This window comes from Pseudomonas anatoliensis, assembly GCF_017976235.1.
GTDB classification, from domain to species: domain Bacteria; phylum Pseudomonadota; class Gammaproteobacteria; order Pseudomonadales; family Pseudomonadaceae; genus Aquipseudomonas; species Aquipseudomonas anatoliensis.
Genome location: NZ_JACVHC010000008.1, coordinates 228,823 through 284,597, shown reverse-complemented (window position 1 = coordinate 284,597; position 55,775 = coordinate 228,823). Strand labels below are relative to the sequence as shown.

Genomic DNA, 55,775 nt, shown 5'->3' with positions numbered 1-55,775 from the left:
CTTACTCGGCTTTCAGGCCGTCAGCGGAGACCGCTTTAACGCCTTTGATTTTCTTGGCGATGGCTACTGCAGTAGTTTTCTGCGAATCGGTTACGGCAGTAGTCGACGACAGCGATACAACGCCTTGGTTGGTTTCAACTTTAATGTCGGTACCTGGAATGCCTTTTTCGGTTACCAGGTCAGCTTTGACCTTGGTGGTGATCCAGGTATCGGAAGTATCTTGTTTCATCTCGGTGACTTCACCGGCAGCCAGAGTCATTGGAGCCTGGGTAGCCTGAGCCGATTGTGCGAATGCACCGGAAGCCATGGTCAGGGTCAGCGCGGTAGCAGCAGCGGCAGTGATAGCGAACTTCTTCATACGAGTAACTCCTGTTTTTCTGGAAAGTCTGCTGGATGTCTTGTCAGCAGGGTTACCGTAGATATTGCGAACGCTGTGCCAACTTTTTGGAAGACATAAAATCGTTATAAATCAACAGCTTACAAATAATGCAAAATTCCGGATTCATGCAAAATGCATGACTTGTTGAATATTCACATGCAAGTTGCGGCTTTTTGAAAAGTTCCTAAGGCGCTGAAATTATTGAAGCTTTTGTGAAGCGCTGCGCAATGAAAAATGCCCCGCATTGCGGGGCATCTATTGAATGTAGCCTGACGAATTACGCACCGCTGGCCGTGCAGCCTTTAGGGGAATATTCGGCATTAACCGTCGTTGCACACGTCCACACGCCCGATGTGGCACCCGTGGTTGCGCCTGAGCGACTGAGTGTGATGGTTTTGCCCAGCACCGGACCTGGCGCATTGACCAGTGTGCAAGTGATTGAACCGGCACCCGACGAGGCTGTGCCCGTAGCCGCCAATGTACAGTTGGATGTCGTCGCCGCAGCACCACCGGCCACCAGTGTCAGCGTCGGATCGGTGCCCTGATTGATGGTGTCTTCAAACGGCACTTTCAGAGCGCTGATCTCTGCCAGCCCCGCCGTTACCTTGGATCGCGCCTGATATTTCGAATACTGCGGCAGGGCGATAGTCGCCAGAATCCCGATGATCGCCACAACGATCAGCAGCTCGATCAGCGTAAAACCTTGTTGTTTTTTCATAGAAACGCTCCATGCATGAGTCGAAATCTCATGATCTGAGATGAACCGAGCATAGCCCATGCCAAGCGCCTGAGCCCTGCACACAAAGCGCCAGCGTCGCCCTACGCAGTTTCCTACAACCCGCAACCGCACTATCTGACACTTTTTGTCACCTGCACCGACCGTGTTAGGCGCTCTCACTTGACTAGGCTATAAGTCATGAACGGCAAGCGTGCGGAATCCCCATGAATGACATCGCTCTGAGCGGTCTGGCCAAACAATTGGTGCAGGCCGAACTGCTGACGGAAAAAAGCGCCGAGCAGGCCTCGCAACAGGCCCAGCGCAATCGGCTGTCGCTGGTCAGTTATCTGGTGCAGAACAAACTGGTAAAGAGCGCGCAGGTAGCCGAGATCGCCTCCGAGCACTTTGGCATGGCGTTCCTCGACCTTAATTGCCTGGACAAGGAAACCCAGCCCAAAGGCCTGGTCAGTGAAAAACTGATACGCCAGCATCACGCCCTGCCCTTGTGGCGACGCGGCAACAAGCTGTTCGTGGGGATTTCCGACCCCAGCAATCATCAAGCGATCAACGACATCCAGTTCAGCACCGGATTGAGCACCGAAGCCATCCTGGTGGAGGACGACAAGCTCAGCGACGCCATCGAAAAATTCTTCGACACCCACGCCAGCGGTCTCGAAGACATGGCCGACGTTGATCTCGACGGCCTCGATGTCGAATCGATCGACGACAACAAGCAGGACGCCATCGGCGGGCAAGACGCCGACGATGCGCCGGTGGTGCGTTTCGTCCACAAGATGCTGCTCGATGCGATCAAGAGCGGCTCCTCCGACCTGCATTTCGAGCCTTACGAAAAGAACTACCGGGTACGGGTGCGCACCGACGGCATTTTGCGCGAGGTGGCCAGGCCGCCGATCCAACTGGCCGGGCGCATCGCCGCACGTTTGAAAGTCATGGCCAGCCTCGACATCTCGGAACGGCGCAAACCGCAGGACGGACGGATCAAGATGCGCCTGTCCAAAAGCAAGTCGATCGACTTCCGGGTCAATACCCTGCCGACCCTGTGGGGCGAGAAAGTGGTGATCCGGATCCTCGACCCCTCCAGCGCGCAGATGGGCATCGACGCCCTCGGCTATGAGCCTGAGCAGAAAGAGCTGTATTTGGCAGCACTGAAGCAGCCACAAGGGATGATTCTGGTCACCGGCCCCACTGGCTCGGGCAAAACCGTGTCGCTGTACACCGGGCTGAATATTCTCAACACGGTCGACATCAACATATCCACCGCCGAAGACCCGGTGGAGATCAACATGGAAGGCATCAACCAGGTCAACGTCAACCCCAGGCAGGGGCTCGACTTTGCCCAGGCCTTGCGCTCGTTTCTGCGTCAGGATCCGGACGTGATCATGGTCGGCGAGATCCGCGATCTGGAAACCGCCGAGATCGCGATCAAGGCTGCGCAAACCGGTCACCTCGTATTGTCCACACTGCACACCAACAGCGCCGCCGAAACCCTGACGCGACTGCACAACATGGGTATCCCCGGTTTCAACATCGCCACCTCTGTCAGCCTGATCATCGCCCAGCGGCTGGCGCGCAAGTTGTGCAGCCACTGCAAGAGAGCCATCGAGATTCCGCGCGAAACCCTGATCAAGGAAGGCTTCCCCGAGGAACGCATCGGCAGTTTCACGATCTACGAGCCAGTCGGTTGCGATCACTGCAATGGCGGTTACAAGGGACGCGTGGGGATTTATGAAGTGGTGAAGAACACAGCAGACCTGCAACGACTGATCATGGCCGAGGGCAACTCGCTGGAAATCGACATTCAGATGCGCCGCGACGGCTACGACGACTTGCGTACCTCAGGTCTGCGCAAGGCCATGCAAGGCATTACCAGCCTGGAAGAAATCAACCGGGTCACCAAGGACTGAACATGGCAGTCGAGGCAGCGAAAATCAGCGTCTACGCCTGGGAAGGCACGGACAAGAAAGGCAGCAAACTCAGCGGTGAATTAAGCGGGCAGAACCCGGCACTGATCAAGGCTCAACTACGCAAACAAGGGATCAATCCGGGGAAGGTGCGCAAAAAAACCGCCTCGTTTTTCAGCTTCGGCAAACGCATCAGGCCCCGCGACATCGCCCTGTTCACGCGGCAGATGGCGACCATGATGAAGGCTGGCGTGCCGCTGCTGCAGTCGTTCGACATCATCGGTGAGGGCTTCGAAAACCCGGCCATGCGCAAACTGGTCGACGAGGTGAAACAGGAGGTCGCCGCCGGCAACAGTTTCGCCAACGCCCTGCGCAAGAAGCCGCAATATTTCGATGAGTTGTATTGCAACCTCGTGGATGCCGGCGAACAGTCCGGCGCCCTCGATACGCTGCTGGAACGGGTCGCAACCTATAAGGAAAAAAGCGAAGCCCTCAAGGCCAAGATCAAGAAAGCCATGACCTACCCCACCGCCGTGGTGCTGGTTGCAGCCGTGGTAACCGGGATTCTGCTGGTGAAAGTGGTGCCGCAGTTCGAGTCGGTTTTTTCCGGTTTCGGTGCAGAGTTGCCTGGGTTCACCCTGATGGTCATCAGCCTCTCGGAATTCATGCAGCAATGGTGGTGGGCGATACTCGTTGCTCTGGTGGCCGCTTTTTTCGGCACCCGCCATGCGCTGAAAAAATCCCAGGCGATGCGCGATCGCAAAGACACCTGGCTATTGAAGCTGCCGTTGGTAGGCACGCTGATGTACAAATCCGCCGTTGCACGCTTCGCCCGGACCTTGTCGACCACGTTTGCTGCCGGCGTACCGTTGGTGGAAGCGCTCGACTCGGTGGCCGGCGCCACGGGTAACGTGGTGTTCAAGCGTGCGGTATTGCGCATCCGCCAAGACGTTTCCACGGGCATGCAGTTGAATTTCTCCATGCGCACCACCGGGGTTTTCCCCAACATGGCGGTGCAGATGACTGCCATCGGCGAAGAGTCCGGCGCGCTGGACGAGATGCTCGCCAAGGTCGCCGGGTTTTACGAGGACGAAGTGGATAACATGGTCGACAACCTCACCAGCCTCATGGAGCCGTTCATCATGGTCGTCCTGGGGGTGATTGTCGGCGGTCTGGTGGTGGCGATGTACCTGCCGATCTTCCAACTCGGCTCAGCGATCTGACATGCCTATCGACGAACTGTTTGCCCTGTACCCACTGGCCTTTGTCTTCACCGCGTTGCTGCTCGGTCTTATCGTCGGCAGCTTTCTCAATGTGCTGGTCTGGCGCTTGCCGAAAATGCTCGAACGCGATTGGCGCCAGCAGGCGCAGGACGTACTCGGTCTACCCGGCGAAACGCCGCAGCCCACTTACAACCTGATGCTGCCGCACTCCGAGTGTCCGCACTGCGCACATCGAATTCGTGCGTGGGAAAACATTCCGCTGCTCAGTTATCTGTGGCTGCGCGGGCGCTGCTCCGCGTGCGCAGCGCCCATCAGCAAACGCTATCCGCTGGCCGAACTGAGTTGTGGACTGCTTTCAGCGTTTATCGCCTGGCATGTGGGTTTTGGCTGGGCGGCCTGTCTGTTGATCTTCCTCACCTGGGGCTTGCTGGCGATGAGCCTGATCGACACCGAGCATCAATTGTTGCCCGATGTGCTGGTGCTGCCATTGTTGTGGCTGGGGCTGATCGTCAACAGTTTCGGGCTGTTCGTGCCGCTGCACGATGCCATGTGGGGCGCGGTGGCCGGTTATATGGCGCTGTGGTCGGTGTTCTGGCTGTTCAAACTGCTGACCGGCAAGGACGGCATCGGTCACGGTGATTTCAAGCTGCTGGCGCTGCTCGGCGCCTGGGGTGGCTGGCAGATTCTGCCGCTGACGATCCTGTTGTCTTCGCTGGTGGGAGCGATTATCGGGGTGATTTTGCTGCGTGTGCGCGAGCAGAAAACCTCGACGCCGATCCCCTTCGGACCTTATCTGGCAATTGCCGGCTGGATTGCCTTGCTCTGGGGTGGTCAAATAACCGACTTCTATTGGCAGTTTGTCGGTTTGAAATGAATACCCCTGTGGAAAAACCCTGGATTCTCGGCCTGACCGGCGGCATCGGCAGCGGCAAAAGCGCCGCGGCCCAGCACTTCATCGACCTTGGCATCCATGTGGTCGACGCTGATCACGCAGCACGTTGGGTGGTCGAGCCGGGGCGCCCGGCGCTGGCCAGGATTGCCGAGCACTTCGGCGCTGGCGTGTTGCAGGCTGACGGCACGCTGGATCGCGCCGCCCTGCGCAAGCTGATCTTCGAAGTCCCGGAGCAGCGCCGCTGGCTCGAAGCCCTGCTGCATCCGTTGATCGCCGAGGAAATCGCCCATCATCTGGCGCAGGCAAAATCGCCCTATGCGATTCTGGTTTCGCCGCTGTTGATCGAATCCGGGCAGTACGCGATGACCCAGCGAATCCTGGTGATCGACGCTCCGCAACAACTGCAGATCGAACGCACCTTGCAGCGTGACCAGACCAGCGAACAGCAGGTTCAGGCGATCCTCAAGGCCCAGTCGAGCCGTGAAGACCGCGTGAGCCGTGCCGACGACGTGGTGGTCAACGACCGCGACCTCGCCTGGCTGCACAGCGAGGTCGAGCGCCTGCATGACTTTTACCTGACTTTAAGTGGAGGCCAATCATGAGCCAGATCCCAACCGTAGAATGCCCAACGTGTGGCGCCCCCGTGGAATTCACGCCGGATAACAAATTCCGGCCGTTCTGCTCCGATCGCTGCAAACTGATCGACCTCGGCGCCTGGGCCTCCGAAGAGCACAAGATCCCGGTCGCACCGGATGCCGAGGATGAACTGTTTTCCGGCGATTTCGATCCGCGCCACTGATCCCGTCAGGGTCGCATGAAGCCGTAGTCCTGATCGTCGTCGAGGTTTTCCGCCAGAAAGCGCAACTCGTCGGCCAAGTCTTCGGCGTTGCGCACGGTCTTGCTCTGTTGCACCACCGCACTGAGCAAGGCGCGCAAGCTCAAACCCGGGTCAAAACCTACTTCTTGCGCCATCTCCAGACTCTGCCGGGTTTGCTGCCGCGCCCACTCGTAAACACTCATGCTGCCACTCCTGAAGGGATTTGGCCGAGCATGAAATGCCGCGCGCGTGGCGGGTTTGATATGGATCAAGACTTGGGGTCGTCGTCCTTCCAGGGTGCCGAAAGGTAGCGCGTGCGATTGAACGTCTCCAGCCATTCCGGGCTGAACACCACCAGTGCGCTGACCACCATGCCGTTGATGAAAGCCTCGGGGAATATGATCAGCCACAGGTAGCCGATAAAGTCTTCCAGCCATTCGGGCATGGCAAACAGGCCGTCGTACCAGAGCAATGTCAGGCTCAGCAGCAGACACAGCAACGCCGACAGCGCGGCGGCGAGAAACCCGGAGCAGAAGATGTACACAAAAGGATTGCGTGGCTGGGCGCGCTCGACGAGGATCGCCACGCACTCGGTAATCAGCACCGGCAGCAGAATGAACAACGCACCGTTGACCCCCAGCGCCGCGAGATCCTGGCGCCCGAGCAGCAACAGACCGACCTGCGCCACCAACCCGCCGACAATCGCCAGCGGCCAGTCCAGTAGCAACGTCACCGCCGTCATGCCAATGAAGTGATAAGACACTCCGGTGTCGAAATCTCGGCGCACCAGCCACAACAGAAACAACGCGAACACCGTGCCGAACAACAGATGCTGGCGACGGCTGTCACTGAACAATTCGACCCAGGGAGCACGAACAATCGCCCAGAGCAGCACCGGCAGGTAAATCAGCCATCCGAGCGTCAGGCTTGTGGATGACAGCAGTTCGGCGCCGATCATAGGTGAGCCTTCGCTGACGCCTGGGGCCACGCCAGCCGAAGATCGAGCAGCAACACTGATATATTTTTCACGCGGATCTCCCGTCGAGACAGATCTCAGTCTATACCGCCGTTTGCGACTCGCCGTGTCACGCTTCTGCGCGTGGCGTGCAGTAAATACGGAGGAAAGAAAAAGTTACGAAAACTTTACGGGACGAGACAACAGGCCCGCCGATACTGCGCGGCGCTAACAAAACAGGCGTTATCTATGTCCATTGCGGTAGTACGGCTCATCAGCTTCATTCTGGGAATTATTCTGATCACGCTGGCGGTGAGCATGCTGATACCGATGCTGACGCTGGTGATCCATGATCGCAAAGATGATATGTCGGCCTTCCTGTGGTCGAGCTTGATCACAGCGCTTTGCGGGCTGCTGATGATTAACAAGGGTCGCCCCGAGAACGTTCATTTGCGTCCTCGCGATATGTACATGCTGACGACCGCCAGTTGGGTGGTTGTGTGCATATTCGCCGCATTGCCCATGGTGCTTATCCAGCACATCAGCTACACCGATGCGTTTTTTGAAACGATGTCAGGCATCACCACGACTGGATCGACCATCCTCACCGGGCTGGACACGGCATCTCCAGGATTGCTGATCTGGCGATCGATGCTGCATTGGCTGGGCGGGATCGGCTTCATCGGCATGGCGGTGGCTATCCTGCCATTACTGCGGGTCGGGGGCATGCGGCTATTCAAGACTGAATCATCCGACTGGTCGGAAAAGGTCACGCCGCGCTCCCATGTCGCCGCCAAATACATTCTGGGGCTTTATATCGGGCTTACCGGTCTTGCCACGCTGGCCCTGTGGATAGCAGGGATGACGCCGTTCGAAGCCATCAACCATTCAATGTCATTGATTTCCACAGGAGGATTTTCGACCTCCGATGCCTCGCTCGCACATTGGACGCAACCGTCCATTCATTGGGTGGCGGTCGCTATCATGATTCTGGGCAGCCTCCCTTTCACGCTGTATGTGAGCATGCTTCGCGGCAACAAACGGGCCTTGTTCAAAGATCATCAGGTACGCGGGTTCATTGGCTTTTTGCTCATTACCTGGGTGCTGGTCGGTACCTGGCTGTGCTTGCACAGCGAGTACGGCTGGTGGGAAGCGTTCCGGATCGTGGCGGTCAACGTGACATCGGTGGTCACGACGACCGGCGTAGCGCTGGGGGATTACACGTTATGGGGCAGTTTTGCCGTATTGCTGTTCTTCTATCTGACCTTTGTCGGAGGCTGCTCCGGTTCCACCGCTGGCGGTCTTAAAATATTCCGCTTTCAAGTGGCCGGCACACTGCTGATGGGCAGTCTGAATCAATTGATCCACCCTCGCGCCGTGATCCGAAAAAAATACAACAAACACCCCATCGACGAAGACATCGCCCGCTCGCTGCTGACGTTTTCATTCTTTTTCACCATCACTATCGGGGCGATCGCCATGGGGTTGGCGCTCATCGGCCTGGACTGGACAACTGCATTGAGTGGCGCGGCTACCGCCGTCTGCAACGTCGGGCCTGGCGTTGGCTCGATCATTGGCCCGGCGGGTAATTTTTCCACACTGCCCGATGCTGCCAAATGGCTGCTGACTGTCGGCATGCTTTTGGGAAGACTGGAGATCCTCACCGTCCTGGTGCTGCTCACACCGGTTTTCTGGAAATACTAGTCTCGACAACCCTTTGAGATTTATTGCCTAGACTCCTCTTGTCCACCGTGCAAACGCTTTTGAGCCATGAACCGCACGAGAACTAAAACAAGAGGAACATCTCAATGCTTAAATCATTGCGCAACGCGGTCGTCTGCGCCCTCGCGCTGGGCGTATCGGGCCTGGCGCTGGCGGCCGATCCAATCGTTATCAAGTTTTCCCATGTCGTCGCCGAGCAAACGCCCAAAGGCCAAGGCGCCCTGCTGTTCAAGAAACTCGTCGAAGAGCGTCTGAAGGACAAGGTCAAGGTTGAGGTCTACCCGAACTCTTCGCTGTTTGGCGACGGCAAGGAAATGGAGGCACTGCTGCTGGGTGATGTGCAGCTCATTGCACCGTCGCTGGCCAAGTTCGAACAATACACACCGAAACTGCAGCTATTCGACTTGCCGTTCCTGTTCAACGACATCTCGGCCGTCGACCGTTTCCAGCGCAGCCCTCAAGGCCAGGAACTGCTCAAGTCGATGGAAAGCAAGAACATCACAGGGCTGGCTTATTGGCACAACGGCATGAAGCAGCTGTCCGCCAACAAGAAGCTGGTTGTACCGGGCGATGCCCGGGGTCTGAAATTCCGTGTACAGGCGTCGGCGGTACTGGATGAGCAATTCAAAGCAGTGAAAGCCAACCCGCGCAAGTTGAGCTTCGCCGAGGTGTATCAGAGCTTGCAGACCGGTGTGGTGAATGGCGCGGAAAACCCTTACTCGAACATCTTCAGTCAGAAAATGCACGAGGTGCAGAAGTTCATCACTGAATCCGACCATGGCTTGCTCGACTACATGCTGATCACCAACACCAAGTTCTGGAATGGCCTGCCGCCGGATGTGAGAACCGAACTGGACAAGATAATCGTCGAGGTTACCGCCCAGGTGAACAAAGACGCCGAGAAGCTCAACCAGGACGCCAAACAGCATATCGTCGACGCCAAAACCACTGAAATCATCCTGCTGACTCCGGAACAACGCGGCGAGTGGCGTGAAAAAATGAAGCCGGTCTGGGCGAAGTTCGAAGGTGCTATCGGCGCCGACCTGATCAAGGCCGCCGACGCCTCGAACCAGGCTCAGTAAATCTGCCCGCGTGTGCTGCCTCAAAGGGGCGGCACCTGTTTCATTGTCGTCACTCGATCGGGAGCAGCCATTCATGAATGCCTTGCGGCGCATCTGGGACCACTTCGAGGAAGGCTTCATTGTTTTCCTGTTGGCGGCAATGACGCTGGTGACGTTCGTTTACGTCATCCTGAACAACCTCTATAGCGTTTTCTACAGCTTCGCCGAGCAATGGCAAGGCGCCAGTGAATCGTTATTCGCAATTGGCGACAGCATCATGGGAATGGCCCAGGCCATGACGTGGAGCATCGCGTTGACCAAAGCCCTGTTTGCCTGGCTGATCTTTTTTGGCCTGTCCTATGGCGTGCGCACTGCCGGGCATATCGGTGTCGATGCCTTGGTGAAGCTGGCAAGCAAACCGGCTCAGCGCATCATCGCCATCATTGCCTGCCTGTGCTGTCTCGGCTATGCGGGGCTGCTCAGTGTCAGCAGTTTCGAATGGATTCAAACGTTGTTCATCGCCGGTATCGGCGCTGAGGATCTCGGTCACTACGGCATCATGCAGTGGCACATCGGGCTGATCGTGCCAGTCGGTTTCGCTCTGGTGTTCATTCGCTTTGCCGAAATCCTCGTGCGCATCGTGCAGAACCGTCAAACCGGCCTGGGCCTGGCCGATGAAGCCGCAGATGCGCTGAAACTGACCGACCATGAGGATGACAAGAAATGACCATTCTGTTCCTCTTCGTCGCCCTGTTCGTGCTGATGTTCATCGGTGTACCGATCGCCATTTCCCTAGGTTTGGCCGGCTCGATGACGATCATTCTGTTCAGCCCCGACTCCGTGCGCTCACTGGCCATCAAGTTATTCGAGACATCCGAGCACTACACGTTACTGGCGATCCCGTTCTTTTTACTGGCCGGTGCGTTCATGACCACGGGCGGCGTCGCGCGACGCCTGATCGACTTTGCCAATGCGTGTGTCGGTCATATTCGCGGCGGCCTGGCCATCGCAGCCGTCCTCGCGTGCATGTTGTTCGCCGCGCTGTCCGGCTCGAGCCCTGCAACGGTCGCGGCCGTAGGTTCCATCGCAATTGCGGGCATGGTTCGCTCCGGTTATCCACAGGCGTTCGGTGCCGGCATCGTGTGCAATGCCGGCACGCTGGGCATTCTCATTCCGCCCTCCATTGTCATGGTGGTGTACGCCGCTGCGACGGAGACTTCGGTCGGCAAACTGTTCATGGCCGGAGTCATACCGGGTTTGCTGCTGGGTACTTTCTTGATGATTGCCATCTACATCGTCGCCGTCAGGAAAAACCTGCCCGCCATGCCTCGAGCCACCGTTCGTGAATGGTTTACGGCAGCACGCAAAGCCATCTGGGGTCTGTTGCTGATGGTCATCATCCTGGGTGGCATTTACTCAGGAATGTTCACCCCGACCGAGGCGGCGGCAGTGGCGGCGGTCTATTCGGCATTCATTGCACTGTTCGTCTACAAGGACATGACCTTCCGTGAAACGCCGAAAGTGCTGCTGGAATCCGCCAAGCTGAGCATCATGCTGATGTTCATCATCGCCAATGCCATGCTGTTCGCTCATGTGTTGACCACCGAGCAAATTCCGCAACAGATCACCGCCTGGGTCATCGGCGCGGGGCTGACGCCGGTGACTTTCCTGCTGGTGGTGAACATCGTGTTACTGGTGGCGGGGGCGTTCATGGAGCCCTCGGCAATCATCCTGATCCTGGCGCCGATCCTGTTTCCGATTGCCGTGCAGTTGGGGATCGACCCGATCCACCTGGGCATCATCATGGTGGTGAACCTGGAGATCGGGCTGATTACCCCGCCCGTGGGGCTGAACCTGTTCGTCACGTCGGCGGTGACAGGCATGTCGCTGGGTGCCACCATCCGTGCCGCGATGCCTTGGCTGATTATCCTGTTACTGTTCCTGATCTTGATAACCTATGTACCGTGGATTTCGCTGGCCCTGCCAAACTGGCTGGGGATGACGTAACCGGGAAGAGTTGTTCCTGGCCACTACTTCGATCACATTTGAACGCTAAGCTTGGCCTATGGATGACTCAGATTACTTACGCCTGCTGACCATCGCGGCCGAGCAGGCCAACGCATTCCTGTCCAATGCCCGCAAATGGGAGCGTGAGCGTTGGGTCTGCCAGCGCCTGCTGCAAGGCCTGAACATTCCTTATCGCGCCGACGAGTTCGCGCCTGCCGGCGAGCCGCCGGACGTGCTGTTTCGCGACGCCAACTTCGAAGTATTCTTCGTCCTCGACGAGGGGCGCAGGCTTAACGACGAATGGCGCGATGAACTGCAACGTCGGCGCAGCGCATTTTCCCTCAGTCAACTGGTGCGCCGCGAAGCCAAGCCGAAGCGGATTCCGGCCAATGAATTCCTCTTGCGCCTCGCCCCGACGCTGCGCAAAAAAGCCCACAACTACAAGGAACGCGGCATGGATCTGGGCGAACTGGACATCATCGCGTTCGCCAGCCTCAAGCGCGAAGTGCTGGACCTCAACAGCCACTTTCCACCGCCAACCGAATATCTGCGTCAGGGCTGGCGCTCGCTATCCCTCGTCGGCCCGACGTTCGCCCGCGTGCTGTTTGCGCACCCCGATGCACCGGACTTTCTGCGCAGTAACCTGGGGCGCAGCATCGTCTTCGATGTAGGGATCAGCCTGTGACGCCGCTGCAGCAATTGATCGCCGATGTCCCGCAAACCGGCACGGTGCGCTGGATCGGCGTGCGCCCCGAATCCCGTGGACCGATGCTCGAACTTGATGCCGTTGAGGCACGCCTTGAAGCCGGACTGACCGGCGACCACGCCCGCCCCGGGGTGCGCAATGCGCGGCAAGTGACGCTGATTCAGTGGGAACATCTGGCGGTGATCAGCGCATTGATGGGGCGACCACACGATCAACCGGTAAAACCTGAAGATCTGCGGCGCAATCTCGTTATAAGCGGGATCAACCTGTTCAGCCTCAAGGGCCGGCGCTTTCGTATCGGTCAGGCGATTTTTGAAACAACCGGCTGGTGCCAACCCTGCGCACGCCTGCAGAACAACCTCGGCCCCGGCACCTTTCAAGCGGTGCGCGGGCATGGCGGAATCACCGCGCGGGTGTTACAAAGCGGGATCATTCGCCTCGACGATAGCCTGTCTGTCGAACCGGTACCGGACAGCGGCTATGCTGCGTTCAACCCCGGTTGAAAACCGCTGTAGCTTCTGCACATTCAGCAACGTCTACCTGACGAGGCCTTTATGACCAGCCGCCTGAAACCCGAAGACCAAAAGCATGTCGAAGAGTACCTGCAACTGTCCCAACACCGTGTCGAGCGCCGGCCTTTCAGGCCGTGGATGCTCCTGGTGCTGGTGCTGGCAGTGACCATTGGTCTGGGCCTGTTGAGCCGATTTATCAGTTACCTGACGCTATGAGCAGCATCGCGCTCGCTCGGGTAACCGCACCGATTTCCTTTAAAAACCTTGCGAGTTATCCCCATGTCCCATCGTATTGTTATTGTCGGCGGCGGCGCCGGCGGTCTGGAGTTGGCTACCCGTCTGGGTAAGACTCTGGGCAAGCGCGGCACGGCCAGCGTGATGCTGGTCGACGCGAACCTGACGCACATCTGGAAACCGCTGTTGCACGAAGTAGCGGCTGGATCGCTGAACTCCTCCGAAGACGAACTCAACTATGTTGCCCAGGCCAAATGGAACCACTTCGAGTTCCAGCTGGGGCGCATGAGCGGGCTTGATCGCGCCGCGAAGAAAATCCAGCTGGCCGCCACCTACGACGAAAACGGCGTCGAACTGGTGCCAGCCCGCGAAGTGGCGTATGACTCGCTGGTGATCGCAGTCGGCAGTACCACCAACGATTTCGGCACTCAGGGCGCGGCGCAGCACTGTCTGTTCCTCGACACCCGCAAACAGGCCGAGCGCTTCCACCAGCAACTGCTCAACCACTATCTGCGCGCACATGCCGGACAAACCGATGTGATCCAGCAGATCAGCGTGGCCATCGTCGGCGCTGGCGCTACCGGCGTCGAGCTGGCGGCAGAACTGCACAACGCCGCGCATGAACTGGCAGCGTACGGCCTCGACCGCATCAAACCGGAAAACATGCACATCACCCTCATCGAAGCCGGGCCGCGGGTGCTGCCTGCCCTGCCGGAGCGCATCAGCGGGCCGGTGCACAAGACCCTGGAGAAACTCGGGGTCAACGTGATGACCAACGCGTCGGTCAGCGAAGTGACGGCCGACAGCCTGATTACCGCCGATGGCAACGAAATCAAGGCCAGCCTGAAAGTCTGGGCGGCGGGCATTCGTGCACCGGGTTTCCTCAAGGATATCGATGGCCTGGAAACCAACCGCATCAATCAACTGCAAGTGCTGCCAACTTTGCAGACCACCCGCGACGAAAACATCTTCGCGTTCGGCGATTGCGCCGCATGCCCGCAACCTGGCTCCGACCGCAACGTGCCGCCGCGTGCGCAAGCCGCGCACCAACAGGCGTCGCTGCTGGCCAAGTCGCTGAAACTGCGTATCGAAGGCAAGACCCTGCCGGAATACAAATACACCGACTACGGCTCGCTGATTTCGCTGTCGCGCTTTTCGGCTGTGGGTAACTTGATGGGTAACCTGACTGGCAGCGTGATGCTTGAAGGCTGGCTGGCGCGGATGTTTTACGTGTCGCTGTATCGCATGCACCAAGTGGCGCTGTACGGGCCGTTCCGCACGGCGATGCTGATGCTAGGCAGCAAAATTGGTCGCGGGACTGAGCCGCGTCTGAAGCTGCATTGATGCAACATCTGTAGGAGCTGCGGCACGCTGCGATCTTTTGATCTGGCTTTTAAAGATCAGGATCAAAAGATCGCAGCCTCGTTTCACTCGAATGCTCCTACAGGGTTTGAGGGTGATCTGGAGAGATGTGTCTGACTGTATCCTCCCCCGCCATCCCCACCTTCGCTTACAAACGCCCCGCTCCACGACACAGACGCGATACACCACCACCGCCTAATGGCCCCACCCGAGCACACCTGCTCCGGCGGATCGTCCTTAACGTGTGGTTGCGCTGTGCAACCGTAGGAGAATGCAATGTCCCATCACTCGACTCTCGGCAAAAAATCCATTGGCCTGTTCGGCGCAGCGCTGGCAGGAGGTCTGATGCTGTCCGGCTCGGTATTCGCCGCGCAGCCGCTGGCTCAGGGCTATATGGTCGCTTCAGCAGAAACCTCGGTAAAAACCCCGGAAGGCAAATGCGGTGAAGGCAAATGCGGCGATGCCTCGATGGCCAAGACTGACAGCGATGGCGACGGCAAAGTCTCACGCGCTGAATTCATCAAAGTCGCGCCGAAGTCAGATTTCGACAAGATCGACACCAACCATGACGGCTTCATCGATGAGCAAGAGGCCTACAACAACGTGAAAGCCAACTTCGAAGCCAACGGCAAGAAAATGCCCAAGGGCCTGTTCGAACACCTGAAAGATCAAGACGGCGCCTGAGTCGGCCTTGGACAAAGCCGCGACTTCCTTTGGAAACGCGGCTTTTTTACGCCTCAAACAACCACTGTTGCTGTTGCGCTTATAAATTGCGGACAAAAAAAATCCCCGTATCTTTCGATACGAGGATTTTTAATATGGTCGGGGTAAGGGGATTCGAACTCCTGACATCCTGCTCCCAAAGCAGGCGCGCTACCGGACTGCGCTATACCCCGGTAAAAAAAAGGCGACCTTTCGATCGCCTTCTTCGATCAGCGCTTTTGGCCTCTGATCTTAAGATTCGATCCCAGCGTTAACTGGTTTCAAAAATGGTGGGTCGTGTGGGATTCGAACCTACGACCAATTGGTTAAAAGCCAACTGCTCTACCAACTGAGCTAACGACCCAAAAATGGTCGGGGTAAGGGGATTCGAACTCCTGACATCCTGCTCCCAAAGCAGGCGCGCTACCGGACTGCGCTATACCCCGGTTTGAAATTGGCTCCGTGACCAGGACTCGAACCTGGGACCCAATGATTAACAGTCATTTGCTCTACCGACTGAGCTATCACGGAACTACATATTTCAATTTACAACGGTGAAACTTGAAGCTTTCAGACTCCGTTCGCATCGCTGCGTTCGTGTGTCTGAGGCGCGCTATTCTACAACCTAGAACACCTCTGTCAACCCCCTAAATCGCTTTCAAGTTAATGATTTGCAACTTATTTCAGATTTCCGCTCAGTGAGCTGAAACCCTTGTGGGTGACTGACTGCGGGGCGCACTTTACAAGCCTTTTCCTTTCAGTTCAACAGCCTGGCGAAAAAAAGGCCTCGCAATGCGAGGCCTTCCTTATTTCATTGACGCTGCGGATCAGTTGAAAACGATTTCATCGTTCTCCACTGCGCCTGTTGCTGTCGCGCCAGGCAGGAAATGCCCCGACAGGATCAGTTGCGCCAACGGGTTTTCGATCCAGCGCTGGATCGCCCGCTTCAGAGGACGTGCGCCATAGACCGGGTCGTAGCCGACGGCTATCACCTTGTCCATCGCTTCCGGGCTCAGTTCCAGCTTCAGCTCGCGCTCGGCCAGACGGCTGCGCAGGCGGCCCAACTGGATCTCGGTAATACCCGCGATCTGATCCCGCGCCAAAGGCTCGAAGATCACCACCTCGTCGACCCGGTTGATGAACTCCGGACGGAAGTGCGAAGTCAGCGCATCCATGACTGCCGCACGTTGTGCCTCACGATCACCGACCAGCTCCTGGATCTGCGACGAGCCGAGGTTAGAGGTCATGACAATCACGGTATTGCGGAAATCGACCGTACGGCCATGACTGTCGGTCAGGCGACCATCCTCAAGCACTTGCAGCAGAATGTTGAACACATCCGGATGCGCCTTCTCGACTTCGTCCAAGAGGATCACCGAGTAAGGCTTGCGCCGCACCGCTTCGGTCAGGTAACCGCCCTCTTCGTAACCCACGTATCCCGGTGGCGCACCGATCAGCCGAGCAACGGAATGTTTCTCCATGAACTCGGACATGTCGATCCGCACCATCGCCTCTTCAGTATCAAAGAGGAACTCGGCGAGTGCCTTGCACAGCTCGGTTTTACCGACACCGGTCGGGCCGAGGAACATGAACGAGCCGCTCGGACGATTCGGGTCGGACAACCCGGCGCGCGAACGACGCACCGCATTGGAAACCGCCACGACTGCTTCTTCCTGACCGATCACGCGCTTGTGCAACAGGCTTTCCATCTTCATCAGCTTGTCGCGCTCGCCTTCGAGCATTTTCGAGACAGGGATGCCGGTCCACTTCGACACGACTTCCGCGATCTCTTCCTCAGTCACCTTGCTGCGCAGCAACTGGTTTTCGCTCTTGCCGTGCTGGTCGACCATTTGCAGGCTGCGTTCCAGATCCGGGATGACTCCGTACTGCAACTCCGCCATGCGGTTCAGATCGCCTTTGCGGCGCGCGGCTTCCAGTTCCTGACGGGACTGTTCAATCTTCTGCTGAATCTGTGCAGAACCCTGCACCTCGGCTTTTTCCGAGTTCCAGATTTCTTCCAGGTCCGAGTATTCGCGCTCGAGACGGACGATTTCTTCCTGAAGTTTTTCCAGGCGTTTCATCGCCGCTTCATCGCTTTCTTTCTTCAGTGCCTGAGATTCAACTTTCAGCTGAATCAAACGGCGCTCCAGACGATCCAGCACTTCCGGCTTGGAATCGATCTCCATGCGGATGCGGCTGGCGGCCTCGTCGATCAGGTCGATGGCCTTGTCCGGCAACTGCCGATCCGTGATGTAACGGTGGCTGAGCTTGGCTGCCGCAATGATCGCGCCGTCGGTGATCGCGACTTTGTGGTGAACCTCGTAACGCTCTTTGAGGCCACGCAGGATCGCGATGGTGTCTTCTTCGCTCGGCTCTTCAACCAAGACTTTCTGGAAGCGCCGCTCGAGGGCCGCATCCTTCTCTATATATTGGCGGTACTCGTTGAGCGTGGTTGCGCCAACGCAATGCAACTCGCCGCGAGCCAGCGCAGGCTTGAGCATGTTGCCCGCGTCCATGGAGCCTTCGCCCTTACCGGCGCCGACCATGGTGTGCAGTTCGTCAATAAACAGAATGATCTGCCCTTCCTGCTTCGACAGCTCATTGAGCAGCGATTTCAGGCGCTCTTCGAACTCACCGCGATACTTGGCACCGGCAATCAGCGCGCCCATATCGAGGGACAGCAGACGCTTGCCCTTGAGGCCATCCGGCACTTCGCCATTGATGATGCGCTGGGCCAGACCTTCGGCAATCGCGGTTTTACCCACGCCAGGTTCACCGATCAGCACCGGGTTGTTCTTGGTGCGACGCTGCAGAACCTGAATGGTGCGACGGATTTCGTCGTCACGGCCGATCACCGGATCGAGCTTGCCGTCTTCGGCGCGCTTGGTCAGGTCGACGGTGTATTTATCCAGCGCCTGACGCGACTCTTCGTGGTTGGCGTCGTTGACGGCTTCGCCACCGCGCAGGTTGTTGATCGCGTTTTCCAGGGCTTTCTTGCTCACGCCCTGGCCGAGCAACAGCTTGCCGAGCTTGCTGTTTTCGTCCATCGCAGCGAGCAACACCAGTTCGCTGGAAATGAACTGATCGCCCTTCTGCTGGGCCAGACGATCAGCCTGATTGAGCAGGCGCGCCAGATCCTGCGACATATTCACGTCGCCAGTCGGGTTCTGGATTTTTGGTAATTGATCGAGCTCTTTGGTCAGCTCTTTTCGCAGGCTGTTGACGTCGAAGCCTACTTGCATCAACAGAGGTTTGATCGAACCACCCTGCTGTTCAAGCATGGCCTGCATCAAGTGCGCCGGCTCGATGGCCGGATGATCGTGGCCGACAGCCAACGACTGGGCGTCGGACAAGGCCAACTGTAATTTGCTGGTTAAACGGTCTATACGCATGGGTCACCTTCCTTTTGAGCAGGCCGGACCTAAAAACCATCCTGAATAAAGAAACCTGCCAGATACCACTGTAGATGCGGTCGATTCTGCGAGATTCAAGCGGCGGAGAGTTGATGCAGGTCAGGCAAGTCTAGCGGGTGAGCCAGATAAGGGAGGCGAACCGACCAGTGCGAGATGCACGGCGGTAAGAAAAGAAGCGCGGGTCGGTCACGGTGCAGAAACCGCCACCATAAACAGCAGTGACACCACGGGCTGCCAGACGCAGGCGCGCCAGCATGTAGATGTCAGCCATGAACTTGCCGGCATTGTCGCTCGGTACGAACGCTTCTGCTGCTTCAGGCAGTTGATTGATGAAGACTTCCCGCACTTCCGGGCCGACTTCAAAGGCTTTCGGGCCAATGGCTGGACCGAGCCAGACCAGCACCTCTGCAGCCGGAACATCGAGGCTGTCGAGAGTTGCCTCAAGCACGCCCGCCGCCAGACCACGCCAACCGGCATGGGCTGCGGCAACGCGAGTACCCGCGCGATTGCAGAACAACGCCGGCAAACAATCTGCGGTCATTGCGGTGCAGGCAATACCGGGCGTTGCAGTCCAGCTGGCATCGGCAGTCGCAACAATGCCTGGGTCAGCATGTGCCACGGCAATCCCGTGAACTTGCTGCAACCAGGCAGGCTTTATAGAGAAGTGATCGGTCAGACGCCGACGATTCTCGGCAACCGCCTCGGGACGATCATCAACATGATCGCCCAGATTGAGGCTGTCGAACGGCGCCTCGCTGACACCCCCCTCGCGGGTGGTGACACAGGCCTTGACGCTGGCCGGCGCAGGCCAGTCCGGCGTCAGCCAGTTCATCCGATGAAGGCCTCGCGATCCTGTTTGAGCAGGGTCAGCAGCCAGACGAAATCTTCCGGCAACGGCGATTCCCAGCTCATGCGCTGACCGGTCGTCGGATGATCCAGCTCAAGGAAACGCGCGTGCAGTGCCTGACGCGGGAATTGCTTGAGGGTTTCGACCATGTTCACGTTTGCAGCTGGCGGAATGCGGAAGCGACCGCCGTACGCCGGATCGCCGACCAACGGGAAGTTGATGTGCGCCATGTGCACGCGAATCTGGTGAGTACGACCGGTTTCCAGTTTTACCCGCACGTGAGTGTGGGAACGGAAACGCTCCAGCACGCGATAGTGGCTGACGGCAGGCTTGCCGCCCTCCATCACCGCCATGCGCTGGCGCTGCTGGCCGTGACGACCGATCGGGGCGTTGATCTTGCCCCCGGCGGTGACAACACCAATCACGATGCACTCGTAGATCCGGCTGACGCTGCGACTCTGCAATTGAGTAACAAGCTTTGTCTGCGCCTGAATGGTCTTGGCCACCACCATCAGACCGGTGGTGTCCTTGTCCAGACGATGCACGATACCGGCGCGCGGGACATTGATGATGTCCGGCACGTGGTGCAGCAAGGCGTTGAGCAAGGTGCCATCGGCGTGACCGGCAGCCGGGTGCACCACCAGGCCCGCAGGCTTGTTGATCACCAGGATGTCGTCATCTTCGTAGACGATATCGAGTTCGATGTCCTGGGCGATCCACTCACCCTGAGCTTCCTGCTCGGCAGTCAGTTCAAGGATGGCACCGCCATGAACGATGTCGCGCGGGCGGATGACCGCCCCGTCCACAGTCAGGCGACCTTCTTTGATCCAGGCGGAAAGGCGCGAGCGAGAGTGCTCAGCGAAGAGTTGGGCAGCGACTTGATCGAGGCGTTGGCCGCCCAATTCGGACGGCACCTCTGCGCGAAGTTCAATTTTATCGGACATGCTCTGACTGTGCGTCGGCACAGCTTTTGGTTTCGGCTGCGCGCTTGTGGTTAAATACGGCGTCTTTTGCCCCGAGGCTTTTCAACGGGGCGCTCATCATAACAGGACGGCCCCGCCCAAGACAGCGGCCGTCATAGGGACGCAAGCCGCCATGCAAGTGAAACACCTGCTGCTGATCGCCATCCTCGCATTGACCGCTGCTTGCTCATCGAAGGAAGTCGTAGACGAAAACCTGAGTGAAGCCGAGCTGTATCAGCAGGCTCAGCAGGACCTGGACAACAATAGCTACACCAGCGCCACAGCCAAGCTGAAGGCTCTGGAGTCGCGTTATCCATTCGGTCGCTACGCCGATCAGGCACAACTCGAACTGATCTATGCGAACTACAAGAACGCCGAGCCGGAAGCTGCAAAGTCTGCCGCCGAGCGTTTCATTCGTTTGCATCCGCAGCACCCGAACGTGGATTACGCGTATTACCTCAAGGGTCTGACTTCCTTTGACCAGGACGTCGGCCTGCTGGCGCGCTTCCTGCCGCTGGACATGACCAAGCGTGACCCGGGCGCTGCCCGCGACTCCTACAACGAGTTCGCCCAGCTGACCAGCCGCTACCCGAACAGCCGCTACGCGCCGGACGCCAAGCAGCGCATGATCTACTTGCGCAACCTGCTGGCCGCCTACGAAATCCACGTAGCCGACTATTACCTGACCCGTCAGGCCTACGTCGCCGCCGCCAACCGTGGCCGTTATGTAGTGGAAAACTTCCAGGAAACCCCATCGGTCGGCGACGGCCTGGCGGTGATGACCGAGGCTTACCAGCGTCTGCACCTGGACGAACTGGCCAACACCAGCCTGGAAACCCTGAAGCTCAACTACCCGGATCACCCGACCCTGCAAGACGGCCAGTTCGTGCCAAGGGTTGCAGAAGCCGACAACCGTTCGTTCCTGAGCAAGGCGACCCTCGGTCTGATCGAGTCGCGTCCGCCGCTGCCGCCGGGAGAGACCCGCGCCAACCAGGACGTGCAGAAGCAGTATCAGGACGCGAAAGATTCGATCCCGAACGAGCTCAAGCCTAAAGACGAGAACGGCGACGTGATCGAAGAGCCGGAGCCGGAATCTACCGACACCGACCGCTCGTGGTTCAGCTACATGACTTTCGGCGTGTTCGACTGATCACACCGGATGTACAGAAAAGGGAGATCTTCGGATCTCCCTTTTTCATTACCGCGCTTTAATAGCGCTGTGCGCTTGTCAGGACCTTGGCTAAACTGCCGAATCATCCGTCGAAAAGCCGCTCATCATGCTTCGTTTATTGTTCTGGATTGCCCTGATATTTGCCGCGATATGGCTGTGGCGCAAGTTCAAGGCCCCTGCTTCGTCCGCCCAATCCCCTCGCGAGCAAGATGCTGCGCCGATGGTGCGCTGCGCCCATTGCGGCGTGCATCTGCCCCGCGACCGCGCGCTGAGCCTTCAACAACAGTGGTATTGCAGCCAGGCTCACCTCGAGCAAGGCCCAGGCTCCAGTGATCGCTGAGGCCGCCCACGCCGACAGCAAACAGGCTCAGCGACTGCTGCGCCTTTATCATCTTTACCGCTTAAGTGTCGGCATCACCTTGGTGCTGCTGATCTCCAGCAACATGGACAACCGCCTGCTGACGTCGGCCAACGACGATCTACTGCGCAACGGCAGCTGGCTGTATCTGGTGCTGAACATTTTGCTGGTGGTGTTCCTGGAGAACGTCCGACGCCCGGCGCAATTATTCAGCCTGGCGCTGGTCGACGTACTGCTGCTGTGCGGCTTGTTCTACGCGGCTGGCGGCGTGGCCAGTGCGCTCGGCAACTTGCTGATCGTTTCAGTGGCGATCAGCAACACCTTGCTACGCCGACGCATCGGTCTGCTGATCGCTGCCATCGGCGCCCTCGGCATTGTCGGTTTAAGCTTTCTTCTGAGTTTCAGACATCCCCTGAGCGCCAACGAATACCTGCAGGCCGGCACCCTCGGCGCGCTGTGTTTTGCCGCATCGTTGCTGGTGCAAGGGCTGGTCCGGCGGCTGGAGGTCAGCGAAACCCTGGCCGAGCAAACCGCCAGCAAAGTGGTCGGCCTGGAGGCTCTCAATGCGCTGATCCTGCAACGCATGCGCACCGGGATCCTGGTGCTCGACGAACAACGCCGTGTACAACTGGCCAATCACAGCGCGCAGACCCTGCTAGCGCAATCGCACCTTCAGGGCCATTTGATCGACGATTACTCGACCGCGCTGGTCGAACGCCTGCAACTGTGGCTGAACAACCCGACACTGCGTCCACAGAGCCTGAAAATCCCCGGCAACGGTCTGGAATTGCAGCCAAGCTTCATCGCCCTCGAACAAAGCCCCAATCAACAAACCCTGGTGTTTCTCGAAGACCTCGCGCAGATCGCTCAACAAGCCCAGCAACTGAAACTTGCCGCGCTCGGGCGTTTGACCGCCGGCATTTCCCACGAGATTCGCAATCCGTTGGGTGCCATCAGTCATGCGGCGCAGTTGTTGGGCGAGTCCGAGGAACTCGATAGCGCGGATCGGCGTCTGACGCAGATTATTCAAGACCACTCCCAGCGCATGAACCGAGTTATCGAAAACGTCCTGCAACTGTCCCGCCGTCAACAGAGCGCTCCACAACGGCTGGACCTCAAGCCGTGGCTGGAAAACTTCGTCACTGAGAGCCGCATGCAGGCTACCGAGCGGCAGAAGATTCATCTGCGGATCAACTCGGGCGACTTTGCGACCCTGATGGATCCCGACCAGCTCACACAAATTCTCGACAATCTTTTACGCAACGGCTGGCGTCACAGCGCCTTGCTGCATGATCAGGCCGAGGTCTGGCTGGCCCTGTTCATCGACCCCGACAGCCAACTGGCGGTGCTCGAAGTGCAAGACAACGGCCCCGGCGTGCCGCTTGATCAGCAGCCGCATCTGTTCGAACCGTTCTTCACCACCAGCAGCCAAGGCACTGGCCTGGGGCTTTATCTGTCCCGTGAGCTGTGCGAAAGCAACCAAGCGCGCCTAGACTTCAATCCACGCCAAGGCGGCGGCTGCTTTCGCATCACCTTTGCTCACGGACGGAAACAAAGTTGAACACGAGCCCACGGCAAAAAATCCTCATCGTCGACGACGAACCGGATATCCGCGAACTCCTGGAAATCACCCTGGGACGGATGAAACTCAACAGCTACAGCGCACGCAATCTGGCTGAGGCCCAGGCGCTGTTACAGCGCGAGACCTTCGACCTGTGCCTGACCGACATGCGCCTGCCCGATGGCACGGGGCTGGAACTGGTGCAGCACATTCAGCAACGTTATCCACAACTGCCGGTGGCGATGATTACCGCGTACGGCAGCCTGGAAACGGCAATCAATGCGTTGAAGGCCGGGGCTTTCGACTTTCTGACCAAACCGGTAGATCTCACCCGACTGCGGGAATTGGTTGCGACAGCACTGCGCATGCCCGCCGTTGGCGACGCTAGCACCTCAATTGATCGACGCCTGCTGGGTGATTCGCCGCCGATGCGCAACCTGCGCAAACAAATCGACAAACTCGCTCGCAGCCAGGCACCGGTGTACATCAGCGGTGAATCCGGCAGCGGCAAAGAGCTGGTCGCACGACTGATCCACGAACAAGGGCCCCGCGCCGGCAAGCCGTTCGTGCCGGTGAACTGCGGGGCAATACCCTCGGAACTGATGGAGAGCGAGTTTTTCGGCCATCGCAAAGGCAGTTTTACCGGCGCAGTCGAGGACAAACCGGGCCTGTTCCAGGCTGCACAGGGCGGGACATTGTTTCTCGATGAAGTGGCGGACTTGCCACTGTCTATGCAGGTAAAGCTGCTGCGGGCGATTCAGGAAAAAGCCGTACGCAGTGTCGGCGGTCAACAGGAAACCGTAGTCGATGTGCGCATTCTCTGCGCGACGCACAAGGACCTCGACGCAGAAGTCGCCGCCGAGCGCTTTCGTCAGGATCTTTATTACCGGCTAAACGTGATCGAATTGCGTGTGCCGCCCCTGCGCGAGCGACGGGATGACATTGAAGTGCTGGCGGCGCACATGCTCGCGCGCTTGGCCAAGGACACTTTGCAACCGGTGGCGGCCCTGCATCCGCAGGCCTTGGAAGCGCTAAAGAACTACCGGTTTCCGGGGAATGTGCGGGAACTGGAGAACGTGCTCGAGCGTGCGCATACCTTGTGCGAAAACCGTACGATCGAGGCTGAAGATTTGCGCTTGAGCGAGGGCAACTGTGCGGCGGAGGGTGGCATTGCGGATCTTACGCAGATCGACAATCTGGAGGATTATCTGGAGAACGTCGAACGTAAACTGATTTTGCAGGCGCTGGAGGAGACCCGCTGGAACCGGACTGCGGCGGCGCAGCGGTTGAGTCTTTCGTTCCGCTCGATGCGTTATCGCCTGAAGAAACTCGGTCTGGACTGATTCTTTACAAGATCGCAGCCTTCGGCAGCTCCTACAGGAAACGCATTCCAATGCAGGAACTGCCGAAGGCTGCGATCTTTTGACCCTGGTTTTAAATCCGCCCGGCCGGTGCATACGGCGCTGGATCAATAATCGGCGCTCGCCCCAGCATCACATCTGCAAACAACTGACACGACGCCGGCGCCAACACCAACCCGTTGCGGTAATGCCCGCAATTGAGCCACAAACCTTCAAACCCCGGCACCCGGCCAATATAGGGAATTCCCTCCGGCGAACCCGGACGCAACCCTGCCCAATGCCCCACCACTTCGGCATCCGCCAGTGCCGGCAACAGCTCAACCGCCGAGGCCTTGAGGCTTTGCAGCGCCACATCGGTCGGGGTCTTGTCGAAGCCTTCATGTTCCAGCGTGCTGCCAATCAGTATGTGCCCGTCGCGACGCGGAATCGCATAGCGCCCCTTGGCCAGCACCATGCTCGGCAGAAAGTCAGCCGCACACTTGTAGAGGATCATCTGACCTTTGACCGGCTCGACGGGCAGCGTCAGATCCAGCGTCTTGAGCAGATCACCGCTCCACGCACCAGCCGTAAGGACGACCTGATCGCCAGTGATCACGCCAGTGGAAGTCTGCACGCCAACAACCCGCTCGCCCTCGCGAACAAAACCGCTGACTTCGCACTGCTCGTGAATAGTCACGTTCGGCAGCGCCAGCAAGGCTGCTTTCAGGGATTTCACCAGGCGTGGATTTCTGACGTTGGCCACATCGGCCATGTAGATAGCCCGCGAGAATCCAACACCGAGCACCGGCACTGCATCGTGCGCAGCCGAGATATCCACAGCCCGCAACGGACGGTTTTCCCGTTCCGCCCACGCCAGCGCGTCGGCTTCGTCGTCCAGATCCAGCCAGTACAAACCCGTGGTATGGACTTCAGGATCAACGCCGGTGTCGGCAAACAAACGCTCGCCGAGCTGTGGATAAAAATCCTGCGACCAATGCGCCAGGGCGGTGACTGCCGGGCTATAGCGCCACGGATACAGCGGAGAAACGATACCGCCGCCCGCCCAGGACGATTCCTGGCCGACATTCGAGCGGTCCAGCAGCACCACGCTGCGCACTTCGGAGGCGAGATTGTAGGCCGTCAGCAGGCCAATCACCCCGCCACCGACAATCACCACTTGCTGTTGCCTGGTCATGTTTGATCCAACCGTAAAAAAGACAGTGGGCGCAAAAGGCGCCCGAAGATAAGCGCCTCAGCGGCCCCAGCAATCCTTGGTGGTCAGCCCGGTGGTCGCGTTGTTCATGCTTCTGACGCCGGTGTTGGTCAGGGTGAAATCCCCGCACTTGTCGGTGGCCATGGCCGTGCCCGTTTTACGGGCGGCAGTCAGCAGGAAGGTCTGATCAGTGATCGTCGGCGTGAGGGTGTAGAAATCATTACCCGCGCTCAGGCCGGTGATGCCGGTATAGACATTGTTCTTGGTGTAGAAGCGTTCGAGGCTCTGTGCCTGTTCCGAGAGCAGCGACACCACTTCGGCGCGGCGGCCTTTCTTCACGTATTCGTTGTAACTTGGAATGCTGATGGTGAGCACAATCCCGATGATCGCAATCACGATCATGATTTCGATCAGGGTGAAACCTCGGTTGGATCTGCGCATGCCTCAAACTCTCACTTACTGTATTTGTCGCCACATGATACGACGACTGCCGCCGCCGCCCTTTTCTACAATGATGGTGATGGTGCCGCTGGTGTCGGTCATGCCTTTGCGTTTGCCGTCACTGGAGATGAAGTTCAGCGTCGGAATGCCGCCAGTGAATATCACGCCACTGGAGATCGTGTCATTGCTGTCGACCAGGCTGTCGGAATTGGTGTCGAGCACGGCATAGTTGAGCATCTTACCGCTGAACGCATCGAGTTCGACCAGTTTGCCGGTACCGAAACTCGCACAGGGATCGGTGGTGTCGACGCTGGCCGTGGTGAAGACGATGCGGCCCAGCACGATACTCGCTTGATTGATCACCCGCTCGCCGGTCAGCACGTTGTTATACACCAGCGGCAAGTACCAGCCCTTCTCCCCCGGATACGTCGTCTCGTTCTGCGTTGTGGTCAGGAATTGCCCGGTGCTACCGGAGAATGAGCCAGTAATTGCCTGCGGCTGCAAACTGCTGACGGTCAACTGCCCGGCCCCGCCATCGGCATCCCACACTGAATAGAACGCCTGCAAATCCTTGTTGGTCTTGTCGGCGGTTTCGTTGAATTTACCGGTACCGACGAAGATCTGTTTGCCGCCCGCTGCGTTGTCCGCCAGCAAAGGTTGCGCCGTGATCGGCTGCGTCGCCCCGCCCGCCGTGGTGAACAGCGGCTTGCCGGAAAACGCCACGCCCCAGCTGTCGGGTGCTGTGGCGCTGAGGTCGAATTTCCACAACCGCCCCTTCAAGTCACCGCCATAGGCAGCCTGCACCACGTTTTGCGAGTTGACCTTGAGCTTCACCGAGGACAAACCGTTGCTGGTGTCCGTACTGTCGACAACGATCTTTTTGATCAGCGAACCGTCGCGTATATCCAGCACATACAGCGCTGCCAGCCCCGAATTGCTGCCATAACCGTTAGAGATAAACGCGGCCCAGCGACCATCGGCCAAGCGTGCCACTTCCGGTCGCGCATAGGCATAACCCAGATCATTAAAAACGTTGCCGGTGTTGGCGATGGCCGGCGCGCTGACTTCCCACAACGCACGCATGACGTTGCCTGCGGAGGCATCGAACAGTTGCAGCGCGTAGAAGGTTTTGCCACCCGCACCGGTGCCGCCAATGGCGAGGGTTTTCCAGGCGTTGTTGAGTTGCGCGTCATACACGCCGACCTGGCCGTCGACCAGAAACTTGTGGCTGACGCCATTGATGTAATTCGGGTCGGCGATCAAGCGCAACGACGGCAACACACTGGACGGCATGTAGGCGTAACGCCGGGTACCATTGGCCGAGTTGATGACGTTGACGAAACCATCGTTGGCATTCACCACCAGGCTGGCGCTCATGTTCGCCGCTTTGGTCGTCAGGTAAGTGCTGTAAGTGGTGTCGCCCGACAGGTCGGAGGCGGTTTTGTCCGTGGGCGAGGCCAGCACCAGTGGCGAATTGATGATGTCGCCGAGCAATACACTGCGAGCCCTGAGTCCGCTCTTGTTGGTGCCCTTGCTCCACTCCACCAGATCAATACCGGTAATGCCGGTAGGCAGACCTCCACTTAGCGTCGTCTGCTGCGCCGCGGAAAAATTACCATAGGCCAGGGTGACGGCAGCGTTGCTTGAGGTGTTCCAGGATTGGTAGGTCGGCGCGGTGGCCCCCGGAACAACTGTGGTGTCGGTGCTCCAGAGTGCCGTCGATGTATTAACGGTTCCGGCCGATGTGAAGCCGAATGCCTTGATCGTGCCGCGCCAGTCCTTGGGGTCATAGGTGGTCTGATAGAAACTGCTGCTACTGCTGAGGGTGGTCCCGCTGACAACACCGGCACCGCCCGAACCGGCCTTGGAGGTGATGTCGCTCAGCGCCGATGACAACGCCGCATTGAGGCCAGCGCTGTCGGTCGCCTGATAGTAACGACCCTGCCCGTAACTCGCCGCGTCGGAGAGCATGTCGTTGTCAGCGGCGAAGCCCACGGTGTAGGTGTTCATGTTCTGCTTGGGGAAATCCACTGCGTTCCAGCTCTTGCCTGCTGCGTCGGTGCCGGTGGAGCGCATGTCGATGTCATAAGCAAATTTGGCGATGTCATCCAGATACAACGTGTCACCCTCACCGTCGCCGTTAAGGTTGTCGCCGTCATTGTTGACGCCGTCCCAGTTCGGCAAACGGTTTGTGGCCAGCGGATCATTGGTCGGGAAGGTACGGTCGAACGTCGGCAACCCGTCAGTGATCACCACGCCGTAATTTTTCTGGCAGCGGTACTGGATCGGGCTGGTGTAGGTGCTCGGTGTACTGTTGTAGAACGGCGCCATGCCGCGCATGTAGCGAGTGACTTCGTAATAGGTTTCCGCCAATGGCGTGTTGGCCACGGCGCTCAAGTTGTTGATCGAGGAGATCAGCACGTTGTAATTGGAGTCAGCCTGGGCCTGGGTCACGCTACCGGCGACCGCTGACAGATCAGCAATTGAGCGGGCAATGTAGCCACCATTGCCAGAGTTGGTGCTGGTCGCCGGGTTGAACGTCGACAGGCCCATGCGCAAAGTCCGGTTGCTGCTGACCAGTGCCGTGGAAACGTTGCGTGCGACGTTGATTCGGTAATCGTTGGGGATCGCCCCGGTGGTGAAGTCGCGGGTGCCATTGTTGATCGCAAGACTGACCACGTAAGAAATGTAATCCCCTGAATAGCGTGTATTACCGCCACCCACCGGGTCCGGCAGCTTCAGGCAAAGCGGCGCAAGGCTGTTGTTGTAAAACGCATAGGCACCGCCATAGCAACCTGAGGTCGGCAGACTCGACAAGAACACGGTATCGCCCGTAATCGCTGGCGCATTCAGGCCTGAGCACAACCCCAGGAACGCATTGCACTCCCGGGCGGGCGTGCGGTTGAGCGTCGGATCGAATCCCGCCGCATAGATGATGCTGTTCATGCTCCCCGAATCGTCGATCAGCAACATAACGTTCGGTGGCACCGCCGCCGCACTCAGCAATGGCGAGTCAGACGGCGTGAACGCATAAGCCGGTGCGGCCAGATAGAAAGTCAGCAGCATGCCGGTCAGCAGAGATGCGCAGCGTTCAAAACTTCGCATAGATACTCTCCACAACGCTACGCGAAGTGCCGGCGATGCCGACAGCGGTCACCCGATAAAGGGTCGCCGACGTGTTGCTCGGTACATTCACGGCGGTCAGCGTCGTACCGATGTTCTGTACGCCATAGAAGCCGTTGCCTGCGGCGATCCAGAGTACCCCCGAGGTCGAATTGAGCCCCGCCGCACTCACCACCGACGACTCGGCTGGCGGCGCACATTGCGTGGTGCCGCTGCACACTGCCAAAGCAAAACTGTCCAGTTGCACCGCGCTCTCGCCCACACGCAACGCCGCTTCGGCGGTCTGAAATGATTGATTGCGCAGGCCTACGCTGCCGGCCATTTTTTCCTGCAGGTTGGCACTCTGCATCGATGAAAGGCCGATCATCGTCATCAGCAACAGAAACACCAGGCTGACCAGCAGCACCATGCCCTTCTGTGCCTGACGCTGATGGAGAGAAATCCTCATCACCCTGCCCCTCACTGCAAGCGGTTGCGCAAAGCGGCAACCACGTTGAAGGTTTGATTGCGCACCCGGTTGTTGGGGTCGGCGAGGGTCAGGCTCAGGCGCACGCTGCGAATACGTGCCGGATCGCCCGGATTGGTGCTGTAGGTCGAGGCTGCGACATCCGTCGCGGAACTCGCCAGACCGAATGTCACGTTGAAAGCACTGACGTTGTTCACCAGCACCTGTTGCGCCGGGTTGCCGCTGCCAGTACCCATCAGTATCTGGTTGTTGCTGAAGCTGTAGATCAGACGTCGTATCGGGAAGGCGATCTGCCCGGTTGCCGGGCTTCGCAACCCGGTGTAAGCCGTCGCGCTGTTGCGGCAATCAGACAGCACTGTCCAGGTGGGTGTGCCGCCGCTACCACCAATATCCGCCGTGACCAGCGTCAGCTTGAGATTGGCGTTATCCCAATTGATCGGCGTGATCTGCGCCGCATTGAAGTCCCCGGCATTGCTTGAATCGGTGATGACGCCAAGGCAGCCGAACATTCCGACCATGCGGATTTCCTGGATCATTTTGCTCAATACGAAGCGCGCGTCTTCCTGCATGGCAGCAGCGCTGTTCTGGCTGACGTAGGTGTTTTTTGCGGCAATGAAAATCTGCACCACGCCCAACACTACGATCAGCCCCAGCGCCAAAGCGATCAGTAATTCGATAAGACCGAAACCGTGGTTTTGGCGCTTCATGGCGTGACCACCGGATCAACGGCGGCTCGACTGCTCAGGACAAAACTGCGTTGAGCATTGGCCGTGTTGGCCGCGCGCGCGTCACTCCAGGTGATGGTGATGGTGTAAACCCGCTGGTTGAGGGTGATGCTGCCAGTCGCAGTCGGCCCGCCGAAGTTGACGATACTGGTGGTGAAATCGTAGAGATCCTGATCGCGGGCGTTGCCCAGGTTGGCCGAGATCGGTGGCGTAATGGTGTAATTCGCGCCGGAGTTGGCGCGGATGCGGTCCATCATGTCGTAGGCGATGAAACTGGCCTGACTGGTCATGCGTGAACTGTCGGTGTATTTCAGTGCATTCAGTTGCACCGCCGCCGCACCGAGCAGCCCGACCGTCAGAATCAGCAACGCAACCAGCACTTCGATCAGCGTCATGCCCTGCTGTACGCCTTTGCTCCCTGCCCTCATCCGCAACTTCCACCCAGTTGAATTCGTCCGTTCAAACACACGTTAAGCGTCCTGCTCTGCGTTCCCAGCGTGTAACTGATGACCACTGCCGTTGAGGGTGCGGCCAGACCGCCGAGGTTGTTGAAATCCAGCGCGGTCACTCCTGAGGTTAGCGTCAGAGTGGCGCCGCTGCTCATCGCCGGAACAACCCGCAACACATTGGCCGCAGTGCCAGTACTGTCGTAGACAGCCAATTCACCGGTCCAGACGCTGCCCCCGGCGGTCGGACGCAGGCGCAGAGTGGTGCCGCGGTCAATCGCTTCGAGCCTGGCGAAATTGATCGCCCGTTGCAGATCGCCCATTTCGGTATCGGCCTTGCTGCTTTGTATCGATCGGGTGAAAGCGGGCACCGCCAGTGTGATCAGGACCAAAAAAATCGCGATGGCGACCAGCAACTCGATCAGCGTGAAACCTTTTGTACGATGATCCATCGATGCCCTCCGTTGCCGTCGGCTATACCTGCTTCTACACGCTAGAACATTCAATCAATACATGTCGGTTGATTTACTCGCAGCGGCGCAGGGAGCGCGTCGCTGATCACACTCCAAGGAAGGCGTTTTCATGTCGCAACAAGGCTTCAGCCTGATCGAACTGCTTATGGGACTGGCGATTGGCGCAATTGTTCTGCTGCTGGTCAGTCCGGCATTTGCCACGCTCACCGAATCGAACCAGCGCGACCAGGCTGCACAGTCATTGATCGAGGGCATCCGTAACGCTCGCACAACGGCCATCACGCGTAATCAGACCACGGTGATTCACGGCATCAACGGCGATTGGAGTCAGGGCTGGCGGATCATTCTGGATATCAGCGGCAAGGGGCCGGAGGACAGCAGCAACCCGCTGCTGCTGGAGCATGCGAGTGACGCGAAGGTACCGATTGTCGGTAATTGGCTGGTGAATCGTTATGTGCGGTTCAGCAATCTGGGGCAACCGCTGATGCCCGGGCGCAAGTTTCAGGCGGGGACGTTACATATCTGCTCGACTCGCGAGCCGGTCAGCCAGCGCCAGATAGTGCTGGCGGCGACCGGTCGCGTGCGCCTGAGCAGCGAAAAGACTGAACAGGCGCTGTGTCGAAAAGCAAAAAGCGTTAGATCGAACGGACGCGCAGCTCTTTCGGCATCGAAAACGTGATGTTCTCTTCGCGCCCGGCCAGCTCATCGGCACCAGTAGCGCCCCACGCGTGCAACTGCCGAATAACGCCGCGCACCAGCACTTCCGGCGCCGAAGCACCGGCAGTGATGCCGATACGCTCGACGCCATCGAACCAGCTCTGTTGCAGGTCTTCGGCACCGTCGATCAGGTAGGCCGGCGTGGCCATGCGTTCGGCCAGCTCACGCAAGCGGTTGGAGTTGGAGCTGTTCGGGCTACCGACCACCAACACCACGTCGCACTCGTCGGCCAGTTGCTTGACGGCGTCCTGACGGTTTTGTGTGGCGTAGCAGATGTCGTCCTTGCGCGGGCCACCAATGGCCGGGAAACGCGTACGCAGCGCATCGATGACACGGCTGGTGTCGTCCATCGACAGCGTGGTCTGGGTGACGAAGGCCAGTTTCTCCGGGTTGTGCACCTGCAGTTCGGCGACGTCTTTCTCGTCTTCGACGAGGTAGATCGCGCCGCCATTACTGGCGTCGTACTGACCCATGGTGCCTTCGACTTCAGGGTGACCGGCATGGCCGATCAGGATGCATTCACGACCGTCGCGGCTGTATTTCGCGACTTCGATGTGCACCTTGGTGACCAGCGGGCAAGTAGCGTCGAACACCTTCAGGCCACGACCAGCGGCTTCGGTACGCACGGCTTGCGATACGCCGTGAGCACTGAAGATCACAATGACGTCGTCCGGCACCTGATCCAGTTCTTCAACGAAAATCGCACCGCGACTGCGCAGGTCTTCGACGACGAACTTGTTGTGCACCACTTCATGACGCACGTAGATCGGTGGCCCGAAGACTTCCAGGGCGCGGTTGACGATTTCGATCGCCCGGTCCACACCGGCGCAGAAGCCACGGGGATTGGCGAGTTTGATTTGCATGCTGTGCCTCGTGTCTTGCGCGCGAAAAAACAGTGAATAACTACTGTGGGAGCGAGCTGTGTGGTGAGGGGATTTATCCCCGATCGATTGCGCAGCAATCGCAAAACAGTCGGTGCTTTCTCATTCGAAATTGCAGTGACCAGACTTGGGGGTGCTTCGCACCCCATCGGGGATAAATCCCCTCGCCACATAGGCTCCTGTGTACTTTTTAGAGAGCTTTGACGGAGAAAATTTCCACGTCAAAGGTCAACGTCTTGCCCGCCAGCGGGTGGTTGAAGTCGATGGTCACTTGCGCGTCATCGAACTCTTTTACCACGCCCGGCAGCTCAGTATTGGCCGCGTCGTTGAAGATCACCAGCAAACCGGGTGACAGTTCCATGTCGGCAAACTGCGAGCGCGGGATGATCTGCACGTTCTGCGGGTTCGGTTGACCGAAAGCGTTTTCCGGCTCGACGGTCAGTGTGCGCTTGTCACCCGCCTTGAAGCCGAACAGCGCCGCTTCAAAACCCGGCAGCAGGTTGCCGTCGCCGACCTTGAAGGTCGCCGGGGCCTTGTCGAACGTGCTGTCGACGGTGTCGCCGTTCTCCAGGCGCAATGCAAAGTGCAAAGTGACTTCCGTGTTCTGGCCAATGCGTTGCTCAGCCAATACTTGTTCAGTCATGAGCGGCCTCTTCGGTTTTCTTGGATTTGAACATATCCAGTGCCAGCATCACCGCGCCAACGCTGATAGCGCTGTCGGCGATGTTGAACGCCGGGAAGTACCAGCGGTTCTGCCAGTGCACCAGAATGAAATCGATCACATGGCCCAGGGCCACGCGGTCATACAGATTGCCCAACGCACCACCCAGCACCAGCGCCAAGGCGATGGCCAGCCAGGTTTCGTTGCGACCCAGACGCTTGAGCCAGACCACCAGCACCGCACTGACCACAATCGCGATCAGGGCGAATAGCCAGCGCTGCCAGCCGGAGCTGTCAGCCAAAAAGCTGAAAGCAGCGCCAGTGTTGTAAGCCAGGGTCCAGCTGAACAGATCGGGGATCACCACGATCTGCTGGAACATTTCGAGCTTGTTTTCAAAGTAGAACTTGCTGGCCTGGTCGATGACCAGCACCAGCAAGCTCAACCAGAGCCAGCCCAACCGTCCGAAACGGCCAATGGCATTAGGCATAGTGACGAACCTCGCCAGCGCCGCTGATGTTGTCGACGCAACGACCGCAGATTTCCGGATGCTCCGGGTTCACGCCGACGTCTTCGCGGCAATGCCAGCAACGAGCGCATTTCGGGAAAGCCGATTTGACGATCTTCAGCTTCAGGCCGCTGACTTCGGTCACAACCGCGTCGGCCGGGGCCTGCACGAATGGCGCAACGCTGGCGGTCGAAGTGATCAATACAAAGCGCAGTTCGTTGCTCAGCTTGGCCAGGTCGGCAGTCAGAGCCTCTTCGGCAAACAGCGTCACTTCGGCTTGCAGGTTGCCACCGACAGCCTTGGCTGCGCGCTGGATTTCCATCTCTTTGTTGACCGCGACTTTCACTTCCATGATGCGATCCCAGTACTCACGGCCCAGCTCGAAGCCTTCCGGCAGTTCGGTCAGACCTTCGTACCAGGTGTTGAGCATGACGGATTCGTTACGCTCGCCCGGCAGGTATTGCCACAGTTCGTCGGCAGTGAAGGCGAGGATCGGCGCGATCCAGCGCACCAGCGCTTCAGAGATGTGGAACAGCGCAGTCTGGCACGAGCGACGTGCCTTGCTGTCGGCGCCGGTGGTGTACTGGCGATCCTTGATGATGTCGAGGTAGAAACCACCCAGCTCCTGCACGCAGAAGTTGTGGATCTTGGAGTAGACGTTCCAGAAACGGTATTCACCGTAGTTCTCTTGCAGCTCGCGTTGCAGCAGCAAGGTGCGATCCACCGCCCAACGATCCAGCGCGAGCATTTCTTCAGCCGGCAGGATGTCGGTAGCCGGGTTGAAACCGGTCAGGTTGGAAAGCAGGAAGCGCGCGGTGTTACGGATCCGGCGGTAGGCATCGGCACTGCGAGCCAGGATCTGCTCGGACACGGCGATTTCGCCGGAGTAGTCGGTCGAAGCCACCCACAGACGCATGATGTCGGCGCCCAGGGTGTCGTTGACTTTCTGCGGCGCGATCACGTTGCCCAGGGATTTGGACATCTTGCGGCCGGACTCATCGACGGTGAAGCCGTGGGTCAGCAGTTCGCGGTACGGCGCGTGATTGTCGATGGCGCAACCGGTCAGCAAGGAGGAGTGGAACCAGCCACGGTGTTGGTCGGAACCTTCCAGGTACAGATCGGCACGCGGACCGGTCTCGTGGCCCATCGGGTGCGAACCGCGCAGGACGTGCCAGTGCGTGGTGCCCGAATCGAACCAGACGTCGAGGGTGTCGCTGATCTTGTCGTACTGCGGCGCTTCATCGCCCAGCAGTTCGGCGGCGTCCATCTTGAACCAGGCTTCGATGCCTTCGACTTCAACGCGCTTGGCCACTTCTTCCATCAGTTCGACGGTGCGTGGGTGCAGCTCGCCGCTTTCCTTGTTGAGGAAGAACGGGATCGGCACGCCCCAGTTGCGCTGACGCGAGATGCACCAGTCGGGACGGTTAGCGATCATCGAATGCAGTCGCGCCTGGCCCCAGGCCGGAACGAACTTGGTGTCTTCGATGGCTTTGAGCGAGCGAATACGCAGGGTGTCGCCGCTGACCGGCTCTTTGTCCATGCCGATGAACCACTGCGCGGTGGCGCGGTAGATCAGCGGAGTCTTGTGACGCCAGCAGTGCATGTAGCTGTGTTCGATGACGGTGGTGTGCATCAGCGCACCCACTTCGGTCAGTTTTTCAACGATGGCCGGGTTGGCCTTCCAGATGAACTGGCCGCCGAAGAATTCCAGCGTCGGCACGTAAACACCGTTGCTCTGAACTGGATTGAGGATGTCATCGTTGACCATGCCGTACTTCTTGCAGGTCACGAAGTCGTCCACGCCGTAAGCCGGAGCGGAGTGAACCACACCGGTGCCGGCGCCCAGTTCGACGTAGTCGGCCAGGTACACCGGCGACAGACGGTCATAGAACGGGTGACGGAAGTTGATCAGCTCCAGTTCTTTACCGGTGGTGGTCGCGATGACCGAGCCTTCCAGGCTGTAGCGAGCCAGACAGGCTTCGACCAGCTCTTCAGCCAGCACCAGCAACTTGTCGCCGACATCAACCAGCGCGTAGTTGAATTCCGGGTGAACGTTCAGCGCCTGGTTGGCCGGGATGGTCCACGGGGTGGTGGTCCAGATCACGATCGAGGCAGGCTTGGCCAGCGACGGCAAGCCGAACGCGGCAGCCAGTTTGGCTTCGTCAGCGATCGGGAATGCCACGTCGATGGTCGACGACTTCTTGTTTTCGTACTCGACTTCCGCCTCGGCCAAAGCCGAACCGCAATCAAAGCACCAGTTCACAGGCTTGAGGCCCTTGAACACGAAACCGCCCTTGACGATTTCGGCGAGCGCGCGGATTTCACCGGCCTCGTTCTGGAAATTCATGGTCTTGTACGGGTTGGCGAAGTCGCCCAGCACGCCGAGGCGGATGAATTCGGACTTCTGCCCTTCGATCTGCTCGGTGGCGTAGGCACGGCACAGTTCGCGGGTCTTGTCCGCGCCCAGGTTCTTGCCGTGGGTCACTTCAACCTTGTGCTCGATCGGCAGGCCGTGGCAGTCCCAGCCAGGCACGTACGGCGCGTCGAAACCCGACAGGGTTTTCGAGCGGATGATCATGTCCTTGAGAATCTTGTTCAGAGCGTGACCGATGTGGATCGTGCCGTTGGCGTACGGAGGGCCGTCGTGCAGGACGAACTTCGGACGATCCTTGCCAATCTCGCGCAACTTTCCGTACAGGCCAATACTGTCCCAGCGCTGCAGAATCTGCGGTTCGCGCTGTGGCAGGCCGGCCTTCATTGGGAAGGCGGTGTCCGGAAGGTTTAGCGTGGCTTTATAGTCGGTCATTTAAGGCTCTTCATTAGCGATGGGCGCTAGGTGCGGCTAGTGCACGGGCGGTGGCGACATCCGCATTGATCGCCGTTTTCAGCGCCTCCAGAGAGGCAAATCGCTGCTCTTCACGCAGCTTCTGGTGGAAAACCACCGTCAAACGCCGGTCATACAGATCGCCGGCAAAATCTAAAAGATGGACTTCAAGGTGGGCCTTGCCATCACCTTGCACCGTGGGCCGTACGCCAATATTGGCGACGCCGGGCCAGGTCTTGCCGTCGATGTCGACATCCACCAGATACACCCCGGTGAACGGCACACGACGACGCTTGAGTTGAATATTGGCAGTGGGCGTACCCAATTGCCGGGCCAGCTTCTGGCCATGCAGCACACGACCGGCGATGCGGTATGGGCGACCGAGCAAACGTTCGGCCAAAGCAAAATCGGCGGCGGCCAAGGCGTTACGCACTTGGGTGCTGCTGACGCGAATGCCATCCAGCTCGACGGTTTGCGCGGCTTCGACGGTAAAACCGTGAACCTGCCCGGCCTGCAACAGGAAATCAAAATCGCCGAGGCGGTCGCAGCCAAAGCGGAAATCGTCACCGACCTCCAGATGCTGCACGCCGAGCCCGTCCACCAGAATGGTGTCGACGAACTCACTGGCGCTGAGTTTGCTCAGACGCTGGTTGAAGGCCAGGCACAAGACCCGGTCGACACCTTCGGCGGCCAGCAGCTGCAGCTTGTCGCGCAACCGGGCCAAACGCGCCGGGGCGGTGTCGGGGGCGAAAAACTCCCGCGGCTGCGGCTCGAAAATCACCACGCAGCTGGGTACGCCCAACTCGAGCGCACGCTCACGCAGTCGGGCCAGGATAGCCTGGTGACCACGGTGAACACCGTCAAAGTTGCCAATAGTGGCGACGCAGCCCCGATGCTGGGGGCGCAAGTTGTGGAGGCCTCGAACCAGCTGCATAACGCGCTTCTTGCTCATAAAGTGGTCGATTATAACCACACCCGACGGTCGACGACAGGCAACACCGTAACGCAAAGTGATCGAGCCGACAAAACTGTCGGCCCGCGCCCATTCATAAAGGGTAAAACCTCAGCTCAAGGCCTTGCGATTGAAGTCGCGCAGACGGAAACCGAGCAGCAGCAACATACCGAAATACGCAACCACGCCCGCCGCCACCAATGCGCCCAGACGCAGGAAGCGCTCAAGCATGTGGCCTTGATCCCACGCCGGCATGAAATGCATGCCGATCAGCAACACAACCGACATCACCGCCACTGCCACGATCAGTTTGAAACCGAACTTAGCCCAACCCGGTTGCGGCTGGTACATCTGCTGTTTGCGCAACTGATAGAACAGCAGCCCGGCGTTGAGGCACGCACCGGCACTGATCGCCAAGGCCAGCCCGGCGTGGGCCAGCGGCCCAATCAATACCAGGTTGAACAACTGAGTGCAGACCAGCGTGAAGATTGCGATTTTTACCGGCGTACGGATGTTCTGTTGCGCATAAAAGCCCGGCGCGAGCACTTTGATCACGATAATCCCGAGCAGACCGACAGAATAGGCAACCAATGCGCGCTGAGTCATTTCAGCATCAAAGCCACTGAATTGACCGTACTGGAACAGCGAGACGGTCAACGGTTCGGCGAGGATCCCTAGCGCCAGCGAGCACGGCAGCACCAGCACAAAACACAGACGCAGGCCCCAGTCGAGAATCCGCGAGTATTCGTGACGATCCTTGCTGGCGTAGGTTTTGGCCAACGTCGGCAGCAGAATCGTGCCCAATGCCACACCCAGCACACCGGATGGCAACTCCATCAAACGGTCGGCGTAATACATCCAGGACACTGAGCCGGCGACCAGAAACGAGGCGAATATGGTGTTGATGATCAGCGAAATCTGGCTGACCGATACGCCAAGGATCGCCGGCAGCATCTGTTTCATCACCCGCCACACGCCGGTATCACGCAGATTCAGGCGCGGCAGCACCAGCATGCCAATCTTTTTCAGGTGCGGCAGTTGAAACAGCAACTGCGCCAGACCACCGACCAATACCGCCCAGCCGAGCGCCATGACCGGCGGATCGAAGTAGGGCGTGAGGAACAGCGAAAACACGATCATGCTGACGTTGAGCAAGGTCGGCACGAACGCAGGCACCGAGAAGCGGTTCCAGGTATTGAGGATCGCACCGGCCAGCGAGGACAGCGAGATCAGCAATATATAGGGGAACGTCACCCGCAAGAGGTCAGAGGTGAGCTGGAATTTTTCCGGGGTATCGGTGAACCCCGGGGCGGTGGCCCAGATGACCCAAGGCGCGGCGATCATGCCCAGCGCCGTAACCAGCGCCAGCACCAGCGTCAGCAAACCCGACACATAGGCGATAAAGGTGCGGGTCGCTTCTTCGCCCTGCTGGCTTTTATATTCCGCAAGAATGGGCACGAACGCTTGGGAAAAAGCCCCTTCGGCGAAGATCCGCCGCAGCAGATTGGGCAATTTGAAGGCGATAAAGAAGGCATCTGTCGCCATTCCGGCGCCGAATATTCGAGCAATCAGCGTATCGCGAACAAACCCGAGAACCCGGGAAATCATCGTGATAGAGCTGACGGCGGCCAACGATTTGAGCAGATTCATTGAAGGAGTTTGTGCCTGTCGATAAACAGCAGGCGAATAAAGCGCCCACTTGTGCGATACTCCGCGCCGCAGCAGCACAGAGCCAAAGCTCGCGAGTTTACAGGTCAAGCGCCGGAAATAAATATCCCGCCTCTTTATACCTACCACTTAGCGGAACGATTCAAGTGCCCTTGACAAGACTTCTCTTCATCGGCATGATTCGCGGCCTATTTTGTTTGCTATTTCCTAAAAAGTCTTTCGAGGAGCTCGACGGTGGCCAACTCACCTTCCGCCAAAAAACGTGCAAAACAGGCTGAGAAGCGTCGCAGCCACAACGCCAGCCTGCGTTCCATGGTTCGTACCTACATCAAGAATGTAGTTAAGGCCATCGACGCAAAAGACGCTGAAAAAGCTCAAGCTGCATACGTTCTGGCTGTGCCAGTTATCGACCGTATGGCCGATAAAGGCATCATCCACAAGAACAAGGCTGCTCGTCATAAGAGCCGTCTGAATGGCCACGTCAAGGCACTGAAAGAAGCTGCCTAAGCGACGTAGTCATTAAAAAACCGACCTTCGGGTCGGTTTTTTATTGCCTGCGATTTGGTGAATTCAACACAAAAAAATGTAGGAGTGAGCCTGCTCGCGATAGCGGTTAGTCAGTCAGTGATTATTTATCTGACAGATTGCTATCGCGAGCAGGCTCACTCCTACAATTGGTTTTGCGCTGTTATTGCTGAACCGGCACCCACGGCAAAATCGGAATGGCCGTCACCGCATTCTGTGGACTGCCCTCGATCACGCGATCGCTATAGACCAGATACACCAGCGTATTGCGTTTCTTGTCGAGGAAACGCACCACCTGCATGGTCTTGAACACCAACGATGTGCGCTCCTTGAACACCTCATCGCCATCCTTCAGCTCGCCCTTGAACTTGATCGGACCGACCTGACGGCAGGCAATCGAGGCTTCGGCGCGATCTTCCGCCAGACCCAGACTGCCCTTTACGCCGCCCGTTTTGGCGCGCGACAGGTAGCAGGTCACACCTTCGACTTTGGGGTCGTCGAACGCCTCGACCACGATCCGGTCGTTTGGACCGACAAATTTGAACACCGTCGACACCTGACCGATTTCCTCGGCCGAGGCCAGCAATGGCAGCGCCATCAACAGACCCAACAATCCTTTTGCTACGCGCATCTAATTTTCCTTAAACCAGAATCAGGTTGTCACGGTGAACCAGTTCCGGTTCAGCCATGTAACCCAGCAAACCGACAATCGCATCCGACGACTGACCGATGATTTTTTGAGCTTCCAGCGCACTGTAGTTGGCCAGGCCACGAGCGATCTCACGACCATCCGGCGCAACGCAAACCACCATTTCACCGCGACGAAAACTGCCCTGCACCAGCTTGACGCCCACCGGCAGCAGGCTCTTGTTACCTTGAGACAGCGCCGACACGGCACCATCATCCAGCACCAAGGTGCCGCGAGTCTGCAGATGCCCGGCCAGCCATTGCTTGCGCGCCGCCAGCATGCCGCGCTCAGGCGACAGCAAGGTGCCGATGCGCTCGCCCGCTTTCAGGCGATCCAGCACACGCTCAAGCCGACCACCCACAATGATGGTGTGCGCACCGGAACGCGCCGCCAACCGTGCTGCGCGCAGTTTGGTCTGCATGCCGCCGCGCCCCAGCGCCCCACCGGTGCCACCCGCCACCGCATCCAGGCTCGGATCATCGGCGCGCGCTTCATAGATCAGCTGGGCTTCTGGATTGTTGCGCGGATCAGCATCGAACATGCCGTCGCGATCCGTCAGGATCACCAGCAGATCAGCCTCAACCAGATTGGCCACCAACGCCGCCAGCGTGTCGTTGTCGCCGAAACGGATTTCGTCGGTCACCACCGTGTCGTTTTCGTTGATCACCGGGATGACTTTCAGCTCGACCAGCGCACGCAGGGTGCTGCGGGCGTTCAGGTAGCGTTTGCGATCGGACAGGTCATCGTGAGTCAGAAGAATCTGCGCGGTGTGCCGGCCATGCTCGGCGAAGCTTGATTCCCAAGCTTGCACCAGACCCATCTGACCAATTGCAGCGGCCGCCTGGAGCTCGTGCATCGCACTGGGTCGTGCGGTCCAGCCCAAGCGACTCATGCCGGCCGCTACCGCCCCGGAGGACACCAGCACCAACTCGACGCCAGCCTCATGCAAGGCCACCATCTGCTCGACCCAGACACTCATTGCCGCGCGATCCAGCCCTTTGCCATCAGCTGTCAGCAAAGCGCTGCCGATCTTCACGACCCAACGCTGCGCACCTGTCACCTTGCTCCGCATCATCTTCAACCTTAGCTTGAGGGCAGCGCGACCCAGCGCCGCCCATGACGTTATTTGTGACTTGCGATTTCCAGATACTAAAACGCCGCTCGATTGAGCGGCGTTCAAGTTTATCGCAACGGATCAGTCACGCACGTAAATGATTTCCGGACCGTCTTCGTCATCCACATCTTCTTCGTCCCAATCATCGTCGCCGATGTCGTGGACCGACTTCACGCCACTGCGACGCAGGGCACGCTTGTCATCCAGCGCCTGCAGTTGCGCGCGCGCCTCGTCTTCGATGCGCTGATCGAGATCAGCCAGCTCTTCCTTGTAGACAGGGTCGTTGGCCAGGCGATCGGCACGATCTTCCATGTAACGCATGATGTCGTGGCACAGACGCTCGGTACCCAGCTTGGAAATGGCCGAGATCACGTAGACCGGACCAGTCCATTCCAGGCGATCAACGATCTCCTTGACGCGCTCTTCATGATCTTCTTCAAGGATCTGGTCGCACTTGTTCAGCACCAGCCAACGATCACGCTCAGCCAGGGACGGGCTGAACTTGATGAGTTCATTGGTGATCACTTCTGCAGCATCCGGAGCGCTGGCATCATCCAGCGGCGCCATGTCGACGAGGTGCAGCAGCAGACGCGTGCGCGCCAAGTGCTTGAGGAAGCGGATACCCAGGCCGGCGCCATCGGAAGCACCTTCGATCAGGCCTGGAATATCGGCAACGACGAAGCTCTTCCAGCGATCGACGCTGACCACACCCAGGTTTGGCACCAGCGTGGTGAACGGGTAATCGGCAACTTTCGGCTTGGCTGCCGAGACCGAACGGATAAAGGTACTTTTACCAGCGTTCGGCAAGCCCAGCAGACCTACGTCGGCGAGCACTTTCATTTCCAGTTTCAGGTCGCGCTGCTCACCCGGTTTACCCGGAGTGGTCTGGCGCGGCGCACGGTTGGTACTGGATTTGAAACGGGTGTTACCCAGACCGTGCCAGCCGCCCTGCACCACCATCAGTTTCTGACCAGCCTTGGTCAGGTCACCGATGACTTCCTGAGTAGCGGAGTCGATCACGGTCGTGCCGACCGGAACGCGCAGAATCAGGTCTTCACCTTTTTTACCGGTGCAGTCGGTGCTGCCGCCGTTGGAACCACGCTCGGCATCGAAGTGCCGGGTGTAACGGTAATCAACCAGGGTGTTGAGGTTTTCGTCGGCCATCATGTAGATGGAACCGCCGTCACCGCCATCACCACCGTTCGGGCCACCGTTCTCGATGAATTTTTCCCGACGGAAACTCATGGCGCCATTGCCGCCATCACCAGCCTTTACTCGAATCGATACTTCATCAACAAACTTCATAACCAACGCCTCTCGCCATACGGACGAGCCGAAAAACAATCAAGACATAAGACTCTTGCAAAAATGAGCGCAGCGACCCCAAAACACGACCTGTATCGCACGCCGACAGCCCATACAAACAGTTTTGCAAGAGACTCACCCCACAAACGAAAAAGCCCCGTCGCAAGACAGGGCTCTTCCAGCGATCTCGCGATTAAGCCGCGACAACGCTCACGTAACGGCGGTTGAACGCGCCTTTTACTTCAAACTTGATCACGCCTTCGATTTTCGCGAAGAGGGTGTGATCTTTACCCATGCCAACGCCGTAACCAGCGTGGAATTGGGTGCCGCGCTGACGCACGATGATGTTGCCCGGAATGATCTTCTGGCCGCCATACATCTTCACGCCAAGGCGTTTGGCTTCTGAGTCGCGACCGTTACGGGTACTACCACCAGCTTTTTTGTGTGCCATGAGTTCAATTCTCCTAGTGAGGAATTAGGCTGAAATTAAGCCTGAATACCGGTGATTTTGATCTCGGTGTACCACTGGCGGTGGCCCATACGCTTCATGTGGTGCTTACGACGACGGAACTTGATGATGCGGATTTTATCGTGACGACCTTGGGAGATCACTTCAGCCACAACAGTAGCGCCAGCAACAACTGGGGCGCCGATGTTTACGTCGTCGCCATTGGCAACCAACAGAACGCGATCAAAGGTAACGGATTCGCCGGTAGCGATTTCCAGTTTTTCGATCTTCAGGTATTCACCTGGGGCGACTTTGTACTGCTTGCCGCCAGTAACGATTACTGCATAAGACATGGTGTTTCTCCGATAATCCTGCTCACCCAGCTCTTTATAAGAAGAGGTATTGGCTGGCATGGCTGCATGGGGCTGGAAGGCCCGCTAGCAATTGCGTAAGGCAGGTGCTGCCCAGGAAGTTCAGGGTGCGCGATTGTACGCAAGCTAACGCAGGCTTGCAAGTAGCCGTCCATCGCGCCTTGACAGGTCTGGACGGGGGTCCTAGCATGCCGCGCAACCCTTCTGGAGCGACTCTCGCTGATGCAACCCCAAGCTTTCTACCGCGCGGTGGCGGACGATTTTAGCGCCGTCGACGGCATCATCAAGAAGCAGCTGACTTCCCGAGTGCCGCTGGTATCGAAAATCGGCGATTACATCACCTCGGCCGGCGGCAAACGCCTGCGTCCTTTATTAGTGTTGCTGTGTGGCAAGGCCTTGGGTCGCGAAGGTGATGACATGCGCCTGCTCGCTGCCACCATCGAATTCCTGCACACCGCGACTTTGCTGCATGACGACGTAGTCGACATGTCCGGCATGCGCCGTGGCCGTTCGACTGCCAACGCCATGTGGGGCAACGCGCCAAGTGTGCTGGTGGGCGATTTCCTGTACTCGCGCTCGTTCGAAATGATGGTCGAACTGGGCTCGATGCCGGTGATGAAGATCCTCTCGCAGGCCACGCGCATCATCGCTGAAGGCGAAGTGCTGCAACTGTCCAAGGTCCGCGACGCCAGCACCACCGAAGAAACCTACATGGAAGTCATCCGCGGCAAGACCGCGATGCTTTTCGAAGCCTCGACCCACAGCGCCGCCGCGCTGGCCGGTGCGACCGCCGAGCAGAGCGAAGCCCTGCGCACCTTTGGCGATCACCTGGGCGTGGCATTCCAGTTGGTCGACGATCTGCTCGACTACAAGGGCGACGCAGAAACCCTGGGCAAGAACGTCGGTGACGATCTGGCCGAAGGCAAGCCGACCCTGCCGCTGATCTACACCATGCGCGAAGGCACGCCTGAACAGGCTGCACTGGTGCGCCAGGCGATCCAGAAAGGCGGGATCGAAGACCTTGAAAGCATCCGCATCGCCGTGGAAGCTTCCGGTTCGCTTGAGTACACCGCGCAACTGGCCCGCGATTACGTGGCCCGCGCGATCAAGTGCCTCGAAGCGCTGCCGGCCAGCGAATACCGTGATGCACTGGTTGAATTGAGTGAGTTTGCGGTCGCCCGTACACACTGAAATCGCTGAAAACAGATCGAAAGATCGCAGCCTTCGGCAGCTCCTACAGAGCTGTTGAGGCTGCGATTTTTTGCTTTTGGCGCCAGCAGCCGAGAAACCCTATACAATGTGCGACTTTTAGCGATCCCCTCTCAAGGAGCCCTAGTGAGCACGTTGCCACCCTGCCCGAAATGCAATTCCGAATACAGCTACGAAGACGGCACTCAACTGGTGTGCCCGGAGTGCGCCCACGAGTGGTCTGCCAATGGCGAAGCCGAAGCAGCCTCCGATGACGCCGTGAAGAAAGATTCGGTCGGCAACGTCCTGCAGGACGGCGACACCATCACCGTGATCAAGGACCTCAAGGTCAAAGGCACGTCGCTGGTAGTCAAGGTCGGCACCAAGGTCAAGAACATCCGCTTGTGCGATGGCGACCACGACATCGACTGCAAGATCGACGGCATCGGCCCGATGAAGCTCAAATCCGAGTTCGTCAGAAAAGTCTGATTCTGCTGTCATCCATCCCGCGCCCGCCGTGGGATGGAGCTCCGCCCTCCCCTGTTTCCCTCAGCACATCCACGCGATAGCCAAGCGCCAGCCGTTTTGACCTTACGCAATCTTTACCCTGAAAAATCTGCAATCCGCCAATAGGCGCTTGCTATTTGATGAATAAGAATTATTCTCATTGAAACCCTTTCAATGGAGATGAGAACCATGACTTATTTGATCGACGCCTGGCTGGATCGCCCACACCCGTACCTCAGAATCCTGCATCGGGAAACCGGGGAAGTCTGTGCGGTGCTTGAAGAAGAAGCCTTGCATGAGCTGCAGGATCAGGGTGATCTGGATGTCAGCAGCCTGAATTCCAGCGAACCGCTGGTGCTCAAGGAGCTGGTGCGCAATCTGTTCCTGTTTTGCTACGCCCGGGCCTTGCGCCCGACCAATGAACTGCATCACAAGATAGAACTATGAGAGTCACGGAAAAAACTGTGGGAGCCAGCTTGCTGGTGATGGCATCAACGCGGTCTTGAACAAAAACCGGTGTCGACCCTATCGCCAGCAGGCTGGCTTCCACATTAGCCTGTCATGCAGACAGGCCAGGTCTTACAGAACGTCCAGCAGCTCGACGTCGAATACCAGAACGCTGTGCGGCGGGATGCTGCCGACGCCTTGAGCGCCGTAAGCCAGTTCGCTCGGCACGTACAGGCGCCATTTGCTGCCGGCATTCATCAGTTGCAGGGCTTCGGTCCAGCCGGCGATTACGCCGCCAACCGGGAATTCTGCTGGCTGGCCACGCTCGTAGGAGCTGTCGAACACAGTGCCGTCGATCAGGGTGCCGTGGTAGTGAGTACGCACTTGATCTTCACGGCTTGGCTTGGCGCCTTCGCCCTGGGTCAGCACTTCGAATTGCAGGCCGGAAGCCAGAGTGGTGATGCCGTCACGCTTGGCGTTTTCAGCCAGGAATGCCAGACCTTCGCCTGCTGCAGCTTCAGCCTTGGCAGCCGCTTCGGCTTGCATGATCTCGCGGATCACTTTGAAGCTGGCGGACATTTCTTCCTGACCTACACGGCTTTCCTTACCGGCGAAAGCGTCGGTCAGACCGGCCAGAATAGCGTCAAGGCTGACACCCGGTGGCGGGTTGTCGCGCAGCTGGTCACCCAGCTGACGGCCGATACCGTAGCTGACGCGAGTTTCGTCGGTGGACAGATTTACTTCGGACATGACACTGCTCCGCTGTGCGGACGGCCAACAGACGTGCCGTGCGTACACAGCGCGTCCCGGCGCGCCCGGAACCAAAAGGGCGAGCAGACTAGCACAGATGCCCTGCCGTTTGGGGCGACGGGGCTACAGCGCGGAACGCCAGGCGAGCGGCACTTTCAGACTTTCCTCGCCACTGGCGCCGAGGCCACACATTTCATCATGTACCGAGGTGTGTACGAGGTTGAACGGCAATACCGGAAAGGTATGCAACACATCACGGGCATGTTCGACCGAGCGTAGCGTCAACATCTGCCCTTGAGGGTTGCTGAGCGGATACGCCGCCCCACGCATACGCGCTTCGAGCAGGTAAATGCCGCCTTCCATGGAGATCAGGTTCAGCTCATCGACCTTGCCGGCGATGGCGTACGCGTTCAACTCTTGCAGGTTCATGAACACACCTCACGCAGTGGCGAGCCAGTAGGTCTACAGGGATATGCCTGCGGGCAAAAAAGCACAAGCCAAAAACGACACCGCCCGTCTGTTTCGCAACAGACGGGCGGGTTTGCAGCGATCAAAGAATGATCAGTGCTTGGTGAGCTTATCCAGGTAACCCATGGCAAATGCCGAAATCACAAACGTCATGTGGATGATCACGTACCACATCAGGTGCTCGGGATCGACGTTCTTGGCGTCCATGAAAATGCGCAGCAAGTGGATCGAGGAAATCGCCACGATCGAAGCCGCCACTTTCATCTTCAGCGACGAGGAGTCCATGGTGCCCAGCCAGCTGAGCTTCTCTTTGCCCTCGTCGATGTCCAGCTGCGAGACGAAATTCTCGTAACCGGAAATCATCACCATCACCAGCAGGCCGCCGACCAGCGCCATGTCGATCAGCGACAGCAGGACCAGAATCAGGTCCGACTCGGCCATCGAGAAGACGTTGGGGAGGATGTGGAAAACTTCCTGGAAAAATTTCAGTGCCAACGCCAGGAGCCCGAGGGACAGCCCGATGTAGATCGGCGCCAGCAGCCAGCGCGTGGCATACATTGCATTTTCGATAAAGCGTTCCATTGAATCTCACACAAGGGGGGTTGTAATGGGGGGCGAGTATACCAGCCCGCTGTGACAGCCAGAAACAGCCTGAAAATCCGCTACCGGCGCACGTGTGCGGCATTTTTTTCTGCTAGTGTCCAAACCATTGACGGCCCAGCGAAAGCGGACAGGAAAAGTGGAAATGGATGTGCGATTGCCGATAACGATTGCCGGAATTTGCTTCACCCTGCTCCTTGGCGGTTGCTCGCAAGGTGACGAAAAGCACACGGTCAGCCTTGAAGAAAAAACCGCAAAATTCGAACAGTCACTGGACGCCATCACCGATCCGAAGCTCAAGGACGCCGTCACCGAACTCGGCGGTTCGCTGCTGTTACTCGAACGCGCGCAGCTCAAGCTCGACAGCAATCCGGCAAAAACCGAATATGGCGAAGACGCCCTTGGCGTGCTCAAGCACTACCCTACCCCGCAGGCGCTGGTCGATACCTTCATCAATGGTCTGTTTGTGCTGCACAAAGATTCCAGCTCCGATTACCTCATCGACTTGCAACCGGTTTTCCCGTTTAACCTGAACATTCCCGGCGGCTTCCTGTTCCCGCATGGCGTGGAGTGGCAATCGGTGACGCTAAGTAACAAGCGCGTCATTGCTTATCAGCCGGAATGGTCGGAAACCGATCCGGGCATTCAGCTCAGCCCATCCAGCTCCAACGTCACCAACCCCGATGACCTGACCGTGACCTACCCGTTCATCGATGGCCTGGACGTCGACAAGAAAAACCTGCCGCAACCGGTGAGCCTGCAAGGCCAGGTCGAAGTCATCGCGCCGCGCCGCCTATACAGTTTCGACCTGACGCAGAAAGATGTCGGCCAGACCCGTACCAACGACAATCTCAGCGTCAAACTGCTCAAGCTTGAAAAGAACTACGCCGAAGTCGAATTCAGCAACAACCTGCCGCTGGCCCCGGAAGTCGCTGACGCCCAGCTCAATCCGCTGATTGTTCAGGCGCGCGACGGCAGTGGTCAATACCTGGTGCGTGCCGGTTCGATCAACGAAAGTCCGGAGCAGGTTACTTTCTACGAAAAACAACTGACGCATCTGCAACAGCAGAAAACCTGGAGCGACGCGCTGGAAAAGCAGCTCAGTGACGACCAACTGGCGTTCGAGCAACAACACCCGCGCCGCTACAACAAGGTCTACTTCAACGGCCCGATCGAGACACTGGAAGTCAGCCTGCTGGATTTTTCCTCGGCAACCGTGACACGCAAGGCACTGGATCTGCCGATTCGCACCTTCAACCCGCACACCGTGGAAAAAACTGTCCAGCCATTGGACTTGCCGATTGTGGTGTATGACGATCTGGCCGCGAACTGGCTCAAAGGCGCGAGCCTGACCGAGGATCAGTTGAAGGCCGGTATCCGTATTCAACAATCGGTGGAGGACTCGAGCGCTGCGCGCATCGAGTTTTCTCACCGCCGCACCTTCAACGACGAACTGCTCGGTGACGACTTCAACCCCGGGGTCAGCCCGGTGACGTTCTTCACCGAAAAGCGCAGCGGCAAACTCGATGAACCGATCGAGCTACCGCCCGAGGCTTATCAGGTCGATCCACTGAACGCGACGATCACCTACGATTTGAACCTGTTTCCGGATACGCCGGCGATTGCCGTCGGCTCAATGCCGCTGTTTCTCGCATCGGTCGAGAAAAAAACCTATGACGCCAAGTCTTTGCCCAAAGGTCTGGAGATCAGGAACAACACGCTGGTGGTCGACTTGAAGCTGTTCCGAGCCGATGAATGGCGATTCTTCGTCAAGGACGACAGCGGCAAATACCTCAAGCAGATTCTCTCGGTCAGCCACGATGCGAGCGCAGAAGGCCCGGCGCTGTCTGGCGTGCACTACTTCTATGGCCGTCCAACCCACGTGGAAACCTATCAGCGAACCAACCTCGCCACCGTGCAATATGGTTTTGAGGTCAAACTCGACAAGGCGCAAGTAGCTGAGACTGCTCCTTGAAAAGCAAAGTCAAAAGATCGCAGCCTGCGGCAGCTCCTACAGGGGCGCGTGTCAGTTGAGGCTGCGGCCACGCCCGCCGTTGATCTGCCGAAGCTGGGCTTGCAGGTGCAGGCTCCAGATCTGCGGGTCGTCGGCCAGCTCATAGCCGTGCAACGTCAGACTTTCAACGATGGTGTCGAGAATCGACTCAGCGGCAATCGGGCCGTGGAACGGACCCTGGGCTTTGATGGCGGAAGGTTGTTCGCCGGCCATGCCGGCAGCGAAGAGCAGTGTCCACATGCCGTTATCGCCGGCCAACGGTTTGATGGCGCATTCGATACGGGTCACGAGACCCAGACATTGACGGGTGAGGCAGAGGTTGCGCGACATGGCGGCGACCCTCGGTAAAGCCGGTATTCAGCCCTCTCGGGAGGACTGGCTCGATCCAGTGATACTGTCGATATCCTTGAGCTGAGAATAGAAGAAAAGTCCGCCGGGCAAGCTTTATGAAACCAGAATGCGCCGAATGGTCATTGTGTGAATATTGGCGTCAGAGTTGTGGCGATTTCCCTGAAGATCGACACAAAACAAATGTAGGAGTGAGCCTGCTCGCGATGGCGGTGTGTCAGGCAACATTTTTGTCGACTGACACACCGCTATCGCGAGCAGGCTCACTCCTACAGTTTGACCGCGTTGGGCGTTAAGCCGGTTTGGCTTCTACCAACGCCTCCTGCGCCAACTCCTTCTCGGCTTCTTTCAGATCTTCTTCGCTGATCATCTCGGCAATATCGCGCAGGCGTTCAACCACTCGCGCATTGATGCTGCCCTCCGGGAATTCACCATCGGCATTCGGCTCACCGGCCGGCTCACCGGCCAGCAGGCTCAGCGCTTCGTCGGCCTGACGCACCGCGTACACGTGGAATTGCCCTGCGCGCACTGCCGCCAGCACTTTCTCATCAAGCATCAACGTCGCGACGTTGGCCTGCGGGATGATCGCGCCTTGCTCGCCGGTCAGGCCGCGTGCTTCGCAGAGGCGGAAGAAGCCTTCGATCTTCTCGTTGACCCCGCCCACCGCCTGCACTTCACCGAACTGGTTGATCGAACCGGTGATCGCGAAGCATTGCTTGAGCGGGGTTTTCGACAACGCCGAAATCAGCGTGCACGCCTCGCCCAGCGACGCACTGTCGCCGTCGACGTAACCGTAGGATTGCTCCAGTGCGATGCTCGCGGAAATCGCCAGCGGGAATTCCTGGGCGTAACGGCTGCCCAGATACCCGGTGAGGATCATCACGCCTTTGGAGTGGATCGGCTGGCCAAGATTGACCTCACGCTCGATGTCGACGATACCGCTGCCGCCCGGGTACACCGTGGCGGAAATCCGCGCCGGCACACCGAACGCCGAGTCACCGACTTCAAGCACGGTCAGCCCGTTGCACTTGCCGACCGCCGCGCCATCGGTGTCGATCAGGATGATCCCGGCGAGCATGTCATCGAGAATCCGCGCCGACACACGTCCGGTGCGAGTGGCCTTGGCTTTCAGGGCTCGCTCGATGTGACCGGCATCGGTCATCTCATCGCCGGCCAGATGCCGGATGAAATCCGCCTCGCTGACCAGCTGGAAAAGATCACCGATGCGCGCCGACAAACGTCCTTGATGTTCGGCCAGGCGTGCGCTGTAAGTCGCCAGACGCGCGACCGCATCGGCCGTCAGCGGTGCCATGCCCTCTTCCGAAGTACGGGTTTTCAGGAGCTGGGCAAATTGCTCCAGGCTCTCGTCGACCATCGGGATGTCTTCGTCGAAGTCGACCAGAACGCGGAACATCTCCTGGAAGTCCGGATCAAGGTCCTGCAGCGTGTAGTACAGCGACCGCGCGCCGATGATGATGACTTTGACCTGCAACGGAATGTGCTGCGGGTTGAGGGTCACGGTGGCGAAGCGGCCCATCTCGCCCAGCGGCGATTCCATTTTCAGCTTGCGCGATTGCAGGGCGCGCTTGAGCGCATCCCATACGAACGGCTCGCTGAGCATTTTTTCCGCTTCAAGAATCAGGAAACCACCGTTGGCGCGGTGCAAGGCACCCGGACGCAACTGGCGATAGGTGGTGTAAAGCGCGCCCTGATCGGTGGTGTATTCAATGCGACCGAACAGATTTTCGTACGTCGGGTGCGGCTCGAAAACCACGGGCGCGCCACCGCTGGACGGATGACCGACCACCAGACTCGGCGCGTATTGCTCTTCCAGCAGTTTGCGGGCGACGGCGTCGGTCTTGCTGTCGTCGACCAGTTGCTCGACCACGGTTTTCAGCAGGTACACCTGCATCGCTTGCAGGTAACCGCAGACCGCTGCGTTCTCCGCATACTTCTCGGACAACGGCGACAGCAATGGCTGCAAGGCCAGGGTGATGGTTTCTTCATTGAGCGAACGCAGTTGATTGTTCGACTCACGCTTCCACTGCGGCAGGCTGGCGAGTTCTTCGTTCAGGCGTTCTTCGAGACCGGAAATGTCTTCGTGAAAACGCTCGCGATCGGCTTCCGGCAACTGGGCGAATTCAGCTTCATCCAGCGCCTTGCCGTCGAGCATCGGCGTGAACGCGATGTTGCTGCTGTCGCGATACAGGGCAACGTCTTTTTCCAGGGCCAGGCGCTCGATGATGTCGAGGGCCTTGTCGTAGCGCTGGTTGAAGGCGCGGTCGATGGCGCTTTTCTTTTGCTGGTAGGACGGGTGTTCGAAGACCGCCGGAAAAGTCGCCAGCAGATTATCGATCAAGCCGTTGATGTCACCGATGAACGCGCCGGCCGTGCCCGATGGCAACTCCAGTGCGCGCGGTTCGCGCGGTTCATCGAAATTATTCACGTAGACCCAGTCTGCCGGGGTCTGCAGGCGTTTGCCTTCGGCTTTCAGGTAGCGTTTGACGAACGAGAAGCGACCGGTGCCGGGCTCGCCCATGACAAAAACGTTGTAACCGGGGCGTGGCATGGCCACACCGAACTGCAAGGCTTCGACCGCACGTTCCTGGCCGAGCACACCGCGAAAGGGCTCCAGATCATTGGTGGTAGTGAAGCTGAACTGTTCAGCGGAAAACGGACGGGTCAGCGCTTCGGGCGCTAGACGCAAGCTGGCAGCAACAGGATCAGGCATCGGGCTTCCTTAACAATCAGGCGGGGCAGATAGCGGCATTCTGGCGCTGCCCGTACCCCACTGGCAAGGCGCGCCATGTGACAAAGCATAGACAAACGCCCGGCCCGTGACCCGCGCCCTTGAAACCGGGGTTTATTCCAAATATTTTGCAAAAACTCACGGAACCCCAGGAACGTGCCTAAACTCCAAACTGCGCGGCTGGAACTAATACCGGCCCACTGGCACCGTAAGGCGCCAGAACCCTGTCCATTGGTATGCACATAAAGAGATAAAAGCTATGAAACGGATTCTTCTCGGTACTCTCTTCACCGCTGTATCCATCAACGCAATGGCGCAAGCTCCAGGCGGCCCGGATTGCGGTTGGGGCAACATGCTGTTCGAAGGTCAGCGTGGCACCCCGGCTCACTTCCTGGCATCCACCACCAACGGCACTTCCGGTAACGCCACGTTTGGTATGACCTCCGGCACCAACGGTTGCTCGACCAACGCGTCGCTGACCTATGGCGGCAAATCCTGGTTTGCCATGAATGGCATGATGAACGAGCTGTCTGAAGACATGGCCAAGGGCAACGGCGAAGCGCTGACGACCTATGCCGTGGTACTGGGCGTGGCGCCGGAAGACCGTGCGCACTTCGCTGCTGTGACTCACGAGCACTTCCAGCAGATCTTCAGCAAGGCTGACGTGACCGCTGAAGACGTGCATACCAACACCCTGTCCGTGCTGAAATCAGACGCACGTCTGGCCAAGTACGCAACGCAGGCTTAAGCTCGACCCCGCCCGCTTCCTTCGGGGAGCGGGTTTTATTTTGAGTGCCGTCAGTCAATTGTGACGCTGAACCTGTGGCGAGGGGATTTATCCCCGTTCGGCTGCGAAGCAGTCGTGGAACCTGTGCATGCGGTGTATCTGATGCATTGGGGATACAGGTTCTGGGGCCGCTTCGCAGCCCAACGGGGATAAATCCCCTCGCCACAGGGTGAGTGATCACACCCCGATCCGGGTTTTATTTTCTTTCGACTTAAGTTGCCACTTATGCTCAAACGCCTTGCCTGGCTGGCGCTCTGTGTCTGCGCCCCGCTGTCCGCCGCGCCAAACATCGATCCTCAACGTTTGCAGCAACTGGCCAACGACCGCTTCTGGATTTCCCTCGGTCATTACGAAACCGCCAAACTCGGTGGCTGGCGCAGCTATGTCAGCGACAGGAAATTCTTTCTCGCGCCCGATGGCAATGAACACCCCGACCGTGAGCTGGCCGCCACCGTGCAGGCGTTGTACGCCCCGGCCAGTCTTGGTGAGCAGCACGCACAATGCGTCTATCCGGCCCGCACCCGCTGGTTGAAAGCACAGCTCAACCTGACCGATCTGCCGACGCCGGCGTGCGCCGAATACAAAAAGTGGTTCAAGGACGTTTCGCCGCACAGCGCGGTGATGATCTTCCCGGCGGCGTATCTCAACAGCCCGTCGTCGATGTTCGGCCACACCTTGCTGCGCATCGATCAGGCGGACGTGCAAAGCGACAAGACCTCGCTGCTCAGTTACGCGATCAACTTCGGCGCCTACATCGAAGGTTCGGACAACAGCATTCTCTACGCCTGGAAAGGTTTGATGGGCGGCTATCCGGGGCTGTTTGCGCTGGTGCCGTATCAGGAAAAACTCTCCGAATACCGCAGCCTGGAAAACCGCGATCTGTGGGAGTACCGGCTCAACCTGACGCAAGAAGAAACCGCGCGCATGGTCGAGCATGTGTGGGAGTTGAAGCAGATCCAGTTCGACTACTTCTTCTTCGACGAAAACTGCTCCTACCGTCTGCTCGAACTGCTGCAAGTGGCCCGGCCGAGCCTGCGCCTGACCGAACAATTCCCGCTGACTGCAATCCCTACCGACACGGTCAAAGCCGTTAAAGAAGCGGGTCTGGTGGAAAGCATCGAATACCGCCCGTCCCGTGAACGCGAATTGCTCAGCCGCGCCGAACCGTTGACTGACGAAGAACAGCAATGGGTGCTGCAAGTCAGCGCCGATCAACAGGTGTTGCAAGCGCCCACTTTCAAGGCCCTGCCCCGCGCCCGGCAAGCGCTGATCATCGACGCCGCGTATCGGCTGGAGCGCTACCGCGCCAACGGCCAGGAACGTGATCCGCAACGGGCGCAGCGCAGCTTTGAACTGCTGCGGGCGATCAACAAAAACCCGGCGCCGGAGCTGGAGATCCCTCGTCCTGGCTTGCCGGAGGATGGCCACGAATCGCGCACCTGGCAGGCCGGGCTCGGTACTCGCGGCGACCGTGCGTTCGCCGAGTACGGCTTGCGCATGGCGTATC

The 55,775-nt window shown here is 58.5% G+C and carries 56 protein-coding genes and 4 tRNA genes (1 of these 60 running past the window's edge); 26 read left to right on the top strand and 34 right to left on the bottom strand.

Features of this window, described 5'->3' with window-relative positions:
• Position 1: 1 nt before the first annotated feature.
• Both ICA16_RS25070 and ICA16_RS25065 read right to left on the bottom strand, forming a co-directional pair.
• The gene (locus ICA16_RS25070) at positions 2-358 is read right to left on the bottom strand and encodes a BON domain-containing protein (protein WP_150617380.1); all 357 of its coding nucleotides are present in this window, start codon (positions 356-358) and stop codon (positions 2-4) included.
• 298 nt (positions 359-656) lie between these two features.
• Complete coding sequence (locus ICA16_RS25065; protein ID WP_210554914.1) at positions 657-1,097, bottom strand: pilin; 441 nt, start codon at positions 1,095-1,097, stop codon at positions 657-659.
• Between the two features lie 224 nt (positions 1,098-1,321).
• Between ICA16_RS25065 and pilB the strand changes: the two genes are divergently transcribed.
• The 5 genes from pilB to yacG are packed head-to-tail and all read left to right on the top strand — an operon-like array spanning position 1,322 to position 5,933.
• Complete coding sequence (gene pilB / locus ICA16_RS25060; protein WP_210701860.1) at positions 1,322-3,022, top strand: type IV-A pilus assembly ATPase PilB; 1,701 nt, start codon at positions 1,322-1,324, stop codon at positions 3,020-3,022.
• 2 nt (positions 3,023-3,024) lie between these two features.
• Complete coding sequence (locus ICA16_RS25055; RefSeq protein ID WP_210701859.1) at positions 3,025-4,242, top strand: type II secretion system F family protein; 1,218 nt, start codon at positions 3,025-3,027, stop codon at positions 4,240-4,242.
• Between the two features lies 1 nt (position 4,243).
• Positions 4,244-5,116 (top strand): prepilin peptidase, encoded by an 873-nt coding sequence (locus tag ICA16_RS25050; RefSeq protein WP_210554912.1) that lies wholly within the window; start codon positions 4,244-4,246, stop codon positions 5,114-5,116.
• Positions 5,113-5,736, top strand: a complete 624-nt coding sequence (gene coaE / locus ICA16_RS25045) for a dephospho-CoA kinase (RefSeq protein ID WP_150617376.1) — start codon at positions 5,113-5,115, stop codon at positions 5,734-5,736. The genes ICA16_RS25050 and coaE overlap by 4 nt, the downstream gene beginning before the upstream one ends.
• The gene (gene yacG / locus ICA16_RS25040) at positions 5,733-5,933 is read left to right on the top strand and encodes a DNA gyrase inhibitor YacG (RefSeq protein WP_042561115.1); all 201 of its coding nucleotides are present in this window, start codon (positions 5,733-5,735) and stop codon (positions 5,931-5,933) included. The genes coaE and yacG overlap by 4 nt, the downstream gene beginning before the upstream one ends.
• A 5-nt stretch (positions 5,934-5,938) precedes the next feature.
• Here the strand turns inward: yacG and ICA16_RS25035 are convergent, their stop codons facing one another.
• Together ICA16_RS25035 and ICA16_RS25030 are read right to left on the bottom strand one after the other, a co-directional pair.
• Positions 5,939-6,154 carry a hypothetical protein gene (locus tag ICA16_RS25035; RefSeq protein ID WP_150602218.1) on the bottom strand — a complete coding sequence of 72 codons (216 nt, stop codon included), beginning with the start codon at positions 6,152-6,154 and terminating at the stop codon, positions 5,939-5,941.
• A 65-nt stretch (positions 6,155-6,219) separates the two neighbouring features.
• Positions 6,220-6,909, bottom strand: coding sequence for an energy-coupling factor ABC transporter permease (locus ICA16_RS25030; RefSeq protein WP_210701858.1), 690 nt, complete (start codon positions 6,907-6,909; stop codon positions 6,220-6,222).
• A gap of 246 nt (positions 6,910-7,155) precedes the next feature.
• Here ICA16_RS25030 and ICA16_RS25025 point away from each other — a divergent pair, with 246 nt between their 5' ends.
• The 9 genes from ICA16_RS25025 to ICA16_RS24985 all read left to right on the top strand — a co-directional run bounded on the left by ICA16_RS25025 (position 7,156) and on the right by ICA16_RS24985 (position 15,194).
• On the top strand, positions 7,156-8,610 hold the full coding sequence (locus tag ICA16_RS25025; protein ID WP_210701857.1) for a TrkH family potassium uptake protein: 1,455 nt from the start codon (positions 7,156-7,158) through the stop codon (positions 8,608-8,610).
• A gap of 104 nt (positions 8,611-8,714) precedes the next feature.
• A complete protein-coding gene (locus ICA16_RS25020; protein WP_150597108.1) occupies positions 8,715-9,710 on the top strand; it encodes a TRAP transporter substrate-binding protein in 996 nt (331 codons plus the stop codon).
• 73 nt (positions 9,711-9,783) lie between these two features.
• Complete coding sequence (locus ICA16_RS25015; RefSeq protein WP_150602215.1) at positions 9,784-10,416, top strand: TRAP transporter small permease; 633 nt, start codon at positions 9,784-9,786, stop codon at positions 10,414-10,416.
• Complete coding sequence (gene dctM, locus ICA16_RS25010) at positions 10,413-11,696, top strand: C4-dicarboxylate TRAP transporter large permease protein DctM (RefSeq protein ID WP_150602214.1); 1,284 nt, start codon at positions 10,413-10,415, stop codon at positions 11,694-11,696. The genes ICA16_RS25015 and dctM overlap by 4 nt, the downstream gene beginning before the upstream one ends.
• 58 nt (positions 11,697-11,754) lie before the next feature.
• A complete protein-coding gene (locus ICA16_RS25005; protein ID WP_007909887.1) occupies positions 11,755-12,381 on the top strand; it encodes a DUF1780 domain-containing protein in 627 nt (208 codons plus the stop codon).
• Complete coding sequence (locus tag ICA16_RS25000; protein WP_210554907.1) at positions 12,378-12,905, top strand: MOSC domain-containing protein; 528 nt, start codon at positions 12,378-12,380, stop codon at positions 12,903-12,905. Before ICA16_RS25005 ends, ICA16_RS25000 begins: the two co-directional genes overlap by 4 nt.
• A 51-nt stretch (positions 12,906-12,956) precedes the next feature.
• Positions 12,957-13,130 carry a DUF3094 family protein gene (locus ICA16_RS24995; RefSeq protein WP_042561123.1) on the top strand — a complete coding sequence of 58 codons (174 nt, stop codon included), beginning with the start codon at positions 12,957-12,959 and terminating at the stop codon, positions 13,128-13,130.
• 63 nt (positions 13,131-13,193) lie between these two features.
• Positions 13,194-14,492 (top strand): NAD(P)/FAD-dependent oxidoreductase, encoded by a 1,299-nt coding sequence (locus tag ICA16_RS24990; RefSeq protein ID WP_150602212.1) that lies wholly within the window; start codon positions 13,194-13,196, stop codon positions 14,490-14,492.
• A gap of 294 nt (positions 14,493-14,786) precedes the next feature.
• The gene (locus tag ICA16_RS24985) at positions 14,787-15,194 is read left to right on the top strand and encodes an HvfA family oxazolone/thioamide-modified RiPP metallophore (protein ID WP_150595326.1); all 408 of its coding nucleotides are present in this window, start codon (positions 14,787-14,789) and stop codon (positions 15,192-15,194) included.
• A 135-nt stretch (positions 15,195-15,329) separates the two neighbouring features.
• On the opposite strand, the gene ICA16_RS24980 is transcribed toward ICA16_RS24985, so the two are convergent.
• The 7 genes from ICA16_RS24980 to rluD all read right to left on the bottom strand — a co-directional run bounded on the left by ICA16_RS24980 (position 15,330) and on the right by rluD (position 20,416).
• Positions 15,330-15,406, bottom strand: a tRNA-Pro gene (locus tag ICA16_RS24980).
• A 94-nt stretch (positions 15,407-15,500) separates the two neighbouring features.
• Positions 15,501-15,576, bottom strand: a tRNA-Lys gene (locus ICA16_RS24975).
• 5 nt (positions 15,577-15,581) lie between these two features.
• Positions 15,582-15,658: transfer RNA gene (locus ICA16_RS24970), tRNA-Pro, on the bottom strand.
• Positions 15,659-15,667: 9 nt separating this feature from the next.
• A tRNA-Asn gene (locus ICA16_RS24965) sits at positions 15,668-15,743 on the bottom strand.
• Positions 15,744-16,039: 296 nt separating this feature from the next.
• Entirely contained in the window at positions 16,040-18,604 is a 2,565-nt protein-coding gene (clpB, locus tag ICA16_RS24960; protein WP_210701856.1) for an ATP-dependent chaperone ClpB, read from the bottom strand.
• A gap of 130 nt (positions 18,605-18,734) precedes the next feature.
• The gene (gene pgeF / locus ICA16_RS24955) at positions 18,735-19,457 is read right to left on the bottom strand and encodes a peptidoglycan editing factor PgeF (RefSeq protein WP_210701855.1); all 723 of its coding nucleotides are present in this window, start codon (positions 19,455-19,457) and stop codon (positions 18,735-18,737) included.
• Entirely contained in the window at positions 19,454-20,416 is a 963-nt protein-coding gene (gene rluD / locus ICA16_RS24950; RefSeq protein WP_042561128.1) for a 23S rRNA pseudouridine(1911/1915/1917) synthase RluD, read from the bottom strand. The genes pgeF and rluD overlap by 4 nt, the downstream gene beginning before the upstream one ends.
• 151 nt (positions 20,417-20,567) lie before the next feature.
• Between rluD and ICA16_RS24945 the strand changes: the two genes are divergently transcribed.
• The 4 genes from ICA16_RS24945 to ICA16_RS24930 all read left to right on the top strand — a co-directional run bounded on the left by ICA16_RS24945 (position 20,568) and on the right by ICA16_RS24930 (position 24,867).
• Entirely contained in the window at positions 20,568-21,584 is a 1,017-nt protein-coding gene (locus ICA16_RS24945; RefSeq protein ID WP_150617369.1) for an outer membrane protein assembly factor BamD, read from the top strand.
• A 127-nt stretch (positions 21,585-21,711) separates the two neighbouring features.
• Positions 21,712-21,945 carry a PP0621 family protein gene (locus tag ICA16_RS24940; RefSeq protein ID WP_042561130.1) on the top strand — a complete coding sequence of 78 codons (234 nt, stop codon included), beginning with the start codon at positions 21,712-21,714 and terminating at the stop codon, positions 21,943-21,945.
• Positions 21,935-23,524, top strand: coding sequence for a two-component system sensor histidine kinase NtrB (locus ICA16_RS24935; protein ID WP_210701854.1), 1,590 nt, complete (start codon positions 21,935-21,937; stop codon positions 23,522-23,524). Before ICA16_RS24940 ends, ICA16_RS24935 begins: the two co-directional genes overlap by 11 nt.
• A complete protein-coding gene (locus ICA16_RS24930) occupies positions 23,521-24,867 on the top strand; it encodes a sigma-54-dependent transcriptional regulator (protein WP_210701853.1) in 1,347 nt (448 codons plus the stop codon). Before ICA16_RS24935 ends, ICA16_RS24930 begins: the two co-directional genes overlap by 4 nt.
• A 91-nt stretch (positions 24,868-24,958) precedes the next feature.
• Here the strand turns inward: ICA16_RS24930 and thiO are convergent, their stop codons facing one another.
• Genes thiO through ICA16_RS24895 form a run of 7 tightly spaced genes read right to left on the bottom strand, consistent with a single transcriptional unit; the run spans position 24,959 to position 31,730 of the window.
• Positions 24,959-26,059, bottom strand: a complete 1,101-nt coding sequence (thiO, locus tag ICA16_RS24925) for a glycine oxidase ThiO (protein WP_210701852.1) — start codon at positions 26,057-26,059, stop codon at positions 24,959-24,961.
• Between the two features lie 57 nt (positions 26,060-26,116).
• Entirely contained in the window at positions 26,117-26,518 is a 402-nt protein-coding gene (locus tag ICA16_RS24920) for a type IV pilin protein (RefSeq protein ID WP_047303296.1), read from the bottom strand.
• Between the two features lie 15 nt (positions 26,519-26,533).
• Positions 26,534-29,623, bottom strand: a complete 3,090-nt coding sequence (locus ICA16_RS24915) for a pilus assembly protein (protein WP_210701851.1) — start codon at positions 29,621-29,623, stop codon at positions 26,534-26,536.
• Entirely contained in the window at positions 29,610-30,089 is a 480-nt protein-coding gene (locus ICA16_RS24910; RefSeq protein ID WP_210701850.1) for a pilus assembly PilX family protein, read from the bottom strand. The genes ICA16_RS24915 and ICA16_RS24910 overlap by 14 nt, the downstream gene beginning before the upstream one ends.
• An 11-nt stretch (positions 30,090-30,100) precedes the next feature.
• Positions 30,101-30,814 carry a PilW family protein gene (locus ICA16_RS24905; protein ID WP_150602203.1) on the bottom strand — a complete coding sequence of 238 codons (714 nt, stop codon included), beginning with the start codon at positions 30,812-30,814 and terminating at the stop codon, positions 30,101-30,103.
• Positions 30,811-31,260, bottom strand: coding sequence for a type IV pilus modification protein PilV (gene pilV, locus ICA16_RS24900; RefSeq protein WP_210554901.1), 450 nt, complete (start codon positions 31,258-31,260; stop codon positions 30,811-30,813). Before pilV ends, ICA16_RS24905 begins: the two co-directional genes overlap by 4 nt.
• Positions 31,257-31,730, bottom strand: a complete 474-nt coding sequence (locus ICA16_RS24895) for a GspH/FimT family pseudopilin (protein ID WP_150617362.1) — start codon at positions 31,728-31,730, stop codon at positions 31,257-31,259. Before ICA16_RS24895 ends, pilV begins: the two co-directional genes overlap by 4 nt.
• 130 nt (positions 31,731-31,860) lie before the next feature.
• Between ICA16_RS24895 and ICA16_RS24890 the strand changes: the two genes are divergently transcribed.
• Positions 31,861-32,430: a GspH/FimT family pseudopilin gene (locus tag ICA16_RS24890; RefSeq protein WP_210701849.1), complete on the top strand. Its 570-nt coding sequence runs from the start codon at positions 31,861-31,863 to the stop codon at positions 32,428-32,430.
• Here the strand turns inward: ICA16_RS24890 and ispH are convergent.
• From ispH to murJ, 6 genes are all read right to left on the bottom strand, one after another.
• A complete protein-coding gene (gene ispH, locus ICA16_RS24885; RefSeq protein ID WP_210701848.1) occupies positions 32,387-33,331 on the bottom strand; it encodes a 4-hydroxy-3-methylbut-2-enyl diphosphate reductase in 945 nt (314 codons plus the stop codon). The two genes, ICA16_RS24890 and ispH, sit on opposite strands and share 44 nt — an antisense overlap.
• Before the next feature lie 208 nt (positions 33,332-33,539).
• A complete protein-coding gene (gene fkpB, locus ICA16_RS24880; RefSeq protein WP_191624081.1) occupies positions 33,540-33,977 on the bottom strand; it encodes an FKBP-type peptidyl-prolyl cis-trans isomerase in 438 nt (145 codons plus the stop codon).
• Between the two features lie 7 nt (positions 33,978-33,984).
• The gene (lspA, locus tag ICA16_RS24875; protein WP_150617359.1) at positions 33,985-34,497 is read right to left on the bottom strand and encodes a signal peptidase II; all 513 of its coding nucleotides are present in this window, start codon (positions 34,495-34,497) and stop codon (positions 33,985-33,987) included.
• Positions 34,490-37,321: an isoleucine--tRNA ligase gene (gene ileS / locus ICA16_RS24870; RefSeq protein WP_210701847.1), complete on the bottom strand. Its 2,832-nt coding sequence runs from the start codon at positions 37,319-37,321 to the stop codon at positions 34,490-34,492. Before ileS ends, lspA begins: the two co-directional genes overlap by 8 nt.
• Before the next feature lie 13 nt (positions 37,322-37,334).
• Complete coding sequence (gene ribF / locus ICA16_RS24865) at positions 37,335-38,273, bottom strand: bifunctional riboflavin kinase/FAD synthetase (RefSeq protein WP_191624077.1); 939 nt, start codon at positions 38,271-38,273, stop codon at positions 37,335-37,337.
• A 129-nt stretch (positions 38,274-38,402) separates the two neighbouring features.
• Positions 38,403-39,941 carry a murein biosynthesis integral membrane protein MurJ gene (gene murJ, locus ICA16_RS24860; protein WP_150602196.1) on the bottom strand — a complete coding sequence of 513 codons (1,539 nt, stop codon included), beginning with the start codon at positions 39,939-39,941 and terminating at the stop codon, positions 38,403-38,405.
• Positions 39,942-40,193: 252 nt separating this feature from the next.
• Between murJ and rpsT the strand changes: the two genes are divergently transcribed.
• Positions 40,194-40,466, top strand: a complete 273-nt coding sequence (gene rpsT, locus ICA16_RS24855; protein ID WP_003228351.1) for a 30S ribosomal protein S20 — start codon at positions 40,194-40,196, stop codon at positions 40,464-40,466.
• Positions 40,467-40,647: 181 nt separating this feature from the next.
• Here the strand turns inward: rpsT and ICA16_RS24850 are convergent, their stop codons facing one another.
• From ICA16_RS24850 to rplU, 5 genes are all read right to left on the bottom strand, one after another.
• Positions 40,648-41,115, bottom strand: coding sequence for a CreA family protein (locus tag ICA16_RS24850; protein WP_150602195.1), 468 nt, complete (start codon positions 41,113-41,115; stop codon positions 40,648-40,650).
• 10 nt (positions 41,116-41,125) lie between these two features.
• On the bottom strand, positions 41,126-42,244 hold the full coding sequence (gene proB / locus ICA16_RS24845) for a glutamate 5-kinase (protein ID WP_042561149.1): 1,119 nt from the start codon (positions 42,242-42,244) through the stop codon (positions 41,126-41,128).
• Positions 42,245-42,367: 123 nt separating this feature from the next.
• The gene (cgtA, locus tag ICA16_RS24840; RefSeq protein ID WP_150602194.1) at positions 42,368-43,591 is read right to left on the bottom strand and encodes an Obg family GTPase CgtA; all 1,224 of its coding nucleotides are present in this window, start codon (positions 43,589-43,591) and stop codon (positions 42,368-42,370) included.
• A 193-nt stretch (positions 43,592-43,784) separates the two neighbouring features.
• On the bottom strand, positions 43,785-44,042 hold the full coding sequence (gene rpmA / locus ICA16_RS24835; protein ID WP_003176049.1) for a 50S ribosomal protein L27: 258 nt from the start codon (positions 44,040-44,042) through the stop codon (positions 43,785-43,787).
• A gap of 35 nt (positions 44,043-44,077) precedes the next feature.
• Entirely contained in the window at positions 44,078-44,392 is a 315-nt protein-coding gene (gene rplU, locus ICA16_RS24830; protein ID WP_003230856.1) for a 50S ribosomal protein L21, read from the bottom strand.
• 240 nt (positions 44,393-44,632) lie between these two features.
• Here rplU and ICA16_RS24825 point away from each other — a divergent pair, with 240 nt between their 5' ends.
• The 3 genes from ICA16_RS24825 (at position 44,633) to ICA16_RS24815 (ending at position 46,552) form a co-directional block, all read left to right on the top strand.
• Entirely contained in the window at positions 44,633-45,601 is a 969-nt protein-coding gene (locus ICA16_RS24825; RefSeq protein WP_007909817.1) for a polyprenyl synthetase family protein, read from the top strand.
• 144 nt (positions 45,602-45,745) lie between these two features.
• The gene (locus ICA16_RS24820; protein ID WP_042561151.1) at positions 45,746-46,087 is read left to right on the top strand and encodes a zinc ribbon domain-containing protein YjdM; all 342 of its coding nucleotides are present in this window, start codon (positions 45,746-45,748) and stop codon (positions 46,085-46,087) included.
• Positions 46,088-46,294: 207 nt separating this feature from the next.
• Entirely contained in the window at positions 46,295-46,552 is a 258-nt protein-coding gene (locus ICA16_RS24815; protein WP_150602192.1) for a PA4570 family protein, read from the top strand.
• Between the two features lie 132 nt (positions 46,553-46,684).
• On the opposite strand, the gene ICA16_RS24810 is transcribed toward ICA16_RS24815, so the two are convergent.
• From ICA16_RS24810 to ICA16_RS24800, 3 genes are all read right to left on the bottom strand, one after another.
• Positions 46,685-47,302 carry a BamJ family beta-barrel-assembly machinery protein gene (locus ICA16_RS24810; RefSeq protein WP_042561153.1) on the bottom strand — a complete coding sequence of 206 codons (618 nt, stop codon included), beginning with the start codon at positions 47,300-47,302 and terminating at the stop codon, positions 46,685-46,687.
• 123 nt (positions 47,303-47,425) lie between these two features.
• Positions 47,426-47,731, bottom strand: coding sequence for a DUF6482 family protein (locus ICA16_RS24805; RefSeq protein WP_150617356.1), 306 nt, complete (start codon positions 47,729-47,731; stop codon positions 47,426-47,428).
• A gap of 132 nt (positions 47,732-47,863) precedes the next feature.
• Positions 47,864-48,352, bottom strand: coding sequence for a TIGR00645 family protein (locus ICA16_RS24800; protein ID WP_042561155.1), 489 nt, complete (start codon positions 48,350-48,352; stop codon positions 47,864-47,866).
• Between the two features lie 163 nt (positions 48,353-48,515).
• Here ICA16_RS24800 and ICA16_RS24795 point away from each other — a divergent pair, with 163 nt between their 5' ends.
• Positions 48,516-50,345, top strand: coding sequence for a hypothetical protein (locus ICA16_RS24795; protein WP_210701846.1), 1,830 nt, complete (start codon positions 48,516-48,518; stop codon positions 50,343-50,345).
• 51 nt (positions 50,346-50,396) lie between these two features.
• Here the strand turns inward: ICA16_RS24795 and ICA16_RS24790 are convergent, their stop codons facing one another.
• Together ICA16_RS24790 and ICA16_RS24785 are read right to left on the bottom strand one after the other, a co-directional pair.
• The gene (locus tag ICA16_RS24790; RefSeq protein WP_150602189.1) at positions 50,397-50,714 is read right to left on the bottom strand and encodes a PA4575 family protein; all 318 of its coding nucleotides are present in this window, start codon (positions 50,712-50,714) and stop codon (positions 50,397-50,399) included.
• A gap of 310 nt (positions 50,715-51,024) precedes the next feature.
• The gene (locus ICA16_RS24785) at positions 51,025-53,463 is read right to left on the bottom strand and encodes a Lon protease family protein (RefSeq protein WP_150602188.1); all 2,439 of its coding nucleotides are present in this window, start codon (positions 53,461-53,463) and stop codon (positions 51,025-51,027) included.
• A gap of 277 nt (positions 53,464-53,740) precedes the next feature.
• Here ICA16_RS24785 and ICA16_RS24780 point away from each other — a divergent pair, with 277 nt between their 5' ends.
• Both ICA16_RS24780 and ICA16_RS24775 read left to right on the top strand, forming a co-directional pair.
• Positions 53,741-54,229, top strand: a complete 489-nt coding sequence (locus tag ICA16_RS24780; protein WP_150595302.1) for a DUF3015 domain-containing protein — start codon at positions 53,741-53,743, stop codon at positions 54,227-54,229.
• Positions 54,230-54,493: 264 nt separating this feature from the next.
• On the top strand, positions 54,494-55,775 hold the 5' portion of the coding sequence (locus ICA16_RS24775; RefSeq protein ID WP_210701845.1) for an Lnb N-terminal periplasmic domain-containing protein. The gene runs 572 nt beyond the window's last position; only the first 1,282 of its 1,854 coding nucleotides appear in the window; its start codon is at positions 54,494-54,496; the stop codon falls past the right edge of the window.

What these genes read in the sequence shown, in the direction of transcription:
- cgtA (WP_150602194.1), bottom strand. Translation starts at nt 43,591, where the DNA reads ATGAAGTTTGTTGATGAAGTATCGATTCGAGTAAAGGCTGGTGATGGC.
- ICA16_RS24915 (WP_210701851.1), bottom strand. Translation starts at nt 29,623, where the DNA reads ATGCGAAGTTTTGAACGCTGCGCATCTCTGCTGACCGGCATGCTGCTG.
- ICA16_RS24800 (WP_042561155.1), bottom strand. Translation starts at nt 48,352, where the DNA reads ATGGAACGCTTTATCGAAAATGCAATGTATGCCACGCGCTGGCTGCTG.
- proB (WP_042561149.1), bottom strand. Translation starts at nt 42,244, where the DNA reads ATGCGGAGCAAGGTGACAGGTGCGCAGCGTTGGGTCGTGAAGATCGGC.
- ICA16_RS24940 (WP_042561130.1), top strand. Translation starts at nt 21,712, where the DNA reads ATGCTTCGTTTATTGTTCTGGATTGCCCTGATATTTGCCGCGATATGG.
- ileS (WP_210701847.1), bottom strand. Translation starts at nt 37,321, where the DNA reads ATGACCGACTATAAAGCCACGCTAAACCTTCCGGACACCGCCTTCCCA.
- ICA16_RS25015 (WP_150602215.1), top strand. Translation starts at nt 9,784, where the DNA reads ATGAATGCCTTGCGGCGCATCTGGGACCACTTCGAGGAAGGCTTCATT.
- ICA16_RS24890 (WP_210701849.1), top strand. Translation starts at nt 31,861, where the DNA reads ATGTCGCAACAAGGCTTCAGCCTGATCGAACTGCTTATGGGACTGGCG.
- ICA16_RS24910 (WP_210701850.1), bottom strand. Translation starts at nt 30,089, where the DNA reads ATGAGGATTTCTCTCCATCAGCGTCAGGCACAGAAGGGCATGGTGCTG.
- dctM (WP_150602214.1), top strand. Translation starts at nt 10,413, where the DNA reads ATGACCATTCTGTTCCTCTTCGTCGCCCTGTTCGTGCTGATGTTCATC.
- ICA16_RS25065 (WP_210554914.1), bottom strand. Translation starts at nt 1,097, where the DNA reads ATGAAAAAACAACAAGGTTTTACGCTGATCGAGCTGCTGATCGTTGTG.
- ICA16_RS24990 (WP_150602212.1), top strand. Translation starts at nt 13,194, where the DNA reads ATGTCCCATCGTATTGTTATTGTCGGCGGCGGCGCCGGCGGTCTGGAG.
- ICA16_RS24810 (WP_042561153.1), bottom strand. Translation starts at nt 47,302, where the DNA reads ATGTCCGAAGTAAATCTGTCCACCGACGAAACTCGCGTCAGCTACGGT.
- ICA16_RS24905 (WP_150602203.1), bottom strand. Translation starts at nt 30,814, where the DNA reads ATGAAGCGCCAAAACCACGGTTTCGGTCTTATCGAATTACTGATCGCT.
- ICA16_RS24945 (WP_150617369.1), top strand. Translation starts at nt 20,568, where the DNA reads ATGCAAGTGAAACACCTGCTGCTGATCGCCATCCTCGCATTGACCGCT.
- rluD (WP_042561128.1), bottom strand. Translation starts at nt 20,416, where the DNA reads ATGTCCGATAAAATTGAACTTCGCGCAGAGGTGCCGTCCGAATTGGGC.
- ICA16_RS25055 (WP_210701859.1), top strand. Translation starts at nt 3,025, where the DNA reads ATGGCAGTCGAGGCAGCGAAAATCAGCGTCTACGCCTGGGAAGGCACG.
- ICA16_RS24790 (WP_150602189.1), bottom strand. Translation starts at nt 50,714, where the DNA reads ATGTCGCGCAACCTCTGCCTCACCCGTCAATGTCTGGGTCTCGTGACC.
- ICA16_RS24920 (WP_047303296.1), bottom strand. Translation starts at nt 26,518, where the DNA reads ATGCGCAGATCCAACCGAGGTTTCACCCTGATCGAAATCATGATCGTG.
- ICA16_RS24985 (WP_150595326.1), top strand. Translation starts at nt 14,787, where the DNA reads ATGTCCCATCACTCGACTCTCGGCAAAAAATCCATTGGCCTGTTCGGC.
- pilV (WP_210554901.1), bottom strand. Translation starts at nt 31,260, where the DNA reads ATGAGGGCAGGGAGCAAAGGCGTACAGCAGGGCATGACGCTGATCGAA.
- ICA16_RS25025 (WP_210701857.1), top strand. Translation starts at nt 7,156, where the DNA reads ATGTCCATTGCGGTAGTACGGCTCATCAGCTTCATTCTGGGAATTATT.
- ICA16_RS24825 (WP_007909817.1), top strand. Translation starts at nt 44,633, where the DNA reads ATGCAACCCCAAGCTTTCTACCGCGCGGTGGCGGACGATTTTAGCGCC.
- ICA16_RS24815 (WP_150602192.1), top strand. Translation starts at nt 46,295, where the DNA reads ATGACTTATTTGATCGACGCCTGGCTGGATCGCCCACACCCGTACCTC.
- ICA16_RS25020 (WP_150597108.1), top strand. Translation starts at nt 8,715, where the DNA reads ATGCTTAAATCATTGCGCAACGCGGTCGTCTGCGCCCTCGCGCTGGGC.
- rpmA (WP_003176049.1), bottom strand. Translation starts at nt 44,042, where the DNA reads ATGGCACACAAAAAAGCTGGTGGTAGTACCCGTAACGGTCGCGACTCA.
- ICA16_RS24805 (WP_150617356.1), bottom strand. Translation starts at nt 47,731, where the DNA reads ATGAACCTGCAAGAGTTGAACGCGTACGCCATCGCCGGCAAGGTCGAT.
- rplU (WP_003230856.1), bottom strand. Translation starts at nt 44,392, where the DNA reads ATGTCTTATGCAGTAATCGTTACTGGCGGCAAGCAGTACAAAGTCGCC.
- ICA16_RS24785 (WP_150602188.1), bottom strand. Translation starts at nt 53,463, where the DNA reads ATGCCTGATCCTGTTGCTGCCAGCTTGCGTCTAGCGCCCGAAGCGCTG.
- ICA16_RS25070 (WP_150617380.1), bottom strand. Translation starts at nt 358, where the DNA reads ATGAAGAAGTTCGCTATCACTGCCGCTGCTGCTACCGCGCTGACCCTG.
- ICA16_RS24795 (WP_210701846.1), top strand. Translation starts at nt 48,516, where the DNA reads ATGGATGTGCGATTGCCGATAACGATTGCCGGAATTTGCTTCACCCTG.
- ICA16_RS24895 (WP_150617362.1), bottom strand. Translation starts at nt 31,730, where the DNA reads ATGGATCATCGTACAAAAGGTTTCACGCTGATCGAGTTGCTGGTCGCC.
- ispH (WP_210701848.1), bottom strand. Translation starts at nt 33,331, where the DNA reads ATGCAAATCAAACTCGCCAATCCCCGTGGCTTCTGCGCCGGTGTGGAC.
- pgeF (WP_210701855.1), bottom strand. Translation starts at nt 19,457, where the DNA reads ATGAACTGGCTGACGCCGGACTGGCCTGCGCCGGCCAGCGTCAAGGCC.
- ICA16_RS25050 (WP_210554912.1), top strand. Translation starts at nt 4,244, where the DNA reads ATGCCTATCGACGAACTGTTTGCCCTGTACCCACTGGCCTTTGTCTTC.
- ICA16_RS25005 (WP_007909887.1), top strand. Translation starts at nt 11,755, where the DNA reads ATGGATGACTCAGATTACTTACGCCTGCTGACCATCGCGGCCGAGCAG.
- pilB (WP_210701860.1), top strand. Translation starts at nt 1,322, where the DNA reads ATGAATGACATCGCTCTGAGCGGTCTGGCCAAACAATTGGTGCAGGCC.
- thiO (WP_210701852.1), bottom strand. Translation starts at nt 26,059, where the DNA reads ATGACCAGGCAACAGCAAGTGGTGATTGTCGGTGGCGGGGTGATTGGC.
- yacG (WP_042561115.1), top strand. Translation starts at nt 5,733, where the DNA reads ATGAGCCAGATCCCAACCGTAGAATGCCCAACGTGTGGCGCCCCCGTG.
- murJ (WP_150602196.1), bottom strand. Translation starts at nt 39,941, where the DNA reads ATGAATCTGCTCAAATCGTTGGCCGCCGTCAGCTCTATCACGATGATT.
- lspA (WP_150617359.1), bottom strand. Translation starts at nt 34,497, where the DNA reads ATGCCTAATGCCATTGGCCGTTTCGGACGGTTGGGCTGGCTCTGGTTG.
- ICA16_RS24780 (WP_150595302.1), top strand. Translation starts at nt 53,741, where the DNA reads ATGAAACGGATTCTTCTCGGTACTCTCTTCACCGCTGTATCCATCAAC.
- ICA16_RS24995 (WP_042561123.1), top strand. Translation starts at nt 12,957, where the DNA reads ATGACCAGCCGCCTGAAACCCGAAGACCAAAAGCATGTCGAAGAGTAC.
- ICA16_RS25035 (WP_150602218.1), bottom strand. Translation starts at nt 6,154, where the DNA reads ATGAGTGTTTACGAGTGGGCGCGGCAGCAAACCCGGCAGAGTCTGGAG.
- ribF (WP_191624077.1), bottom strand. Translation starts at nt 38,273, where the DNA reads ATGCAGCTGGTTCGAGGCCTCCACAACTTGCGCCCCCAGCATCGGGGC.
- coaE (WP_150617376.1), top strand. Translation starts at nt 5,113, where the DNA reads ATGAATACCCCTGTGGAAAAACCCTGGATTCTCGGCCTGACCGGCGGC.
- clpB (WP_210701856.1), bottom strand. Translation starts at nt 18,604, where the DNA reads ATGCGTATAGACCGTTTAACCAGCAAATTACAGTTGGCCTTGTCCGAC.
- ICA16_RS25030 (WP_210701858.1), bottom strand. Translation starts at nt 6,909, where the DNA reads ATGATCGGCGCCGAACTGCTGTCATCCACAAGCCTGACGCTCGGATGG.
- ICA16_RS24850 (WP_150602195.1), bottom strand. Translation starts at nt 41,115, where the DNA reads ATGCGCGTAGCAAAAGGATTGTTGGGTCTGTTGATGGCGCTGCCATTG.